Source organism: Mycoplasma simbae ATCC 49888, from assembly GCF_000702705.1.
In the GTDB taxonomy this organism is placed as follows: domain Bacteria; phylum Bacillota_I; class Bacilli_A; order Mycoplasmatales; family Metamycoplasmataceae; genus Mycoplasmopsis; species Mycoplasmopsis simbae.
The window spans coordinates 1-45,964 of record NZ_JNJG01000011.1 but is presented as its reverse complement, the minus strand read 5'-3'; the positions used below and the strand labels follow the sequence as shown (position 1 = coordinate 45,964).

Genomic DNA, 45,964 nt, shown 5'->3' with positions numbered 1-45,964 from the left:
GTGAGGACTGGTGGAGCGCTAAGAAGTGAGAATGCCGGTATGAGTAACGATTCGTGGTGAGAATCCACGACGCCTATTGGGGAAGGTTTCCTGGGCAAGGTTCGTCCACCCAGGGTTAGTCAGGACCTAAGGCGAGGCGGATACGCGTAGTCGATGGACAACAGGTTAATATTCCTGTACTTTCTATAATAGTGATGGAGTGACGGAGAAGGATAGGCTTACCTCTTACTGGATTGAGGGGCAAGTAGCAACTGGAAATTGTAGGCAAATCCGCAATTTGTAACCGGGAGCTGTGACGCATAGGCGCAAGCTGAATTAGTTGATTTCATACTTCCAAGAAAAGCTTCTAAACTTAATATTATGGAAACCTGTACCGAGAACGGACACACGTCCCCAAGATGAGTATTCTAAGGCGAGCGAGAAAACTAGTGTTAAGGAACTCTGCAAAATGACCCCGTAAGTTCGCAAGAAGGGGTGCTCACGCAAGTGAGCCACAGAAAATTATGAGGGGCAACTGTTTATCAAAAACACAGCTCTCTGCTAAACCGCAAGGTGATGTATAGGGGGTGAAGCCTGCCCAGTGCCCGAAGGTTAAGTGGATGCGTTAGCTTTATGCGAAGCGTTGAAATGAAGCCCGGGTGAACGGCGGCCGTAACTATAACGGTCCTAAGGTAGCGAAATTCCTTGTCGGCTAAATACTGACCTGCACGAAAGGCGCAATGATCTCTCAACTGTCTCAACACTAGACTCGGTGAAATTATGGTCCCAGTGAAAACGCTGGGTACCCGCATCAAGACGAAAAGACCCCATGGAGCTTTACTACAACTTCGTATTGAAATTTGGTCTAACATGTGTAGGATAGGTGGGAGACTTTGAAGCTAAGACGCCAGTCTTAGTGGAGTCAACCTTGAAATACCACCCTTGTTATATTGAGTTTCTAACCTGCCATCATCATCGGGTGGGGGGACAGTGCGTGGTGGGTAGTTTGACTGGGGCGGTCGCCTCCTAAAGAGTAACGGAGGCGTTCAAAGGTACACTCAATACGGTCAGAAACCGTATGCAGAGCGCAAAGGTAGAAGTGTGCTTGACTGTGAGACTTACAAGTCGAGCAGGTGCGAAAGCAGGACTTAGTGATCCGGCTGTACATTGTGCAATGGCAGTCGCTCAACGGATAAAAGTTACCCTGGGGATAACAGGCTTATCTTGCCCAAGAGATCACATCGACGGCAAGGTTTGGCACCTCGATGTCGGCTCATCGCATCCTGGAGCTGGAGTCGGTTCCAAGGGTTGGGCTGTTCGCCCATTAAAGCGGTACGCGAGCTGGGTTCAGAACGTCGTGAGACAGTTCGGTCCCTATCTGATGTGGGCGTTGGAATATTGATGAGAGCCGTTTTTAGTACGAGAGGACCGAAACGGACGTACCACTGGTGTTCCAGTTGTTCCGCCAGGAGCATAGCTGGGTAGCTAAGTACGGAAAGGATAACCGCTGAAAGCATCTAAGTGGGAAGCCTCCTCAAAGATTAGTATTCCCTTGAGATTCCTTATAGACTATGAGGTCGATAGGCTGGATGTGTAAGCATGGCGACATGTTGAGCTGACCAGTACTAATAAATCGATAGGTTTAAAAGTAATGTGTATTTATGACATTTCAATGAATTTTAAAACAACTATTCAGTTTTCAAAGAGCACGCTGCTTAAGGCAGTTTTTTTTATTATTTTACACAGCATTTGCACGTTTGAACGGGCACAAATGCTGTTTTTTTATACCTTAAGGTTGAATTCGCTTCTGATATATATATATATATATAATTAAGGTATTAAACAATAAAGGAAACAAATAAATTATGTGAGATAAAATATCGGAAAAATGCAAAAACGATGCACAAAAGTTGGAAAATTTAGTCAATAAAAAAATTGATTCAATCGAAAGAGAAATAGAAATCATCGACCGTGAATTTAATAAAACAATCAATGAATTAAAAAAATCAATTGAAAAAATCCTTGATCAAGAGAAAAAGAATATAGATATCCAGATGACAAAATTCACTAATACCTATTTTAGTTACATAGATAAAATAAAAAGCTTGATAAATAAACAAAATGAGTGAGTGAATACTTACTTAGCAAAATATATGGATAAGCAAACGTCACAATTTGATCAAAGATTGACGAAAATGATAATTTTTGAGGGGGAATTGTAATGTACGAACTAAACAGCCAAGAGATTGACCAACTTAAAAGAACGCTTAGTAAATATGAAAAAGAATACGACAGCGTTAATTATAATTACACTCGTTTTGATAAAGATATTAATTTAAAAAATGCTAGTGCGAGCGTACGTAATATGCAAAAATTATCACAATCAGTTCAACAAGAGTGTCAACTGCAAGCAAATGATTTAAGTAAAGAAATGAACATAGCTTTCAATTCTGAATTTATGGTCACTTTGGAAAATCATTTGAAAACCATCACTAAAAAATTAGAACAAAATAATGAAAATCTGCAAGCTAATTTAAATACATTAGACATAATAGTATAAAAATGGAGAAAAAATATGTACTATAAATCCACTATTGAAGGCGCAATAAGAAGACTTGAAAAGTCTAATTCCAAATTAACAAGTAAAAAAAATGCTTTTTTAAAAACAATAGCTGATATATCGACCAGCGATTTATCTAGGTATAGCTATGATTTTAATAAAAAAATCAACTCAATAAAAAACAATGCTAAAGACAAAGTAAAAAAAGACCTAAATTTATTTATTGATGAGAGTCTAGCCCTTGTTAATCAAGCGTATCAAAAAAATAATGATAAAATAATCGCCGCCTCAAATGAAATTTCTTATTTAAATAAAACATTATCTAACCTCAACAAAATGAATGAGCTATTTAAAGATCAAAAATATTTTAAGCTCATCGCACTTAACAAAGACATAACTTATCCCCACGATGCCTTTATATATTCAAACTTGTTAGCCTTAGAATCATACGAAAAAATTTGCACCTCTTTTTTAGATAATTTTAATGTGGATTTATATAAAACCTACTTAGATTATTACGAATTGTGCAAAAACATAAATGCAAAAAACCATATCACGAATGCTCGTTTATATTTGTTTCATGTCACTCACACGTTAGTAAAAAATAATGCAGATGTGAATAAGCTTGAATTATATATAAAGCTTAAAACTGCACTTATTTGTTTTTATGTATTGGATGAAGATGACAAAAATAATCTTCATGATAAATACCAGGATATTTACGCTCTTGCATGTAAACTATTTAACTCAATTATGGGTGAATATATTGACAATTTTGAATACATTAAAGCTAAAGAACTATATCAAGACTCAAACTTATTTAATGAATCTGATATTGAAATTAAGTATTTTAAAAACGAAGGCTTTACTGATCTAAACGTATTCAACTATTTGAGAGAGCAAGGACATAAAGCAAACCAACAAAATATTACTCAAGCCATATATGATAGCGCTAGCTTATTAAAAACAGAACATGTACAAGATTATTTTAACTATGTTTTTGCAACATATGATAGATGGGGAATAGGGCTTGTTTACTATATTTTATCTGATTTTATAAACATGCACCAAGCAACTAAATATATTTATGAATCATTAAAATATTGCTCTAAAAAAGTTGCTAATATAGCTGAACTAGCAATTGATGCTTATCGTATATATTGCATATTTCTAGGTTATAACAAAGATAAAATCAGCCTTGACGAATTTGTACATAACATAAAACATATTGCTGCTTTATCAGACTTTACAAATCATCTGCATATAGGCAACGATATAAGCGAAGAATTGCGCAGAGATGTTTCAATTTTAGATCAAATCATATGTGGCATGCTAGCTGAAAATGCAAAAGTTTGCCAGCAATACAACAAAGAATTGATTAATGACATTAACCAAGCTTTTTCGGCTTCATATGCTCGCTTAAAACATAAAAAAAATAAAAATCTGGTCAAATTTGACCCTAAAATAAGCAAAAACACCCACACGAGTGTAATATGCCAACTCGTTACCTTTGCTGTTTACACAAAACAAAAAAGAAAAAAACGGATTAAAGCTTGAGTGTTAACTTTATTCATATTGTCAATTATAGCTACACCTACTCTTTTAACTCTTAAGTATGCATACAACATAATCTAGCTTAGGTTTTATTTGCTTACATGCATTGCTTAAAATAAGCAACATTTTAGTATGATTTAAAATAATTATATTGACTCAGCTCCTAAAAAGGATTTAGATATGAAAAACAATTTTAATTCAATTACAATCAAACACGCAATTGATAAAATCAAAAGTAATGAATTTGTGTTACCAGCCTTGCAACGTAAATTCACTTGAAAACACACGCAAATTGAAAACTTATTTGATAGTTTAATGCGTGGTTATCCTATCAATTCATTTTTATTTTGAGAAGTTAATAAGCCAAATGATAAAACAGAATATAAATACTACAAGTTTTTATCTGAATTTAAAGAGCGTTTTGGCGAGGAAAACAAAGATGCTCAAATTAATGCTTCTGACAATGATTTTATAGCAGTTATTGATGGTCAACAACGCTTAAATGGTTTATATATCGGCCTAAAAGGCTCATATGCATACAAGTTACGCCACAAAACTTGAAAAGATAGTGATGATAATATTCCAGTGCGCAAATTATATTTAAATATATCTAAAATCAATAACACTGACGCCCAAAGTCAAAATAAATATGAATTTAAATTCTTGTCTAAATCTGATTTGGGATCAAAATATTTAAATGATGCAAGCAATTTTTGATTCGAGGTTGGCAAGATTTTAAACATTACAAGCAAAAGTCAAATTGATGAATATATCCAACAAAATATTGAATTGTTAAATTCATCAATCGCAATAGCAACACAAATACTTAATCAACTTTGAGAAATTGTTTACGAGCAAAATACAATTAATTACTTCTTAGTTAATAATGATAGCTTCGACACAGTTCTAGACATGTTTATACGAACTAACAGCGGTGGCACCCCACTTTCTTTTTCTGATTTGTTAATGGCTGTGCTTACTGACAAATGAGATATTGATTTAAGAGAAAATATTAGCGATTTAATCAGTGAAGTCGCTAAAAACACAGGTTTTATTATCAACAACGACTTTATATTGAAAACATTCTTGGTGGTAGGTGATGCCAACGTTTCTTACAAAATCAAAAATTTTAATAAAGATGAAACAATCGCTATTTTCCGTGATAATTGAAGCAAAATTCGTGATAGCATTGTCAACGCCTTTGATTTATTCAAAGATTTAGGTTTTGATGAAAAAATGTTTAGATCTAAAAATGCAGCTATACCTGTTATTTATTATATTTATCATAATGATTTAAACAATTTGTTAACTGATCCTAAATATAAAGATTATGCCAATAAAAATAATATCCGCAAATGATTAATTCTTTCCTTCATCAAAGGTATATTTGGAGCTCACAGCGACTCTGTTTTAACTAAAATTCGTAAAGTATTGCAGGATAATAAATCTAAATCATTCCCATATGTAACTATCATTGATAGCTTTAAAGAAAGCAACAAAAATTATGATCTAAATGACGAGATCATAAACAAATTAATACTATCTAAATATGATTCAGCTGATGCTAAGTGCATTTTAAATTTACTATATTCAAATCTAAGTTATAAAGCCGAAGAATTACATGTAGACCATATGTATCCAAAAAACATTTTTATTAACAAAGATGAATTTGCTGAGGCCTTTGCAGCAGCTACTGAAGAAGTAAAAGATTTTGCTCGTGATGATAAAAACTGAAACACAGTAGCTAATTTACAATTACTAAATAACCGTGTAAACAATCAAAAAAAGGATTTAGATTTAGCCACATGAGTCAAAAATAATAATATAACCAAAGATGAATTGTTTATTGATGAACAAACAGGTTTAGAGCCTAAAGATTTCAAAACATTTATTGAAAATCGTAGAGAAAATATCAAAAAGTTCATTAAACAAATACTTAAATTTGAATCTTAAAGATTAATAAATTACACAGCTTTATAAGCTGGATTTATCAAACTCAATAGAATATCATAAACAAAAACACAATAATTTTGCTCAATTATTGTGTTTTTAAATTAATGATTCAATTGTGGTTGCAATAGCATTAGTGGTATTATCGCCAATAATAATATCTGCCGCTTCTCTAGCTTCCGCAGTGGCATTACCCATAGCTACACCCACACCGGCATGGCTAAGCATTTCTATATCATTGCCTGAATCACCAAAAGTGTATACATTTTTGTGTTCAATATTTAAGGCTTTAGCTACAAATTCTACTCCGCTTCATTTATTAACATTTTTGGCATTAACATCAATATAAATTTGATTAGTATACTTTACCTCATATTCATCGCCAATTAGACTGTTTAAGCGATTATACTCGCTTCAAATAATGTCTTTAGGGCCTCTCAAAGCTAGTTGAACTATTTGCTCTTGATTAGCGAATTTAAAGGCTTTAAATTCGCTTTCATCGCAAACTTTAAATTTAGATATGTCCATTGAATTTTGAAGCTTTAACCACTCTGGTAAACGATTAATATCTAAATAACTTTTTGAATCTAGCGGTGTATCAATACGTATAATAAAATGATTTTGCTCAGCTGAAGCTCAAAGAATATCAAATACTGCGTGATTAACTTTGCCAATAATATGAATTTGTTTGCTTGCAACATCATAAATTACTGAGCCATTAGATGCTACTATGTATGTAAATAAATCAATATTATCGCCCAAGGCCAAAATAGTATTTGAAAGTGAGCGTCCTGTAGAAATTATATTATGATGCCCATTTTGCTTCGCGTTAAGCAAAGCTAAAGGAGTTTGCTCATGCATTAAATTAGCTTTGACAAACAAAGTTCCATCCAAATCAAAAGCAAAAAGTTTATGCATATTACCTCCTAGCAATCTGTTATATCATTTTAGCAAATTTATAGCTAAATAAAGGCTATTTTAACGTTAATATTCTCTGATTTACCATTTAAATCTAAAAAATGAACTAACTTACTTTGCTTGCCAAAATTAGTTTGAAATATTTAATTATATCCCAGCAAATTTAATTACCCACACAGTATTGAAGATAAAATTCTAAAGTAAATATTAGGTTCACAAATTATCGTTTTCTTGTTTTTGCATCATTTTTTTATCCATATAATAAAGTTATAAATTTTTAAGAAGGGGATAATTATGAACGATAAAAAACTAACTAGAAAAAATGAATACTATTACAACTCTGTTTCGCCTATTGAATATTACCAAAATGGTTTTAAAGGCAGATTGCGTAGCGTAAATTGAAACTGAATTAATGATGACAAAGACTTAGAAGTGTGAAATAGGGTCACACAGAATTTTTGATTACCTGAAAAAATTCCTGTATCAAACGATTTAAAATCGTGAAACACTTTGGATGCAAAATGACAGCAACTAATTACTCGTACTTTTACGGGTCTAACTTTACTTGACACTGTGCAAGCAACAGTGTCAGATGTTGCTCAAATTCCCCATTCTATTACGGATCATGAACAAGTAATTTATGCTAACTTTGCTTTTATGGTCGGCGTGCACGCTCGAAGCTACGGCACAATTTTTAGCACCCTTTGCTCTAGCGAACAAATTGAAGAAGCACATGAATGAGTGGTTAATAATGATGCATTGCAAGAGCGTGCTAAAGCACTTATTCCTTATTATGTTGGCGATGATCCACTAAAATCTAAGGTTGCATCCGCTTTAATGCCTGGGTTTTTATTGTACGGGGGATTTTATTTACCTTTCTATTTAGCTGCACGTTCAAAATTACCTAACACTAGCGACATCATTAGACTAATTTTAAGAGATAAAGTCATTCACAATTACTATAGTGGTTATAAATATCAACGTAAAGTTGAAAAATATAGTGCCCAAAAACAACAAGAAATGAAAGAGTTTGTGTTTGAATTGACCTATAAATTAATTGAACTAGAGAAAAAATTCTTATATGAACTTTATGAAGGCTTCCATTTAAGTGATGGTGAAAATTTAGCTGAAGATGCAATTAAATTTAGCTTATATAATGCTGGTAAATTTTTACAAAATTTAGGTTATGATTCACCCTTTAGCGAAGAAGAAACCAGAATTAAACCAGAAGTATTTGCTCAATTATCCGCTCGGGCTGACGAAAATCACGACTTTTTCTCAGGAAACGGCAGCAGCTATGTGATGGGTGTAAGTGAAGAAACTGAAGATGAGGACTGAGACTTTTAATATGCACAATAACTTAATTAAAATGGATAATGTAGTTAAGCCAACAGGTAAAATCCACTGCATTTATTTTTCTTCCAGCACTAAAAACACTGAAACATTTGTTAAAAAAACTGGTTTTGACTCTACTGCCATACCTTACGATATTAATGAATCAATCTTAGTAAATCAAGACTATGTTTTATTTTGCCCAACTTATTCAGGTGGGGGTGAATTTAAACAAGGTGCAGTACCTAAACAAGTTATCAAGTTTTTAAATAATGAACAAAATAGATCGTTTTGCCGTGGGGTAATTGCTTCTGGTAACACGAATTTTAATGACACATTTTGTCTAGCAGGCCCTATACTTTCTAACAAATTAAAAGTACCATTGCTATATCAATACGAATTAAGAGGGACGCAAAAAGATGTGGAAAATGTTGTCAAAATACTAAAACAATTTTGAGGAAATGATGAATAAACAAAATAAACTAACACATGAAGACGATAAGTATATTGCTCTAAACGCTTTAAGCGGCTTAAAAATCAATAATAAATATGATTTTGAAGCAGATAAAGAAGCCGTGCGTCAATACATGAATGCACATGTTGAGCCTAGAACAAAAAAATTTGAAAATGAAGCAAAAAGATTGCAATTTTTGCTTGAAAATGAGTATTATGAACAAGAAATCATAGATCTATATGGCTTAGATTTTGTGATTAATTTAACGGAGTATGCATTCTCGTTTGAGCATAAATTCCCTAGTTTTATGGGAGCATTTAAATTTTATACAACCTATTGCCTAAAATCTTTTGACGAAAAAGAATACTTAGAAACATATTCACACCGTGTAGTAATGAATGCATTATTGCTAGCTGGTGGAGATCAAGCGCATGCTAGGCAGCTTGTGCATGACATCATTTTAGGCTTTTTACAACCTGCTACACCTACATTTTTAAATGCGGGTAAAAAACAACGTGGCGAATTTGTTTCGTGCTATTTATTGCGTGTTGAAGATAATATGGAATCAATCGCCAGAGCAGTGTCTACCTCATTGCAGCTTTCAAAACGTGCAGGTGGCGTTAGTTTATGCTTAACTAACTTGCGTGAATTTGGCGCACCAATTAAAAAAATCGAGAATCAATCTTCTGGCATTATTCCAGTGATGAAAATACTAGAAGACTCATTTAGCTATGCTAATCAATTAGGCCAACGGCCAGGGGCGGGAGCTGTATATTTAAATGCACACCACCCAGATGTGCTAGCATTTTTAGACACTAAGCGTGAAAACGCTGATGAAAAAATTAGAATTAAATCATTGTCATTAGGTTTAATTATTCCCAATATTACTTTTGAGCTAGCTAAAGCTAATGAAAACATGGCGCTATTTAGTCCTAAAGATATTTATGATGTTTATGGCGTGCCAATGTCGGATATTTCAATTACTGAAAAATACTATGAATTATTAAACAATGATAAAATCAAAAAAACATTTATCAGTGCTAGAAAGCTATTTCAAAGCATTTCCGAATTACACTTTGAATCAGGCTATCCATACATTTTATTTGATGACACAGTGAATTCCAATAATGCACACCCTAATCAAGGTCGCATTGTCATGTCGAATTTATGTTCTGAAATTGCGCAAGTTTCTACAGCTACACAGTACAATTCAGACTTAAGTATTAAATCATTAGGCCAAGATATTTCATGTAATTTAGCGAGTTTAAATATTGACAAAATGATGCATTCAGGCAACGATTTTGGACAAATAGTCGATAGTGCTATTAAAGCACTTAATACTGTGTCTAGAGTTGCTGATTTGTCTTGTGCGCCAAGTATTAATAAGGGCAATGGTGATAATCACGCCTTAGGTTTAGGTGCGATGAACATGCATGGATTTTTAGCTAATAATGAAATTTATTATGATTCTGAAGAAGCTTTAGACTTTACAAATATGTTTTTCTATACAGTAGCTTATCATGCGTATAAAGCATCAAATAAGTTAGTTGTAAAATATGGCAAGTTTAAAGATTTTGAGCTATCAAATTATGCTAATGGCAAATATTTAGCTAAATATACTGAGTGTGAAGTTGATAAATTCACACCAAAAACTAGCAAAATTAAGGATTTATTCAATGAATTTGGTGTCAAAATACCGACGCAACAAGATTGAATATTGCTTTCAGAGCAAATTCAAAAAACAGGTCTAGCTAACTCGCATTTATTAGCCATAGCACCAACTGGCTCGATTTCATATTTATCTTCTTGTACACCTTCTTTACAACCTGTGGTAGCTCCTGTGGAAGTAAGAAAAGAGGGTAAAGTAGGTCGGGTTTATGTTCCTGCTTATGGAATAACCAATGAAAACTTAAAATACTATGAGCAAGGTGCATATGAATTAGGTCCTAACCCTATTATAGACTTAGCTTCAGTTGTGCAGCAACACGTTGATCAAGCTATCTCTTTAACACTATTTATGACTGATCAAGCAACAACTAGAGATCTTAATAAAGCTTATATTCGTGCCTTTAGCAAAAAATGTAGTTCAATTTACTATGTCCGCGTACGTCAAGAAGTGTTAGAAGGCAGTGAAAATCTTGAGTGCCAATCTTGCATGATTTAAAAAAATATAAACAAAAATTAACATCTTTAAAAAGGTGTTAATTTTTTGAACATAATTATTTAACAATGGTGTTGGGTTATGAAATGATTTTACTTCTAGATAAACATCTTCTCTAAAAGCATGTTTTGATGTTTTTAACTTTTAAACTTTACGCAGACAAAAGGATGACATCAAAATCAATTTCATTAACGTTATAGCTATGTAATTTCCGCATGAAAGAGTGTAGCAACAATAGTCATTCTAAAAATCGAAACTGTTTTCTAAAACCTTCTGTTCCATTCTATACCAAAACATCTTACTTAGCTATATTTTCCAAACTGAGACGTTTTTGCTTAGTAATTATTTTTTTATTTAATACCAAGAAAAAGTAGGATTAGAGACTATATTTACGTCAAAAGGATCGCTTTTGCCATAACAAACTCCATTTTTTATCAAGTATGCCTCGACAAAATGGTGTCCGACATAAGCGGTATATTCTTTTCTAATTCGTTTTCCTTCAACTAATACTGAGTTATAAAAATCTCCTCTTAAACAATTAGCTACCCTTGCTTCATCTCCTGTATTTGTAATCTGCCATCAAATTTCATAGTCTTTTATATTATTGGCTATTACTTCGAATTTTAATTCTCCATTTCTATTAAGTGCGACGCCACTATTAATTTCTTTCCATCTAAACCCTTTATATAGATAGTTCGCTTTAATAATTACTGTTTCCCTCTCTAAATGGGACCATTTTGATTTTTTTCGATGGGCAATAGTTTTAACATCAATTATCGGTAAAAATTCTGCATTGTTTTTAAATAAACTTCTCTTTATATATTGTATTCTCTGAGAATATGGAATGTCTGGGTTATTTATATTAAAATCAGAGTTGAGCTGAATTATTCAATCTTCAAAAGATTTATAGTATTTTGCATCCTTATCTCACTTTCCAGATAATAATTCTTTTTCATTTACTGGATTTAACACACAAGGTCTATCCGCTATAAATTTAATACCATTTTTTAGATTCTCTATTATGTAAGACATTATTTTGAAAAAATCATTACTGTAATGAGAGGCAAAAGTATACTGTTTTGCAGCTAAAGTAGTAATAATTATTGAGCTTGGTTTAAACTCCAAATTATTTGAAAAGCAGATTTCTGCATGTCTTTTCAAAATTTGAATAATCCTTTGCAAGGGTGTCTTCACAGTATACTCTGGAACTTCTTCAATTGAAGTGCAAAATCGTCTTGCGATGCTATTTCTATACAGATGAAATTCCGAAATATTTCTAAACCATTCTGCATAAGCTTTGGGATTACTTGTTTCCCAATCATCAGATATTTCATTATACGATGGTTTAGTTTTATCCGTAATAGCGATAAACCCATCGTTTTGATCATTTAATGGAACAGAAGGTAAAATATCTATGTGAAAATTGTCTTCATCCACATATTTTAAAGTCCAACATCTTTTGCTTTCTTCAAGATCGTTACTCATGGAATGTGATTTAGAGTAGTTGCACAAGACTTCTCCTAAACTTTGTTTCAATGAAAATTGCGACTGATCATGCTTCTTAAGACTTGTGAAATTACAAACAATATCAATATCATAATTTCCATCACTAGATAAAGGTTTAATAGCTGTGCCCAATTTAAACGAACCTTGTAAATATATATCTGGTTTTTTATCGGATAATGGTGAATTTTTTAAATATTTTGCTATTGAATGATATCTATTTGTAGCTTTAACATAATTCGAATCAGAAACATCTAACTCTTCAATTAATTGTTTTAGCTCCTTTTGTATAAAAATTTCTTTCAAACTAAATCTCCTTATAAAATATACCTTGAAGTTTCTGAAATATTTACAGATAACCCATTTTTTATTACATCTAATCTATCTATATCATTCGCTTCCACCAAACAAAAATTATCATTATTTATAATAGTTTCTAAAAATTTTTCTGGAATTCTAGCTTCATAAATTTTGAATATTTTTTGTTCATCAATTTTAAAGTGTTCAGAGAATTTTATTTTTTCAGTCACTGTATTTAAATACTCTATCTCAGTACTTAAAATAATTTCTTTAGACAATGTATCATCTATATTAAGCTCTTCGAGCAGTTCTCTTCATACCATGACCTGTCTATTGTTATCGCTAAGAAACCATCTTAAAAATTTAACTAAATATTTTCCTTTAATAATTTGTCTCAAGTCGCCAGTTTCATAAAAATTATCACTCTTTTCATCTCGAATTTCTAATTCATTCTTCTTATTTGTAAATGAATCATAATATTTGTACACTCCACCAATTGGTTGCAATTGATTTATTCTATTGCCTTTAATAAGTAGATATTTTCCTTTATACCTAATTTTAAATAAATAAGCATAACTTACTCTAATTTCCTTGTTCCACCTAATTATTGACTGGTAATACAAACGTATTAAATTTCTATTGTGAAAAATTGTTGAAATTATAAAACCCAGTATTGCTGTTATTGCTCAGCTAATAATATTGGTAATTATATTCATAATTACATCTCCTTCATCGAAGATTTAATATGATTACATTCTTTTTCAGTTAAACCGTATTTAGCAAATAATTGTTCATCTATTTCTTGAATAGTGCTTGACCAATCTATATCAGAACTGCTTGTAAAATTTTGCATAGGAACGAATCTATAGGTAATCCTTGTTCCGTTGTGATTCGCTTTAGCAATACTAATCAAGAATCTAGTGAATTTTGTTTTTAAATATTTTTGAATATTTGAACAACTATGTGCATTCAAATCTAAATGGCCGCCAATCACTAAATAGGTTTCAGTGGTTATTGAATTAGGCTCACTTACTATCGTATTTAAATTATCATCATTCAAATTGGTTCCTATATTATTTGCAAATGGTGTAATTACTTTCCACTTATTAATCCAATCAAAATTTTTTATGATTGTTTCCCTTTCTACATAACCTATGTTTCCTTTGCTAGCGTAAATTTTGACTGGATTAACCATGTTATCACTATCACTTCTGAATTGTTCGGTTCGTGTAAATTTTGTGTTAAATCCAAAAGGATTTCTAAATGAAATATAGCTTATTAACATTTTTTCTGAGTTGTCCAAGAGGTCAATACTTCTATCTTTAATCATTCTATCCACAATATTAAATGCTATATTATCCGAAATAAATATTTCAACACCACTAATTCTCTTTTGCCTTATTTGATTATTAATAATCTCATTATCTTTAATATTAATGATTTTTATTCCATTTAAATCATTATCGTATTTATCGTGATATAAAAAATAATTAACTCCACCTCGTAAATTTACATTGTGAAAAACATCTTGTGGTGTGATAAAATTTGTAATTTGCTTTAATCCCTTTATCGATAGCATATATTCTCTAAATTCATCTAACCCTTTACCACCTGAAAACCATACACTTGGAACTATCAGCGTAGCAAATTCGGGGTTCAGCTTTAAAGATATCATAGAAAACTTATTATAAATTGGTTTTGCACTACCCGTTCCAGAATCGTTATCACTAACTTGATATGGTGGGTTACCCACTACTGCACCAAATTTCACTGTTTGCTCACCTCCTTTTATTTCATCTGTTAAGCGTATTTCACTTAACTTTTTATTTTGTTTAAGTAAATTGCATACTCTTTCATAATCAACATCACCTGTTTCATTTTTAATATTTATTAAATCATATGCATTAAAATTAATTGCAATATTATCTACATTCAATCCTAATATTTCATAAAATCTTCTTGTGAATTCATAAGCGATAGAAGATGTTGGAACAGAGTAAATAATATCTTTTACTTCCTCGTGAGCAAAACCTAAATCATCTACCAATCGTTTATATAAAGCCACAGCATACTCACCAGACTTAGATGCAATATCTAAAAGTTTATTTTTTTCATTGACTATTTTTCTTAATCCATCTTCTGGAATAAGATTGACCATATCAGCGCATATATTTAAAGGTGTAATCACCTCCGATTCAGACATTCTGTTAAATTTATTTAAAGAGGTTAGGGCTCTATCTAATGGACTAACACTTTCATCTGAAGCAAGTTTTGAAATATTTTGTATCTTGTAATCTAATTTACTTCTTTTAAATGGATCCATTAAATAGGTTAATTTTTCTAAAACATTCTTATTTAAAGATAAATTTTTTGCTAATCTAACATTTTCATCTTTTTGTATAACGTTTAATATATTATCTAAAGATGCAACATTATCCTTGGTTAAGAAAGCAAAGAATAGCAATCTTTGATAATAGGTTTTGATTTGTCCTTCGAAACGTTTAATTTCTTCATCAGTTTTTACTTCTTTGAATGAGTTATCTTTATCTTTATTACTATTTGTATCCGATGAACCATCTAATGAATCATCTATATCCAACTCGTCACCTTCGCCATCATAAGGATCTATTGTTAAACCTTGTTTAGAATTAAATTCTCCTTGCTGTTCAATTGCTTTTCTAATTTCATCATCTTGCAAAATTGATAAATCTATAGGAATATCAACCACTTCATCTGAAACACTTCTTTTATTATTATACATACTTACAGCTTCAAGAATATTAGTTGCATCAACTTGCTTAATCTTGTTGTTATTCATCACAATTACAGGAGAAATACGTAATTCTTCTTCTATTCTCTCTTTTAATTTTGAATTTCCATTTTCATCAGTGTTCACATTATAGATTAGTGACTTTTGTTCTTGCATTCTAAATAGTCTATCTGGATCAAAATCCACTAGTAACGTCTGTGGTTTTAAATTTTGTTTTATAATGCCACTTTCACTTGACAATGTTCTAATATACTGATTTTGCAATCTGAAAATAGATTGATCATATTCTTGTGGTGAAGCTGTATCTTTAAAATACAACATGGTATCTCATTGTTCTACTGTTGAGCCTGTTAGCATTCTATTTACAGTTAATGTAATAGTTTTTTTGTTTTGGGCTTCATATTCGTTGATTTTATTTTTTATATCGTTGGGCGTTTTAAAAGTTTTACTTGAATCTACACCTGAAATATTTAATATTTGATATTGATTTAAATTTTTAAATAAATCATTATTTTTAGTAATTAATTCTTCCATAGCATCACAAGAAGCACAGTAAGGTAATACCATAACCATGTGTCTACACATTTTGCCTTCTTGGATCTTGTCATAATCTAAAAATCCTAATAAATCTTCATCATCTTTACTACCGTCAATAACTTTTAGTAAATCCAATATTTCAGCTTCATTTTGAAATTTTTTATGATTATTATTTTCGCTATCTTTTTTTATAGATATAGGTTCAAACAATTTGGAGAAAGCAAAACTAACACCACTTCTTTTTAAAGCTTCCATTTTTTGTCTTGAAGATTTGTTAGGATTGAACGCAAATCTGATCATTTGTGGAAAACCATAATAAGGATTATCTCATTCATTTACATCATCATTATTTAAGTTGATTTTGTCTCATTGTTGCTGTTCTTTGACAATATCAGAAAACTGGACAAAAGAAATAATATCTTCTTTTTCAAATTCACTGCCCATCAATATGCGATATGGAGTTCCTGATAAATGCAATCTGATCGAAGCATTAAGTTTTTTTATTTCTTCCTGAGCATCAGCTATATCTATACTATCGTCAGATACTTTCTTGAAATTCTTTTCATCATTTTTATCGTATCCAGCATCTTTTAGTATTTTGCCAAATGATTGTGCTCTTGCACCAAAATGAGTTTCATCTACTATTAACAAATCAATTTGCTCTTGGAATAATTGTTTATGTTTATCTTTTATTGCTTCACCTTGTAAATCTTGCAATGTTAAAAATAAGACAATTTTTTTGTTCTGTGATCTTTTAATTTTTACAACTTCTTCATTTCTCAATAAATCTTGTGCGTCTAAGAATATGTATTGATAAAAATTTCCAGCAGTTTCTACTGTTTTTTTCCACTCATCTTTAACATCAGCTTTAGCAGAGAGAACTAAAACCAATTTGGCATCCATTTTTAACGCACAACATAGAGAAGTAAACGATTTACCAAAGCGCATAACCGCATACATTAATAAATTTTTTCTTCCGTTTTTAATTGCTTTGTCAAAGTTATTTACTGCTTCTAATTGGTTTGGACGTAAATACCAATTGTCACCTCGCTGATAATGAAAAGTTTGAGGAAGAGAATTTTTTGAACTGTAATATTCGTATTTACCTGTGTTTAGTATGTAGTTATTCTTTATATCCTTGATTGATTTTTCGACATCTTTAGGAGTAGCTTCTTTAAAAAATTCTTTACTGTAATATGAATCGTTTTGCACATCTGATGCTAGTAATCTTTTCTTATTTAAATCTTTTTCTAAATATTTATGAACTGAATAGTCTCTAAAATATGTATCCTCATCAATTACTGCTTTGCTTTCATATTGTTTTATAAGTTCTGGGTAGAATGCTCTTCACTCATTTAGTCTTTGTGCAACTGAACGATAAGTGTCTCCGACTTTTAAATAATTAGGAATAGTATTGGTTGTAAAAGCGTAAATATAAGGATCGACTCTACCAACAATAATGTTATCTAGAATGTCAATTGCCTCAATTTTATTGTGTTTCAATTTAGAATACCTCCTTGCCAATTAAGTCTTTAAATACAACTATCTTCTCAAATGTTCAATCTTTAATCACGCAATAGTCATCTATGCTTTGGTCTTTAGCGTCAATAATTGACATCTTTTTCTTTGGTAAAACTGACTTTTTAAATGGTATTGCATAAGTCAAACCATCCATTTGCCATAAATTCCATGAAATAATATTGGCTATTTTAATTAATTCATCTTGTGTTGGGTATCTTTTTAATTTAAATTCCATATTATCGCAGTATGTAGCCAGTAAATTTTCTCTAGCAATTAATAAGCTATCACCTTGGAATTCAAAACCATAGACGCTTTGAAATGCACGTTCACTCCATTTGAGCCAATCTGTCTCATTATCAGTATTTTCATTCACTATTCTTAATTTTCTATCTAAAATACCAATCCTTTTATTAAGCTCAATGTATTCACCTGAAACTGTGTCATATCTACTTACTAAATATGGAGCTTCACCGCATGTAATCTCTAGCCTTTTTTCATCTACATAATCTTCTCAAGACTTATTTTTTTCTTGAGAAAAAATAATTTTTTCAGTTGTTGAGGTTCAAGATTTTTTCATTTCAACATTAAAAACATTATCCCTACCAAATCAAGCATTATCAATCAAATTATTTTGCACATTACAAATTCAACTAGGCGTGAATACTTCGGCTTTAGCCTTTGTTCTAATAACCTGATTTTGTTTAGACTTTAATACTCTAGGCTGAATAATATTGCCTTGAATACCTGTAATCAGATGATATTGAATAGGATGTTTTGAATAGTAAAAGTTTCCTAAATATTCATAATCATCTGTTGCTCAGATAATATTTTTATTGGTTGTTCTATCAATTAAGAGTGTTTCTAAAATTTCTTTGCTTCATTTCTCTTCACTTACATCAATTTTTAAATCCATTTATTTATCCTCGATATCAGTTTTTATTAAATTTACAACATCCCCAATATCAACGTTTAATGATTTACATACTTTGCCTAAAACAGATAATGAGATAGCTTTCCCTCTTGTCATTTTTGATATTGTTGTGGGAGAAATTCCAATAGTTTCTATTAAATCCTTCTTTTTCATGTTTTTATCAATCAATATTTTTCACAATCCATTGTAGTTAAATTCCATAATATATTCTCCTAACTCCATTTTTGTGTATTTATAATACACATTATATAATAATTAATCATAAATACTCTTGGACTAGACAATGGCAGTCCATGAAACGAGCCAGTTCATTACCAATCTTTGTGTTTCAAAAGTATTGAAACTACTTCCCAAACTAATCGCGGGTTGTGTATTGAAAACAGCGTGCAAAACAATTATAAAAAGCATACCCTAAAATAATATATACATTGTAAAACACAATGTTGCCCATAAAAGGAAAAATATTGTGTTTTTAATATAAAAAACCTAGCTAAATGCCAGGTTAATTTGATTATTCAGTAATACTTGAGCCTTTATATGCGTCTGGCTCGATTTGAGCATTTGGGAATTCAACGGTAGTGATGGTTTTATTATTGTTAAAAGCTTTAGCTTTAACTGTTAAAACTGAATTTGATCTAATGGTAGTTAATTTTGCACTTGCGCCGTTTTTAAAGGCGTAAGGTTCAATTACTTTAACACTTTCAGGTAATTCTAATTCAGTTTTTTCACCTAAACGTGCAGCATCAACCATGAATAAATGACCATTAATTATGAAAAGGCCTTGCTCATCAAATCAAGATGGGTGAATGTTTTTGGTGCTTGTACCAAAAACTTCTTCATCAAATTCAGCATTAATATTAATGTTAAAGTTAGTGGGTTTAGGATTTTTTAAAAATTGAGCATTAGCAAAAGCACGCTTGCCAAAACTAGTTACATTTGGCAAATCAATGCTTTCAATTGCACTATCTCTAAACGCTAATTCACCTATGCTTGTTATGTTTGCAGAACTAAATGATTTAATACCTGAAGCTCTAAAGATCTCATCTGGTAAGTGTGTTAGACTTGGCGCGAACGAAGGAGCTTGAGTAAGATCACTTGTGCCTTTAAAAGCGGCCTTGCCTACCTCGCTAATTTGACCTAAAGTTAAATTGCTTAAAGATTTTGCTTGAGCAAATGCTTCTTCGCCTACTTTAGTTACACTAGGCGCGTAAAAAGTGGTTAAATTAATTAAATCTTTTAAGGTTTTAGGTTCAATTTGGCCTAAAGAATCAAAACGTAATTCTTGCAGACCTAAATTAATATCTGAATATGAGCTTCCTAAGCTTTTGTGGAATGTTTCTGGATCTAGTTCAGTTACATTTTTAGCAGTTATTTTTGCTAATTTTTTCTTTAGGTGAAAAGCTGAAAATTTAATTTTGGTTACGTAGTCTGGAATAATTAATTCTGTTTGCGTGTGTGAACGAAACTTTACGTAAGTGTCGCCTTCAATGGTTTCGTGGATGTTGCATGAAGCGGCAAAAGCTATTGGCGCTAGCGAAGGAATCGGAGCTAAAGCTAAAAATAATTTGTTTTTTAATTTCATTTTAACTCCTAGCGCACCGATTTATCATATGGCAGCCCAGCTGCGGCTGGCGCATGTGATTTGCGTGCTGTAATCATAATTACAATTAGTGAAAGTAAATAAGGGGCAATGGTTAGCAATGATGCATAAGGCACTAGTTCTTGAATAAATGCACCAGATGCATTTGAAATCGCGTATAAGAATGAGAAAATGAATGCTACGCCAGAAACAATAAAGATGTTTCATTGACCCATAATCATAATTGCTAAAGCTAGGTATCCATAACCTCTAACGTCGCCATTAAATGAAGCACCTAATGATTGTGAAAAGATTGCACCAGCAATGCCAGCAATAGCACCCGAAATTGCAACACCTTGTCATTTGTATTTATAAACATTAATTCCGGCAACGTCAGCAGCTTGAGGATTTTCGCCAATACTACGCAATCTTAAACCTCATTTAGTTTTGTATAGTGCAAACGCACCTAAAGCAATAACAGCAATAGTAATTACGGTTTTAAACGAGATAATTTCCAGGCTTTGCGCTTGTGTGATTTGAATTGAATAGGATAATTCAGTAACGTTCATAATTGGTTTTTTATTACCATTACCAAAAATTTCTAACAAAATAATAGCAATACCAAAGGCTAATAAGTTAATAGCAAAACCGGAAATGGTATGCTCACTTTTTAGTTTAATGGTTGCAAAACCATGTAAAAGTGAAAACGCAGAAGCAGCAGCAGCTGCGATGATTGTTCCTAAAATTTGTCATCAACCGCTGTGCCCTATTGGGTTATTAACCCCAAAGCTTTTGGCTAACACGTTGGTAAAAGCTAGATATGTAGCAGCTCCTACTACCATCATACCGTTAATACCAATGTTTACAATTCCGATTTTTTCGCAGAATAATCCGCTGATGCCACCTAATGTAAAAATGCAAAAGAATAATAATAATGAAGAATAAACATTTAGTGTCAAAGCCATTATTGAGCTCCTTTCGCTTGTTTTAGTTGAGTTTTTAACTTAGTATGCTCAGCTACTAAAGATATAAAAATTTGTTCGTATTTAGCTTTAATATTTTTAATTGAAGCAGTTCTTTGTTGCTGAATTTTGAATTTAGCATTTGCACCAAGTTCATTCATTTTGTTAACTAATGAGTGTTTTTTGTCATTAATTTGTTCAAAGAAATGAATAGTTTGCTCATCGCTGTTTTTATAATTCATTGCTTGTGATAAATACTCATCAGCGACTTTTTTCAATTCTGCTTTTAAAATTTTGACTTGATCTTTGCGTGAAGTTGATTCAGCTACTAGACTTACAGGGTCAATTTTTAAGGTTTTATATGAGTGAGCAAAGGAACCTAAAGAATTTGTTTTAGCAATGTGTTGTTTTTTCAATTCTTGTATTTTTGCACTAATTTGTGTTTTTTGCTCAATATTATTTGCACTTTTGGCCAAAGCTAAATCATTTTTTAGCGATTGCATTTTCTCTGCGTAAATAAGTTGCAAAGTTGCACGCTGAGTTAAAATATTGTTTTTTAACAGAGCTTGTTGGAATGATAATTCTAAATTATTGTACTTAAGATTTAATAATTCTAGATTAGATTCAGTTACGTTGTATTTAAGCTTATGTACTTGCAACTGGTGTTTAATTTGCATTCTTAATCGTTGCAATTCTAAAGATTTTAAGTAGTTATGAGCTTTGTAACGAGCGTCTTTATATAAAATAAATCTACGTTTTAAAAAGTTGATAGGTTTAAAGTTAACAAACATGATTGAGGTAGCAGCTAAAAACAATATCATTGAAGTGATAACTTGCACATCTTCAGGTTTGATGTTTAAGGGAGCAAATTGGAGATTAATTCTTGCTGTATAAATAGTTGTATAAAATAGGGTTGAAAATAGTATACCTACAGGCGCGTTTAAAGCCAGCAAGCTTATAGCAATACTTTCAAAACCAATTACCAATGGTTCAGTAATGGCTCCAAACGCTGTTGAAGGGGCAATAACATAGTTATAAAATCCTGCAATTCCTGAAATAGCTCCAGAAAAACCAAGAATTAAAATGGTTAACATTTGGTCATTAACACCCATGTATTTACCATTTGTTTTGGAAATACCTTGCATTCTGATTTTATAGCCAATTGTTGTAAAGTTGAATACAAAAGCGATTGCAAAAACTAACACAAACAATAATACAACACCAAAAATAACAAAAGCATTTTTAATTGATTGATCAATATTGATTGCACCTGGATTAACACCAGTGTTAGTGTCACTAAAATAATAAGTAATTTGTAAGTCGCTAAAATCTTTTCACACAATACTTGCTGATTTTTGTTGGAATAAAATCATTGAAGCTCCAACAACAATTCAATTTATCATGATTGTGGTTATAACTTCGTGAACATTTAATTTTGCTTTTAAAAACCCGGAAATAAAACCCAAAAAGAAAGCAGCAACAATTGAAAGACCTAAAGCTAAAATAAGCAGCCAAATAGGTACACTTTCGTATTTAGTGTAGCCCAATTGAATAAATAAGGCAAACGAAACTGCTCCAGTAATCATCATTTGTCCTGGGATACCAATGTTAAATAAGCCGGCTTTAAAACTTAAAGCACAAGCTAGTGAACTAAAACCAAAAACTAGGAAAAAGTTCACGATAAATTCTCTGTTGGCGCTATTTAAACTTTTGGCAACAACTTGAAAAATCAGTAGCGGATTAATCAAGATATTTTCATAAACACCTTTTTTTAGAACAATATAAACTATTGCCAATACAATACCAAAAAATAAAGATCATAATGATGAAGCGATTTTGCGGCCGGTGGATCTAGTTTTATCTAACCTTACAAAATCACTCATTTTTTTACTGAATTGACTTAAAGTTTCAATTATAACGTGACGTTTGTTCATTATTAGCCTCCTTTCCTTGCATTAATTTTTGCTTATAAATTTGTGCAAAATTTTGTTTAGCTTCGTGTATTTGTGAGTTTTTTTGACTCAAAATTTGTTTGCGATACGCTATTGCGTCCGCATATTTTTGTTTTAATTCATTTATTTCACTTTTGTGTACATTTTTAGATTTTTTAGCAATGTATAAACTCGATTTAATTGAAGATTCTTTTAATTTTGCTTCTTCAATTTGTGCGGCATACTTTTTGTTTAAATAACTAATGTAACTTTCTTTTGATTCTTCAATATCGCTAGGATTAAATCATGAATCAATATTCTGGTTAGAACTTGAAGACATGAACTTACCAATTTGTTCACGTGTAATATTTTTGGCGTCATTAATTGATAAAATTTTGCCTTCATTAATAACTGCAATGGTATCCGCTAAAGCTAAAACTTCGTCTAGCTCATAAGAGATTAATAAAATCGCTTTACCTTGAGCTTTTTCTTTCAAAATTTGCGAGTGAATATTGGTAATAGCGCCTATATCCATTCCCCTGGTAGGTTGTACAATGATGATAAAATCATGTTCAAACATCATTTCGCGCCCAACAATAAATTTTTGTTGGTTACCGCCAGATAATGAACGAGCCACACTTTTGGCACCCTGTGAGCTTCTTACGTCATATTTTTCTATAATTTTATTGGTAAAATCATTAATTTTACGGTTTTTAAAGACACCTAAACTTTGAAATTGTTTATCTCATAAACGTCTAATAACTGAGTTTTCCTCAATAGTAAAGTCAAGAATAACGCCGTGGTGATGACGATCAGCTGGGATATAAGCCATATGTTTTTTACTACGAACATAGGCACTTTGTTTAGTTATATCAACTAATTGGTACTGTTTTGTAATATTGTTAAAAACTCTTAAATGAACTGAACCCTTGTTTGGTAATACTAAACCACCAACTATGTGTTCTAGCTCTTCTTGACCGTTGCCTGATATACCCGCAATTGCAAAAATTTCACCAGCGTGCACATCAAAGGAGATATTTTTAAGATTTTTGTGCAGTTTGTGAGTTGAGATATTTTTTAATGAAAATACAACTTCATCACGTTTGGCTGGCAATGTGTTTTTAACTTCAACAACATCATCTCCAACCATCGCCTTAATAATTTGATCAATGCTGGTTTGTTTTAGTTTGAAATTACCAGCCACTTTGCCTAAACGTAAAACCGTGGCACTATCAGCCACTTGCTGAATTTCTTTTAGTTTGTGCGTAATGAAAATAATTGTCTTGCCTGCTTGTTTAAAAATTTGAAATGATTGTAATAAACCTTGAATTTCTTCATCTGTAAGTACGGCTGTAGGCTCATCAAAAACCAAAATATCGTTACCACGATACAGCATTTTCATGATTTCAACTTTTTGTTGAACTGATACTGTCGCATCGCCTGATTTTTGGAATAGATCAAAATGAAGATTGTAGGTATTTTGTAGCGCTTTAATTTTTTTGATAGCAATATCGCGGTTCAACACGCCCGTTCTATTGCTCCACTCTTCGCCTAAAATAATATTATCAAGGTTTGTATAAACGTCAACTAGTTTAAAGTGCTGGTGCACCATACCAATACCTAACGCATTAGCATCATTTGGTCCAGAAAAAAGCACCATGTTGCCATTTATCAGAATTTCTCCGCTTGTTTGTTCGTATAGACCAAACAAAATTGACATCAAAGTGCTTTTACCAGCTCCGTTTTCACCAATCAATGCGTGAATTGTTCCTTTTTCAACGCTAAAAGAAACATCTTGATTAGCAATTATTCCGGGAAATTTTTTAGTTACGTTTTTAAATTCAACTGCGATCACTAGCTATTTTTTTTAGTTAGCATTTCGGCAAGAGTATTCATACGTGTTTGTAAATCTGCGATTTCTTCGCCACCAATTGCAGCTTTACCTGAGTATAGTCATTCTTTTTCTTCTGCACTTAGAGCTAGAAAGGCTGCTTTACCATCTTCAATAGCTTTTGTTGCCAGTGCTTTTTTAGTTGCTTCTTCGATGTGAGTTACTGAAATATCAACTCATTTTTCAGCAAAACCACCATCTTTATTGTAGTCACCATTAGCTTCAGCTGTACCTAAAGTTGCTTTATTTGCATCGGTAATTTCTGTTGTTGCTAAAAAGCTAACTGCATCGTATGTTGATTGACCTAAGTTTTTCAAAATTGATGTAAAGAATGTTTCTTTACCAGAAGGTGCTGCAAAAGCTTGGTCAGTATCGACACCAATAACGTATTTACCAGCATAGTTGCTTGCTTTCATAACTTGGTATGTTGCAGCTCCTGCAACCGGTAAAATTAATTTAGGGTTTGTCGCCATTACTGAATCAATAACAGATTGCATTGCAGGTTTAGCTGTGTCAAATCCTGCACCTAAGTTAACTGTTGCTAATGTTGAGTGAACTTTTTTGTTTTCATCTGTTTGTTTTTTGTTTCAGTGGTATACACCTTTCATGAATCCTTCGTTAAAGTCTGTAACTCCGGCAAAGGCACCACCACCAAAACTTGCAAATGTTCTATCAGCTGCATTAGTTTCATTTGATAAAAAGGCTGCGGCTGCATATCCTGCTGCAAAGGCTGCTTCTTTAGTTTTAAAGTTTTGGAATACACCATGTCCTTGTAAATCTAATGAGTAGTCTGCACCAATCATTTTTATACCTAATTGTTTAGCTTTTGCTAAGTTTTCAGGTTTTTTCAAAAATTCGCCAATGTGTTGTGAGTGTAAAAATCCTGGCACGATTCAAACGTTATATCCAGCATTTAAAGCTGCTGTATATGCTTGAGCATACGCTTCATCTTTAACTTCCAATACGTCATATTTGTCGTATGGTAGTTTGTTTTGTACGTTTGCAAAGGTTAAAAGTCCTTCTCATGCAGATTGGTTAAATGATTTGTCGTTAATGTCACCACCATCATTAATCATTACAATTTTTTTAACACTAGCTTTTGCTTCGTCGGTTAAGTTATATTTAGCGTCTAGTTTAATATCTGTAACGCTTTCCACTGGTGCTTTAGGGTGTGTGTATTTATTTTCTTGTCCGCAAGCAACCGCTACCATCGGTAATGCACTAACTGCAGATACGCTAGCCAAGGTTAGCATTCATTTATGTTTCATAATATCTCCTATTTTATTTATAACAGCGATACAGAATATCTATATCTGCCTTAATTATATTATGAAATAATATAAACTGTTGCAATCAAAAATACCAAAAAGGAATAAATTAGTATTTTTGTAGATTTTTTCAACAGTAGCAATAAAAAACAACTAGTTTTAGCTAGTTGTTGACATTATTTTGCGTCTTTAGCAATTTCAACTAATGATGAAAATACTTTAGGTTCGTTAATTGCTAATTCTGAAAGCATTTTTCTATTAATTGTAATGTTTGCTCTTTTTAGACCATTGATGAATTGTGAGTATGTAACTCCTTGAGCTCTAGTTGATGCATTAATACGTGCGATTCATAGTTTTCTAAAGTTACGTTTTACTTGTTTACGGTCTCTAAATGCATATGTTCATGATTTAACTACGGCTTGTTTTGCAACTTTGTAACCGATTGATTTGTGTCCAAAATATCCTTTAGCTAGTTTTAATCATTTTTTTCTTCTAGCTCTTGTAACTGTTCCGCCTTTAACTCTCATAGTTTCCTTCTTTCTTTAATTTAAAATTGAATAAATAGGTTATTAAAATAAACCTTTGAATCTTTTGATGTCAGATGCGTGCATTTGAACAGATTTACGTGCTTGACGTTTTTGTTTGGTTGATTTATTTTGGGCTAGGTGTGAACGATATGCTTGCTCTCTTAAAACTTTACCTGTACCTGTTACTTTGATACGTTTTTTTAGAGCACTTTTTGTCTTCATTTTAGGCATAATTACTCCTTAATTATTCTTCATCATCTTCATTTTCATCTGAAGATTCTGCAGAATCTGTTTTTGTAGCGTTTTTATCTACTATATTATTTTCTTTTTTATATCTTGCAACCTTAACTTTGTTAGGTTGAATATATAAATCCAAAAATTTACTATTCACTAGCGTTGCTTCTTTGGTAATGTCGGCAATATCTTCTAAAAGTTGGTAGAAACGATTAATTGTGTCGTGTCCTAATTCGGGACGCGCAATTTCACGTCCACGGTATTTAAGACTAACTTTTAATCTATCACCATCTAGCAAGAATTCTCTGGCTTTACGAGCTTTAACTTGTAAATCGTGCTCACCAATCATTACTGTTAAACGAATTTGACGGTTTTGAATAATTGTTTGTTTTTCCTTAGCAGCTTTTTGTTTTTTCTTTCTTTCGTATTTGAACTTACCATAATCTAAAATTCTAGCAATTGGTTTAGGTTCAACACTAATTAAAACTAAGTCCATTTTGTACTCACGAGCGATTTCGATTGCTTCACGAGTAGGCTTAACTCCAATTTTGTCTCCATCTGGACCAATTAAAAATACTTTGGCAAATGGAATATTTGAGTTAATCATGTGTTCTGCTACAGGCTTTTTATTTTTTGCGTTTGTTGGTTGAATAATAACTCCTTAATAATAGATAAATTGAAAATAAAATAAAAGTGGTATCCCACTTCTAAACTACACTAAAAAAATTTTAATTGTAGCTAGAAACCCAAGGCTATGGCCATCAGGTGAGATGTAATCTACTTTCTGCAATTAAATATTGCTCTTAAATTTTAACACAAGAGCCTTTTTTGATTTGATTTATTATTGAAATTTATTTTTAAGCGTATATACCTATAAAATGTATATTTTGGTCAAACAAAATAAAAAATAATTGTTAATTTATAAAATTAAATTTCAAAATTAACAATTATTTCGCTGTGTTCTTTAACGATTTGGTAGCTAAATTCTTCTTTGTTTTGGTCTAGATAAGCTAACGTTTTATTTCATAAACTTAAGTCATTTTGATCAATAAAATGTAATAAAACATCATTGTGACCATGTTCTCATAAATCATCTAATTGTCTTTGCATTGCATCAATACTTGCATTCACATTGATGTTTGTACCCATAATAATTTTTTTCATCTTGCCTACTTTCATTTTTTGTTTAATATTCATGCTATTATACGCTTAATTCTGCTAGCAGTATAACGTTTAGAAACACAAGCATCAACAAAAGAATTGTAATCGTTTTGGTTTGCGTTTTTAAGTAATAAATTTTCAATTCCTTCGCTAACTAAAGGTATTTGCTGAAGCTTATGTTTAGGTGTTTTAGTTAAAATTTTAATAAATTTTGAGTATTTTTGATCAATAAAACGTGGTTTTTTGATTTTCATTGGCGAGTATTTGCTAATATCCTTGTTTAATCTAAGTTGTTCTCTTAATCACGAAGCTGACGCATATGTTTCATTAGGCTTATTAGCATGAAAATCAATATTGCGCTGAATTGAATAGGCCTTGATATTTAAGTTATTATTGACAATGGTTTTGATATATTCAAAACCTAAAATATCGTTAGGCATTGTGTAGCTTTGTCCACTTAATTCTTGCAGCGCCAAAGCGAAAGCTTTTGGGTAAGCTAGCTTTTCTTTTTTGATATATCTACGAATAATATGATTGAAATTTTGTTCATTTTGCTTCAAAATATTAGCAATTTTATACATGGCTTCTACATCGCTAGATTCTGAACCAAACACAATTTTATCCACGCCTGCTTTGTGTAAAGCTATGACGCTATGATAAGCAAATATGTGTGCCGCCTGAACTGTTTGTTCAAATTTTAGCTTAATAACTTTATTTACACCATATTTTTTAGCTATGGCTTTACGAGCTCTAAAAGAAGCAATAGTGTATTCACCACGTTGACTAAATTTATCACTCATAACGACGATAATTTTCTCATTGGGAAAATTTTCTTTAATTCAATTTATTTGGCGAATATGGCCATTGTGGAAAGGATTATATTCAGCAACTATTCCTATTGGCATTTTGTATCATCGGTGATTAAATGTGGGTCAATTTTAAATTGCAACATTTGCGCACTTTTGCGACCAGCATCACCGCCCTTTCTTTGTATAGTTATTGAACTTTTATTGAAAATTTACTCATCTTTCAATAAAAGTTCAATAAAACTTGTTTTGTAGTATAGTAGATTTATATTAATTTTGTGGATTTATTTAGCGAGTTTAATTATAGATACAAATAAGTGTTTATTCATACTAAGCATATTTTCATGTGCTTTGGCAATTAACCAATATTTTTGCTATATGTTCAATAACATTTACAGTCATCACATTAGCTGTTTGACGCATTATTACGGCAAAGGAAATATTTGAATTTTTGTACATTTGTGTGTATTTTTCGCCAAAACATTGCAATTTTGAAGCTTCAACGCCGTTTAGTTTGTATATATGTTTATTTTTTACATTATATAGATCATGTCTGCCTACTCTTAAGGTCGGAAGCGTGTTATTGCTTAATCTCAAATCCGATTGAAGTGTGTCAATAACTAAATTATTTGTTTGTAAAATTGAGTCTAAATCAATTTTGCCTTGGGTATATTTATTATTTAGATATCTTTGAAATGTTGAATTATTGATATCTAGCTCTAGATCATTGCTTTTATCAATAAAATCTTCAAAATTATATTGGTTTGCCAAAGGCAAATCAAATCAAAATTTGCCTGTATCAATATCTTTACGCACGCCAACTAAATAGATTCGTTCGCGTTTTTGAGGAACACAAAATCTACGCTGTTTAAAACTTTTGTATAGAGGTTATATCCTGCTTGATCGATTCATTCTGTGATTATTTTTATTGTTTTACCACCATCGTGGTGGCTTAAACCTTTAACATTTTCAAAGATAAAATATTTAGTTCGCTTAGCAATTAGTGTTTTAATTAAGCTATAAATTATTGCGCCGCGTGTATCTTGTAAGCCTAATCTCCCCCCCGCCAATACCTGAGCAAAAGTCAAAAAATGTTTTAATTGCCAACCTAACCTCACTAAGAATATAAAAATTTATATCCTAATTATAAAAAAATAATTATAATAATATAGCAAATGCCCAAGTGGTGGAATGGTAGACACCGTAGACTCAAAATCTACTGGAGAAATCCGTGCAGGTTCAAGTCCTGTCTTGGGTACCATATGAATTTTCACCTCAACACTCTCAAGAGTGTTGTTTTATTTATATAAAAAACCGACTAGTATATTGGCTAAGTCGGCTTGTAAATAGTACATTATTTTGTTTAAATTTTTACTTTAGACGTTACATTTATAACCAGCATTATAGATATCAATAAGAAGTTTTCTTAACTCTTCATCAGATTTGATTATCGAATTGTATCTTAGATTTTCTGGTGAATATAAAAAGTTTTTGCTTTCATTATTATTTTCAAAACTAAAAAATGATAATGATTTACCATAATAATCAATTAGGTAGTTGGGCTTTAATTGTGAAAAAATTTCAAAAGTATCTAGAAAATAATAGTTTTGTGAAACAGCGTTCTCATTTAGATTGAAAAGTCTATTGATATCAATGTTTACTGTGTGAATTTGTGCACTTTCATCAGTTTTTTTATAAACATTTATAAATTCATTATATGAGGGCACTGAAGGGAAGTGAATTATAGAAATAAAATACAAATTTTTTGAATTATTGTCGTTACTATTATCTATTTTTAAATATATATCTTCTATGTTGTACTTAGCTTCAAGATTGATAGTTAATATATTATTGTTGTTATTGGTAAAGAGATTAGAATTGATTACCTTAAACCCGCGGACCTTTTCTTCAAATACAACACGGTTTTTACAATCCGCTGTAACAAAGGGGGATTCAATAGGTCTATAATTTTTGAATGGATTATAAAATGAAGTTAATTTGAACTCGTTATTATAATCATCTATATCGAGTTGTTTGTAAATATTATATAACCCTATGTTCGAATCGTTGTTGCGTTTAAAAAGCGTTCTTAGCATTTCATAAGCATTAAGCTTTATCGTATGTCAATCATAAGATTTGCCATCTCTTTTGCCTATTTTTTCTAATTTTTGTATTTGACGTAACTCATCCGAAATATCGAATTTTTTTGCTTTTTCAAATTCACTTGTATTATTAGCTACAGTAAATTGATTTAATGGCGTAAGTGTATAGTTAAACTGTGAATAATATTTATGCAATCTTAAAAATCTCAAATAAGATTTAGCAAAATATTTATTTTCACTTTCATTTTCATTGTCCAACACTTGATTTATTGATTGTTTAAGATTAGTTTTATAAACGTCATTATGATTTAACAAACTTAAGTTTAACAATTGTTTAAAAGATGATTCTTCATCATATATTTTTTTAAGATTGGTTCAATCTGATTTTATTTCCAGATTATTTAAAATTTGAGTGTAAACTTTTTGATCGCCGCGCTCCTCTAAATTGCTATTTTGTTGTTTATTATGATTGCAACCTGTAATTATAAGCGGAGCAGTTGCTAATATTGGAGTTATAAATAATTTATGCTTCATTATTTCTCCTAAAATCTGTTTCCATATATGTTTTTAGTCTCAATATATTTATACAAATTATTTCATTCATTAGAGCCCATGGTTCCCAAATCATAAGAAGATTGCGAAGCTAGCATTAAACCTTTATTTTTGTTGAATCTTTCTCTATAGTCAGTGTATAAATCAAATCCACCAGGGGTTCGCGGTTTAAGTGTTAAATTATTTTTAAATAAATTTATTGCTGACAATTCAATAACACTTGTGTTTAACTCACTTTGATCAATATTAAATTTTGATAATATTTTTGTTAAATTAAGTTGTAATGTTTGTACATCAGCGCTTTTCACTAATTCTTTTTTATATTTGTTTTTCTCAGCAAGTTCTCTAAAAACTGCAAATTCTTTCGGTTGTGGCAGGTAATTGATTGTTAAGCTTATAAATTTTTTATTTGTAGTTGTTTTCTCTACGTTTACAGCAACATATAAATCATCTAAATCAAAATGTTTTAATATGTCAAAACTTAAATAATAACTAGGCTTATTATTAATGTTTTTAGAATAAATTTGTTCATTTTGTAATGCAAACTCTTTGTAATGATTAAAAAGATTTATATTATTAATCTCCCTTGAAACGCCAACGGGATTTTGCACTTGGATAAATTCAAATCTATATGGAGTTTTGTAATAATATGACTTGTCATTTAGTTGATATGCAATTGTTGAATAATTTTGAATTTTGTCAATATTTTTCAGTGTTTCATACACGTATTTAGTAGATGCTATTGCCAAAAGATTTTGGTTTTTATTGGTTATAATTGCTTTAAGATGTTCCAAGAAATTATATGTATTTAATTTTGAATCTGATTTATCGATTTTTTGTGTATCAAGAAAATCTAAAGCTCCATAAGTTGGTAAATTTTTATAAAACTCATTCTTATTTGAAATTAAATTTAACAAGGAAATATATTCTTGCTCAGTAGAAGGAATATTTTTTGTTCATATATATTTAGGATTACTAATTACGTCATAAAATTGTGCAAATAACTCCTTGATTTTGTCATCCTCAGTGTTTATTTGCGATATTATTTCAGGATATCTAAAATTATTTCTAGATAAAAATTTTCGAATAACATCTTCATTAATGCTAAAGCCAAATTTGTTATAAACAATTTTTTCGAACTCATTTTTGTGATTGCACGAGACAGTTAAAGCTGGAATAAATGGTGCCGTAGATGCCACTCATAATGCATTAATTTTCATATATAACCTCCGTATGAGATAGTAATGTAAGATTCTTTTTAAGGTGCTCAGCAAATTAGAGGTGTAATGTATTAATATAATTAAATTATACTCTTTATTATTTACTTTAGGATTGTATGGCGCTGATTGGTCGCGCTACATTATCATAAACAAAAAAAGATCAACAATAGTAAATTTGCTTTTCTCGTTAAAATATAACACACATAAAAAAATCACTCCAGTTAAGGAGTGATAACTAAAATTTTTTGTATATTTTTGTGTATTAATGAAGAGTTTTTTATTTATTTTTTCTTTTTTTAATTCCTCTTCATACACCCACTAAAATGATTGCTAGTGGTAAAAGTATTGTTAAAGCGACAATTACAAAGTAAGCAATCATTCAAGCTTTGTTGCGATCTTTTTTAGCTTTATTGATTTGTTCATGAATTTCAACGCTTCTTTCGCCTAAAAAATCATCCAAATCTGCCAAACGTTTTTTATCAATTAAACGCATAATGATGTAAAAAGCAATTAAAGCCCCCATGATAGCTAAACAAATTAAACAAAATACATTTGTGTTTTTAAAACCTTTATCTAAGATTGCTTCTCAGTTGATGTTGAATTTTATAAAACTCCCATCTACTTCTGCACTTGAATAACCCAGATTTTTGGCTGAATAAAGCCCATAAACAATAATGGTAAATAAACCTAAATACGTCAATACAAAGATCAATATTCAAGTTAAATTGACACCTTTAAGAATTATTTGGCGATATGCCAAGTGGAAAGTATTGGAAGAAGTATAATCACCTGCTTGAATAGCTTCGCGATAGCGTTGAATTGTGTGCGATCATTGAATATTTTCAATTAAATTTTTTGTGCCAAGTGCAAAAAAGATAAATCCAGCAACACCAAAGCCAATTAAATAACCCAATTGACGCTGCTCAAAAACGCCGATTTGTAAATATGCAAGCGTAAACAAAATAATGGCCGCAAGCATAATTAAATATGAAAAACTCAAATTAAACAATTTAATGTTTTTTTCAGTTCTAATTACTCTATATACTCTCGGTGAAATTTGGTTTTTAGGGTCACGAACTATTTTTTTGTCTTCGCTTAAAACTTGATCATTGCCTGATTTAACAATTTCAATGGTCGAGGTGTCATTAATTGGTTTATATGCCATCATTGCTCCTTATTTTATATTATTATAATGTAATAATTTTGCTTTGATAATTATGCCTTGAATTTAAGCGTAAAAAATTAAATAAATATTTTTATTTTTGAATTTTTGTGTTTATAATATCCATGTTATGTTAAAAGTATATTCATTTACACGTATTAAAAATATTATTGAAATGGCGATGCACGCGATTTCTATTTAGTTAATACCTGTGAATGAAATAAAAATTATTTTTGTGAAAAGCAGGTAAAAAATATAAAACCTGCTTTTTTCTAAAGAACTATAGAGGAGCTTTCTATATTAGTAAATAGTGGAGCAGGCGTGCTAAGAACCTATTGAAAGGATAAGATGGCCGAATTATTTTTCTAGGCGTAGAAAAATAATGGCAACAATTCATAACAGTTTGTTGCTCTTTGGTTACCATTGGTGCTATAGTCGTTACATATTAATAACAATCTTATTAATTTTGTAAGACTAAAGCTTAGGTCTTACAAAATTTTATTTTTACAAAACTCAATGGCGCATAACATAACATATTAACTATATAAACAACTAAAAATAAAAATAAGGATATTTATGAAAAAAACAAGATTATTACTATCTCTTGGTGGTGTATCTGCACTAGGTTCAGTTCCTTTATTGGCAGTAGCGTGTGGTACTCAAGAAGACTACGTTGCTACTAGAACAGTTAGATCAGCATCAAACACAGAATTTAAACCTATCGAATTCGAAGCCGACCCTTCAAACGAATACGGTGGATTCTTAGACACTAACAAAGAAACTTTAGGTGCATACTTACTACGTAAAAGAACAGTGGGCAAACCTGAAATTTTACGTGACGCAAACGCAACTACAGGTGCTGTTACATACAAAGTTACAAAACCATCAGTATGAAGCTACAAATTTGAATACGTGGCTAAAGTTATTGTTACTTTAACAGACGGTACAGTTAAAGAATTTGACAAAGACGATGCATCTTTAACTGTTCAACCAACTAATGGTGCATACTCTTCAGCTTATATTCAAGGTCGTTCAAACGATGAAAGAAGCATTAACTCGGACGCATTTGACACTGCTTTAAAAAATGCAACTAAATTGCAATTTGAACTTAAAACAGGTCAAAAATGAGTAAACTTCAAAGGTGAACAAACTAAATATGATGTTGTGCCAAAAGACTTTTGAATTTCACTAAAAAGAACAGAACTTTTAGGTGTGGCTGATCGTGCTAAAGCAGCTAGTGGAACAAGTGTAAACACTAAAGAACTAGACTCATTATTAAAATCATTAGCTTCTCAAGGTTCAACATACTATACAGAAAACAGACGTTACCCTAACTCATACATCTATGGACTATACGACGTTGACTATGCAAAAGTTGGTGATGAAGCTTCATTCATCGAAGATGGCAAAATTACTTTCCACAAAACCCCAACTGCTACTAGAGGTCAATTCGACTTGTTCATTGATGGTTTAATTGTTTCATCAAAAGAATTTGTTGCAGCTCCTAGTCAATACATTGAAGAATTAACAAGAACAAACAAAATCCCTACATTAAAACCTTTCAACAACAATGCAACAACAGTATCTCAAGATGCAATTAAAAACATTCCAGCTGACAACATCTTAGCTAGAACTGGTACATACTGATACGGATTCAACAAAGAAGATGTTCTATACGCAGGACCATACTTATACAAAGGTTATGTTGCATCAGCTCAAGAAGAAAGATGAACAATCAACCCATTCTACCACGACCAAGAGTTTGTTAAATCACCAAAATCTGTACAAAACTTAGCTCTAAGATACCAAGGTCAAGGTGATGCATCAGCATTTAAAGCGTTCCTATGAGATGACTACTCAAAAGGTAGATTTGCTAAATTAGGTTGAAACAACGTTGAAGAAAAATTACAAAAAGAAATTGTTAAAGCACCACATCTACACGGACTAGAATACAACCAAGCTTTAAACAAAGGAACTTTAGCTTCAGAACAAGGTTGAGAATTATTGCCAGCAGTTAGAGATTTAGATGAAACAACAAAAGATGGTAAATTAGTTAAATTCAACCCAGAAGACCCGGCTCAATTGAAAAAAGCTCTTGATTCAATTACCTACAACGACAACTTCGCTAGAGTAGCTTACGGTAAAACTAAAGAACAATTAGTTAAAGATGCACTTAAAGGTTCAGCAGACTTAGTAAGTCTATTCACTGGTAAAGGTGTTGCCTTTAGATCATTGCTTTCAGCAGCTATTAACTATGAACAAGTTACAAGATTTGCAACTGAATCAAAAAGTAAAATGTGAGTAGCTTATGTTGCTCAAGACTCAAAAATTGGTGGTACAGACCAAGCAACAGCTGAATACAAAACACCACGTGAAGCATACGAAGAATTACACAAACTAAAATTCATTAAATCAGATCTAACATTATCAACTGAAAAAACTTCAGCTGACTATGTACGTGCAGTAATTGATTCTCAAAGTGAACTAGATAAACTAAAATCACCACACTTTGCTGAAATTAAAGCTGAAATTAAAAAACTTCTAGATGAAGCAGGTATTGGAAAAGACGAAAAAGTTTCATGACAACAAACATACCGTTGAATTAACTGAAACCCAGTTCAATTTGAACAAATTTACAAATTGTTACCTGCGCTATACAAAGAATTAGACCCACGTTTAGACATGAAAGGTGTTAAATACGAACGTGAACAAGCATCTACATTCTGAGAACAACACCTAAGTGGTAGATCACCATTTGCTATCGGTGGTTGAAGCTATGATGCTGACAACGTTGGTTCAGGACTAGACGGTATTGTGAACTCATACCACTCAACATTACCATTATTAATTCTTTCTCAAACTACAGCGGATGCTACAGCCGCAGCTAGCCAAGCCAAACTAAAAGCATCATTACCAGCTCTATTCAAATTAAGTGAAGAATTCAACAAATGAATTAAAGCTGAAGTTGAAAAAGGTGCATTCACACTTTCAATTGACATTGACAAACTAAAAGACACTTCTCTATTAGGTCTATGAAAACTACACGAACACCTAGACCACTACACAATTAATGAGCAAGGTCAAGTAGTTGAATTAACTCAAGATCAAGTTAAAGCAACTAACGTTGACTTACCAACACTTTCAGCTCGTTTCCTAAACAGCTATGTGCAAACTTTAACCAACGCACAAATTCTAGAAGTAGTTAAAGAATTCAGACTATGACATGGACTAACAGCTGGTCGTCAAAAAGGTGTTTCAGTTGAAGGATTCAACCCAGTTCTAATTAACAAACACTACAAATTCCCATTCACAGGTACTGAAAGAACTTGAGAAATGGATATTGAAGTAGAACAAGACAAACCAGTTACTAAAAAATAGTTATTAGTTTACTAATTTATGTTTAAATATTTTGCGAAAAGAATGGCCCTGGCCATTCTTACGCTATTTATTGTTCTACTTTTCTCATATACACTAATTGTTTTGTTCATTAAAAACCCTTTTGAAATCGCATTAATTAGTGAAAGTGATAACGCAAAACGTAAAGCTCTAGAAGCATTATCAATGCAATACAACGCTACACCAATTATTTCTAAAATTATTGATTACTTTAGTCGTTTCTTTAGAGCCGACTATGGTCAAATCTTTTTCCAAAAAGCCGACTATAGCACCATTCCTGAGCTATTCTTCAAACCTCTAGGTTGAAGTATTCTAGTTTCGCTTCCTTCATTTATTATTTCAGCCTTTGCTGGAATCTTGTTAGGAGTGTGAGCAGGATACAAACGGGGAAGTTGAATAGATAATGCAATCAGCGGCTTTGTGTTTGTGTTTATTGCTGTGCCAAGCTTTATCTTGGCACCAATGCTATTAAATGTGTTTCAAAAAATCGGCTTTGATATTCGTTTTGTCTCACCAGAAGAAATTGGTGCAGGCTGAGGCGATACTATCAAGTCAATAATTCCAGCTATTGTGGTCGTTTCACTAGGCTCACTAGCTGGATATACTCTATACGCACGTAACCAAGTAGTTACTGTGCTTACATCAAATTATGTTTTAATTGCCAAAACTAAAGGTCTTTCAGCTGGAGCAATCTTTAGAAAATATGTGCTAAGAAACATTTCGATTCCGTTGGCAACAATCATTATTCCTTCATACATTATTTTGCTTTCTGGCTCAATTATTGTTGAAAAATTCTGATTCATTCCTGGATCCGCAAGTATCATTGCCAACTCATTCCCAGCCGGGGAAATTAACGTTGTTATGTTTAACGTGTTCTTCTTTACAGCTTTAGGTTTATTTACGCAAGTAATCGTGGATATTTCATACCCATTCATTGACCCAAGAATTAAATACCAAGCAAGCAGTGGAATTTCATTATCAATGATTTGACACGCACGTAAAATGAGACAACTTGAATATAACGCACTAACGAAAGGAGGGCAATAATTATGGAGCAAAATCATTTGTTTAATAAAAAATACGGCATCAGTGATGAATTAGCAAGTAAAATTACGCTTTCACGTGATGAAAAAATCAGCAACAACATTGCTGGTAAACCTAAAATTTTAATTCTTGAAATTTTCAAACGTTTTTTCACTAACCCAGCCGTATTGATTGCTTTTATAGTGTTTTTGAGCATTATTTTAGCTTCAATAATTGTTACTTACATCTCTCCTTATCCAGCTACACTAACTATTGATCACTACTGAGAAAATAATCAAAAAGTTGCTAACTTTCAATCATTACCACCAATCTTTGATCCTTGAAAAGAATCAACTAGCCAAACAGTAATTCAGTCTGTGCGTGCTTGACAAAATGCTTCCTTTAAAGAGTTTATGGAGCCATACTTAACTCACAAACACATTGTTCCTAACCAAATTATTTACTACAACGCCTATACATTCTTTGAAGGTGCTCAACTTTATTCAAAACTAAGAGCCTATGAAGAATTGCACGGTTCAAACGCAATTACTCCTGAAGTAGTTGCTCAACTTAAATCAACAATTCCAACCTTGCAAACCTACTTTGGTACCAACAAACTTGGCGCTGACATTTGAACAACAGTATGAAAAGGTACACTTGAATCAATTGCTATTGCTTTATTTGTCGCTACAGTTGAAATTGTTATTGGTGTGTTTGTAGGAGCATATTTAGGTTTTAACACCGGTAAATGATTAGATACATTTATGATGCGTGTGATTGAAATCTTCACTTCGCCACCTTCAATTATTTGATTGCTATTATTTGTTACCATTTGAGGAACAAACCCATGAGTGCTAATCGCAGGATTATTATTCGTTGGTTGAACAGGCCCAATTGGCGTTACACGTTTATTCATTATTACAGTTAAAGATGAAGAATACATTATTGCGGCTAAAAGTATAGGTGCAAGTGAATCTAGACAAATCTTTTTACACGCCTTGCCTGCAATTTTAGGAAAAATTGCTATGAGCTATGTAAGAAGAATTCCAAGCGTTATTTTAAGCGTGGCTTCGTTAGCCTTCCTTGGATTTTTCAAAGATGATAGTTCTGCTAACTTAGGTAAATTCATGCTGGATAACCTAGACGCATCTAACGAAAATGCATGATTGTTAATTCTGCCAGCCTCAATTCTATTAGGAATTTCTATTAGCTTACAATTCATTGCTGTGGGCTTACACGATGCTCTTGATCCAAAAGTTATTAAAGTCAAAAGATAGGAGATAAAATGAGTGAAAACAAACAAAATTTAGACCCTCAAAGCACTACTAGCGATAAATTATTGCAAGTAGAAAACTTAAGAGTTGACTTTAAAAACGGACGCAAAAGCTTTATTAGAATTGTTAGAGGCTTAGATTTAACCATTAAAAGTGGTGAAATAGTTGGACTTGTTGGTGAATCTGGTTCAGGTAAATCAGTAACTAGCAAGGCGTTAATTAATGTTAATGAAGGTGCTTACTTTTTAGCAGATAAAATGCAAATTGATGGCATTGATTTAACTAAATTCAAAAATGATAAACAATGACAAAAAATCAGAGGCCAATACATTGGCTATATTCCCCAAGATCCTTTAACTTCACTTAACCCAACTCGTAAAATTGGTAAGCAACTTTTAGATGCGCTAAATTTAAACGAGGAGTGAAAAGGCAAAACTTATCTAGAAAAAAGAAACTACCTAGTTTCATTGCTAGATGAATTTGGTATCAGAGACGCTGAAGGCGTATTTGATCGTTATCCACACACACTATCAGGTGGGATGAAGCAACGTGTAGTTATTGCTATGGTTGTGGCCCTAAAACCTAAATTAATTATCGCCGATGAACCTACAACTGCACTTGATCCAACTGTGCAAGCTTCAGTTTTAGCTTTATTTGAACGTATTCGTCAAAGCATGAATATTTCAATCATTTTAATTAGCCACAACATTAGTGTTGTTGCTAAATTCTGCGACTATATTTACGTAATGTATGCAGGTAGAATTGTTGAGCGTGGTAGCCGTAAAGACATCTTCACAGACCCACGTCACCCATACACATGAGCTTTAATTTCAGCCATTCCCGAAAACAGTCAACACCGTTTATACTCAATTAAGGGAACTCCTCCTGACATGGCCAACTTGCCATTAGGTGACCCATTTGCTCCACGTAACGATTACGCTTTAGAAATTGACTTTTACAAAGAGCCACCATTGCTGCCAGTTTCACCAACCCACGCTGCTGCGACTTGATTATTACACCCAGATGCGCCAAAAATTGAATTACCAAACGAATTAAAAGTTCGTATTGATAGCTTTAGAAAGGTATTTGACAACGATGAAGAAAGATAATGCAAAATTAATTTTAGAAGTCCAAGGCTTAAAAAAATACTTTACTAACGCTGGTATAGTTAATAAAGCAGTAAACGATGTAAGTTTTAACTTGCACGAGGGTGAAATTGTTGGACTAATTGGTGAATCTGGTTCAGGTAAAACCACTGTAGGACGTTCATTACTGCGTTTATACGATGACTTTAACGGCTTTGTTACACTAGATGGCAAAGTTATTAGTGGTAAAAGAATTTCGCGTGCACAAACTAAATTTTTGCGTAAAAATGTACAAATGATTTTCCAAGACCCACACGCGTCATTGAACGGTCAAAAAAACATTTATTCAACCTTAAAAGAACCTTTAGTGGTTAATGGTATTATCAAAAACAAAATTAAAGATATCTTAAAAGATTGAACCGACATTAAAGAAATGTATTTTTACACATTCCAACAAAAATACAAGTCTTTAGAATTGCAAAACCTTAAATCAATCAATGATTTAGCCAAAGAATTCTTTGCTCCGTGGGTAGCTAAACTGCAAGCATGAAAAATTGATGAATCTTTATCATATGAAGATAACTTCAACGCTTACTATGGTTATTTAGAACACAAGCAAAACATGGAAAGTCAAATCGTTAATAATATGTACTACAATACAGACGAATTAATGAATTTTTACTTCCACAAACAAGCTGATTTTAGAAACTCAAATCTTGAATTAGATGAAAGCGAACTTAAAGCTGCTAAGGATCATTACTTAAAGACAATTCAATTGTCAAAAATGACTTTAAAACAATACAATGCACTGGAAAAAGTACGTGTTTATAAACAACAAATTAAAGAATTAGAGCAAGCTTGAAAAGAACGTAAAGTTGCTAACTCAAACACCTTTACTAACTTTATTGTTGAGTTCAAAAAAGATGCTCAAATTTACCGTAATGCACGTTGAGTAGCTCCAAAATTAGACATTTACTCACACAATTTAAAAAACCAATTGCTGAGTTTAAAACTAAACAAAGTTACCAAAAAACTTAAATCTGAGTTAAAAAACCTAACTTATCAACAAGTTAGAGCCGTAATTGAACAATTGCAAGAGTATTCAAAACACTTCTTTACCGAGCATTTATTAGCTTTAAACTACACACCAAAACTAAAAGAACAAATTAAAGAGGTTATTGAACAAAAATTTGATTTTTGCTTTGAAGAATGAACTAAAGTCGATGCTCAAAACTTTAAACACTACTTAGATTCATTGTCACAATTACGTGAACAAATTCATGCTAACGAAAACATTCCAGTAGCAAATCACAAATTTGCTAGCCAAGAAGATATTGCTAAGGCTAAACAAGCTTACGATAAAGCACTTCAAGTTAACAAACAAATGCTTGAGCAATATATTGTTGAACACAATGAAAAGATTGCGCAACTAAGTGAATTAGTTGATCAAGAACAAAATCGTTACTACGAGTTGAAAAACTTGCAAACACAAGCTAACGCACTAGTTGAGCAAGCACACAAAACTTTTATTGCATTTTTACACGCAGAGTTCAACAAACTAAAACAAAATAACGCATCTAAACAAGAATTGAGTGAACACTCAAAACTAATTAAACTGTACACTACTAAAGTTAAATCTAAACAAGCTACGCTAAAATCATTCCAAATTGAAGCTAAATACCTAAAAAGAGACGTGAGAGCAATCAAAGTGCTTTTAGGTATTGACACAGCTCGTGCTGCTGATTCTAAAGCTGTTAAAATCGCTAAAAAATTATCAGGTAACTTTATAGCAAGATTTTTAATCACTAACTTATTGATTAAAACAACTATTTATAAATCACTTGAAGATGTTGGTTTATTAAAACAATTTGCTTTCCGTTATCCACATGAATTCTCAGGTGGGCAACGTCAAAGAATTGTTATTGCACGTGCATTGATTACTCAACCTAAAGTTATTGTGGCTGATGAGCCAATTGCTTCGCTAGATATTTCGATTCAAGCTCAAGTTGTTAACTTGCTTAAAGATTTATGTGAGAAAAAAAATATTGGTATGATCTTTATCGCCCACGATTTATCAATGATTGAATACATCGCTGATCGTGTGGAAATTATGCACTATGGTAAAGTGGTTGAGTCAGGTGATACTGAAAAAGTGTATGCTAAACCAATTCACCCTTACACAATTAATCTTTTTAAAGCGATTCCAAAAATTTCAAATGCCAACGAAAAATTTGAAAACATTAGCTTTGAGTTAGATTACTTTAAAGGACAACAATACCCTAACGTGCCTGAATTATTCCAAGTTGAACCAGAACACTTTATTTATGGTACAGCTTCGCAAGCTGAGCAATGAGCTGCTCCATTTAACTTAAAAGTAGCTAAAATTGGGGCAAAAGAACACAATTTTGATTGTGAACAAACAAACTTATATCCTTGAGAATTTAAAGGACAAAATGCTTAGAAATTATTTCCAAGCAGGCTTTAGCAAACTTAGAACAATTCATTTTGTAGTTGTGTTAAGTATTGGTTTAATCTTAGGGGCCAGCGTATTAATTTACCAAAGTCACAAAGGTGCTTATGAATCTAATTATCGCTTCATTGTCAGTGATGCCTTAGTGGTAATGGGCTGTTGATATTTGGCTTATGGCACCATTTTAATCTCGATTCGTAAAGGTCTAGGCTCTTCGCTTAGATCAATGAGTCAAAACAAACGTGATGCCAAAATTAAACGTGAAATGAATCGCATCAATTCACGCAATAACCTAAGTTCGCAAGATAAAATTTCATTGCGTATTATGCAACAAAATCTTGAAGAAAACCAAGCTAAAGACTTACTTAAAGAACAATCTCGTTCTAACCAACTAATCTATATGTTTTTAATCGCTATTGGTATAGTTGTGTTAGTAACTGGAATAATTCTAATTTACGCATAAAATCAACAAAATTTGTTGAAAAAACTAAAAACAACTCACGCGAGTTGTTTTTATATTCCTATTTTTGCTCATCAAGAATTTTGATAATTTCTTTAGCAATCGCATTAATTACAGGCACAGCAACTGAATTGCCAAATTGCTTATAGCTTTGAGTATCACTAACAGGAATAATAAACTCATCTGGAAATCCTTGCAGGCGAGCTGCTTCACGTGGAGTTAATTTACGTGGATTTTTGCCTTGTTGATCAATAAGTATTTCACTTCCATCTTTGTAATATCTAGCGGATAAAGTATTGGCGTATAAACTCTGTGCATTGAATAAACTAAAGCCAAAACCATTGCCTTTTAGCTTGTGTTCTTTTTTACGGCGTTGATGCCCTTTTCAAAGTAAATCTGAAATTGTATATTTGTCATCAACATTTGTTTCAAGTATGTTGCCTACACTTGTTTGCAGTTTTAAAGGCTCAGGAAATTTGAATTTTTCAATATTTTTTACTGAATTTTGGTCAAAACCAACAATGTAAATTCGTTCACGGTTTTGTGGCACGCCAAAATCTTTTGCTTTTAGCAATTTATAAAAAACCTTGTAACCTAATTCATCTAAGGTTTGTAATATTGTTTTAAATGTTTGCTTTCTGTTGTGTGTTACTAAATTTCTAACGTTTTCTAGCAAAAAGCACTTTGGTTTTTTGTCATTAAGTATTCTGGCAATTTCAAAGAATAATGTACCTCTTGTGTCTTCAAAGCCTAGTTTTTTACCAGCTTGTGAAAAAGCTTGACAAGGAAATCCGGCTACCAAGATATCATGGTCAGGAATATCGTTCGAACTTATTTTGGTAATATCCCCACTAACATCTTCTCCATAGTTTATTTTGTATGTTTTAGCGGCAAATTTATCAATTTCACTGCTAAAAACTATATTTACTTTACCAGTTTGATAAAAACCTAGTCTAGTTCCGCCTATTCCAGCAAACAAATCTATCATTTTGTATGGAGCATTATCAATATTTGGAAATGGTGTAGATTCAGGAAAAGAAAGAATTGCGTTCAATTCCAATTGTGACGGATAGGATTCACCGTTTTCTCATCGTCTTATGGTTCTATCTCCAAATTTTGGCATACCTATTGCATCTGCAAACTCTTTTTGAGTCATATTTAACCTGTGTCTTTTTTCCTTTACTAATTTAGCAAATTTACTTACGTCGTTGTGTAATATAATTGACATATAAACTCCGAATGTTTTAGTTATTAATTTAGGACTATTTGTCCGCTTATTAACACATTATAGCATTTAGGAAGTAAAAGGGGATAAAAATGAAAAAAATAACTACAAAAAAGTACAAACAATATATAAAGGAGCAAAGAGTTAAATATTTTGAGCAACCATACCAATATGTTTATGATATCTTTGTCGAGCTTGGTTTTGATAAGGTAGGTAAAGTAGAATTTATTAAAAATGCAAGTGCCCTTATTGAACAATTACGTTTAAATTGCTGAAATAAATATTTACCTATTGAAAAGCAATTCACCTCAGAAATGCTTAAAATTCTGATTAATGATTTAAACATCAACGATCATGACGTGGTTAGTGCTATATGCACCTTTGTTGAAAACTATTCTGATTATATTTATGCTTTAAGTTTATCAAATACTCAAAGCCGGCGTAGTCGTGCTGGAAAAGAGTTCGAAGCAATAATTGAATTGATTTTAATGGGCAGTGGTATTCGTTTAGATAGTCAAGGTAATGTGGGTACACAAGAATTTTTAAGTAAAGGCCTTGGCAAAATGGTTGATGTTGTTTCTCCTGGTGTTGTTGAATATATTGTAAATAAACGCAATGCAGTATTGATAAGTGCTAAAACAACATTAAGAGAACGTTGGCAAGAGGTTCCTGAAGAAATGGGTCGTACGGGTGCTAGAGAAATGTTTTTGGCTACACTAGACGAATCAATAAGTAATGATGTATTGAACACACTCTATGAAGCCAATGTACAAGTCACAACTACTAAACGTATCAAGGAAACTAAGTATAAAGATAATCACAGAGTGCTGACTTTTGAAGATTTAATTGAGATTTGTCTAAATAATGAATCAAAATGAAATGGATTTAATCATACGCTTGAAAACAAGAAAATTATTAATGAAATGATCAATAAACAAATAGATAAGCATGCTGAGCATAAATTTGTCAAAGATTTTTACATTGAACAATTAGGTAAAGAAAAATAATATTTATTGAAAAAATACTGAATTTGTTCAATAAAATGTAAAAAACCAACTTTGAAGTTGGCTTTCCTATAATGAAGGTTCAAGTGCAACACTTACTTTTATTATATTACAACGTGCAAACTCTTGGTTGAGCACGTTGTTTTTTTATTTATTTTAATT

General features: G+C 31.7%; 35 protein-coding genes, 1 tRNA gene, 1 rRNA gene, 1 pseudogene and 1 riboswitch. Of the genes and pseudogenes, 16 read left to right on the top strand and 22 right to left on the bottom strand.

From position 1 onward, the window contains the following. The 5 genes from T329_RS0103470 to T329_RS0103450 all read left to right on the top strand — a co-directional run. Positions 1-1,629: ribosomal RNA gene (locus T329_RS0103470) — 23S ribosomal RNA — on the top strand; the annotation flags it as partial. Positions 1,630-1,844: 215 nt separating this feature from the next. Further along, positions 1,845-2,201 (top strand): hypothetical protein, encoded by a 357-nt coding sequence (locus tag T329_RS0103465; RefSeq protein ID WP_029609037.1) that lies wholly within the window; start codon positions 1,845-1,847, stop codon positions 2,199-2,201. Continuing rightward, a complete protein-coding gene (locus T329_RS0103460; RefSeq protein ID WP_029609036.1) occupies positions 2,201-2,539 on the top strand; it encodes a hypothetical protein in 339 nt (112 codons plus the stop codon). The genes T329_RS0103465 and T329_RS0103460 overlap by 1 nt, the downstream gene beginning before the upstream one ends. Positions 2,540-2,554: 15 nt before the next feature. Continuing rightward, entirely contained in the window at positions 2,555-4,174 is a 1,620-nt protein-coding gene (locus T329_RS0103455; protein ID WP_029609035.1) for a hypothetical protein, read from the top strand. A 99-nt stretch (positions 4,175-4,273) separates the two neighbouring features. Further along, entirely contained in the window at positions 4,274-6,046 is a 1,773-nt protein-coding gene (locus T329_RS0103450) for a DUF262 domain-containing protein (protein ID WP_029609034.1), read from the top strand. 96 nt (positions 6,047-6,142) lie between these two features. Here T329_RS0103450 and T329_RS0103445 read toward each other — a convergent pair whose 3' ends face one another. After that, on the bottom strand, positions 6,143-6,961 hold the full coding sequence (locus T329_RS0103445) for an HAD family hydrolase (RefSeq protein WP_029609033.1): 819 nt from the start codon (positions 6,959-6,961) through the stop codon (positions 6,143-6,145). Between the two features lie 294 nt (positions 6,962-7,255). Between T329_RS0103445 and nrdF the strand changes: the two genes are divergently transcribed. The 3 genes from nrdF to nrdE are packed head-to-tail and all read left to right on the top strand — an operon-like array spanning position 7,256 to position 10,911. Next, positions 7,256-8,308, top strand: a complete 1,053-nt coding sequence (gene nrdF / locus T329_RS0103440) for a class 1b ribonucleoside-diphosphate reductase subunit beta (RefSeq protein ID WP_084273879.1) — start codon at positions 7,256-7,258, stop codon at positions 8,306-8,308. A gap of 1 nt (position 8,309) precedes the next feature. Beyond that, entirely contained in the window at positions 8,310-8,765 is a 456-nt protein-coding gene (nrdI, locus tag T329_RS0103435) for a class Ib ribonucleoside-diphosphate reductase assembly flavoprotein NrdI (RefSeq protein WP_029609031.1), read from the top strand. After that, positions 8,758-10,911, top strand: coding sequence for a class 1b ribonucleoside-diphosphate reductase subunit alpha (gene nrdE, locus T329_RS0103430; protein WP_029609030.1), 2,154 nt, complete (start codon positions 8,758-8,760; stop codon positions 10,909-10,911). The genes nrdI and nrdE overlap by 8 nt, the downstream gene beginning before the upstream one ends. Positions 10,912-11,262: 351 nt before the next feature. Here the strand turns inward: nrdE and T329_RS0103425 are convergent, their stop codons facing one another. The 17 genes and pseudogenes from T329_RS0103425 to dcm form a co-directional block, all read right to left on the bottom strand. Beyond that, positions 11,263-12,717, bottom strand: coding sequence for a nucleotidyltransferase (locus T329_RS0103425; RefSeq protein ID WP_029609029.1), 1,455 nt, complete (start codon positions 12,715-12,717; stop codon positions 11,263-11,265). Positions 12,718-12,728: 11 nt separating this feature from the next. Then, positions 12,729-13,427 (bottom strand): SMODS-associated NUDIX domain-containing protein, encoded by a 699-nt coding sequence (locus T329_RS0103420; protein WP_029609028.1) that lies wholly within the window; start codon positions 13,425-13,427, stop codon positions 12,729-12,731. A 2-nt stretch (positions 13,428-13,429) separates the two neighbouring features. Then, a complete protein-coding gene (locus T329_RS0103415; RefSeq protein WP_029609027.1) occupies positions 13,430-17,521 on the bottom strand; it encodes an Eco57I restriction-modification methylase domain-containing protein in 4,092 nt (1,363 codons plus the stop codon). Between the two features lies 1 nt (position 17,522). Next, positions 17,523-18,452, bottom strand: a complete 930-nt coding sequence (locus tag T329_RS0103410) for a hypothetical protein (protein ID WP_029609026.1) — start codon at positions 18,450-18,452, stop codon at positions 17,523-17,525. Then, complete coding sequence (locus tag T329_RS0103405; RefSeq protein WP_029609025.1) at positions 18,453-18,671, bottom strand: helix-turn-helix domain-containing protein; 219 nt, start codon at positions 18,669-18,671, stop codon at positions 18,453-18,455. A 310-nt stretch (positions 18,672-18,981) separates the two neighbouring features. After that, positions 18,982-20,052, bottom strand: a complete 1,071-nt coding sequence (locus tag T329_RS0103400; protein ID WP_029609024.1) for a leucine-rich repeat domain-containing protein — start codon at positions 20,050-20,052, stop codon at positions 18,982-18,984. An 8-nt stretch (positions 20,053-20,060) separates the two neighbouring features. Beyond that, complete coding sequence (locus tag T329_RS0103395) at positions 20,061-21,014, bottom strand: ABC transporter permease (RefSeq protein WP_029609023.1); 954 nt, start codon at positions 21,012-21,014, stop codon at positions 20,061-20,063. Then, the gene (locus tag T329_RS0103390) at positions 21,014-22,945 is read right to left on the bottom strand and encodes an ABC transporter permease subunit (protein WP_029609022.1); all 1,932 of its coding nucleotides are present in this window, start codon (positions 22,943-22,945) and stop codon (positions 21,014-21,016) included. The genes T329_RS0103395 and T329_RS0103390 overlap by 1 nt, the downstream gene beginning before the upstream one ends. Continuing rightward, positions 22,899-24,797, bottom strand: coding sequence for an ATP-binding cassette domain-containing protein (locus tag T329_RS0103385; RefSeq protein ID WP_051630155.1), 1,899 nt, complete (start codon positions 24,795-24,797; stop codon positions 22,899-22,901). Before T329_RS0103385 ends, T329_RS0103390 begins: the two co-directional genes overlap by 47 nt. Continuing rightward, on the bottom strand, positions 24,797-26,101 hold the full coding sequence (locus T329_RS0103380) for a BMP family ABC transporter substrate-binding protein (RefSeq protein WP_029609020.1): 1,305 nt from the start codon (positions 26,099-26,101) through the stop codon (positions 24,797-24,799). Before T329_RS0103380 ends, T329_RS0103385 begins: the two co-directional genes overlap by 1 nt. A 176-nt stretch (positions 26,102-26,277) precedes the next feature. After that, entirely contained in the window at positions 26,278-26,628 is a 351-nt protein-coding gene (rplT, locus tag T329_RS0103375) for a 50S ribosomal protein L20 (protein ID WP_029609019.1), read from the bottom strand. A 42-nt stretch (positions 26,629-26,670) separates the two neighbouring features. After that, complete coding sequence (gene rpmI / locus T329_RS0103370; protein WP_029609018.1) at positions 26,671-26,859, bottom strand: 50S ribosomal protein L35; 189 nt, start codon at positions 26,857-26,859, stop codon at positions 26,671-26,673. A gap of 13 nt (positions 26,860-26,872) precedes the next feature. Next, complete coding sequence (gene infC, locus T329_RS0103365) at positions 26,873-27,469, bottom strand: translation initiation factor IF-3 (RefSeq protein ID WP_029609017.1); 597 nt, start codon at positions 27,467-27,469, stop codon at positions 26,873-26,875. Positions 27,470-27,789: 320 nt separating this feature from the next. Then, positions 27,790-28,026 carry a hypothetical protein gene (locus T329_RS0103360; RefSeq protein WP_156933798.1) on the bottom strand — a complete coding sequence of 79 codons (237 nt, stop codon included), beginning with the start codon at positions 28,024-28,026 and terminating at the stop codon, positions 27,790-27,792. Between the two features lie 5 nt (positions 28,027-28,031). Further along, positions 28,032-28,928: a nucleotidyltransferase gene (locus T329_RS0103355; RefSeq protein WP_029609015.1), complete on the bottom strand. Its 897-nt coding sequence runs from the start codon at positions 28,926-28,928 to the stop codon at positions 28,032-28,034. Then, the gene (locus tag T329_RS03965; protein WP_342665491.1) at positions 28,919-29,017 is read right to left on the bottom strand and encodes a hypothetical protein; all 99 of its coding nucleotides are present in this window, start codon (positions 29,015-29,017) and stop codon (positions 28,919-28,921) included. Before T329_RS03965 ends, T329_RS0103355 begins: the two co-directional genes overlap by 10 nt. A gap of 142 nt (positions 29,018-29,159) precedes the next feature. Then, positions 29,160-29,947, bottom strand: a pseudogene (gene dcm, locus T329_RS03960) (DNA (cytosine-5-)-methyltransferase). A gap of 59 nt (positions 29,948-30,006) precedes the next feature. On the opposite strand from dcm, the gene T329_RS0103345 reads away from it, so the two are divergent. Next, a tRNA-Leu gene (locus T329_RS0103345) sits at positions 30,007-30,090 on the top strand. A 115-nt stretch (positions 30,091-30,205) separates the two neighbouring features. Here T329_RS0103345 and T329_RS0103340 read toward each other — a convergent pair. The 3 genes from T329_RS0103340 to T329_RS0103330 form a co-directional block, all read right to left on the bottom strand. Further along, positions 30,206-31,465: a hypothetical protein gene (locus T329_RS0103340; RefSeq protein WP_029609014.1), complete on the bottom strand. Its 1,260-nt coding sequence runs from the start codon at positions 31,463-31,465 to the stop codon at positions 30,206-30,208. Between the two features lie 8 nt (positions 31,466-31,473). Continuing rightward, complete coding sequence (locus T329_RS0103335) at positions 31,474-32,703, bottom strand: hypothetical protein (RefSeq protein ID WP_029609013.1); 1,230 nt, start codon at positions 32,701-32,703, stop codon at positions 31,474-31,476. Between the two features lie 277 nt (positions 32,704-32,980). Beyond that, positions 32,981-33,871 (bottom strand): MSC_0882 family membrane protein, encoded by an 891-nt coding sequence (locus T329_RS0103330; RefSeq protein WP_084273877.1) that lies wholly within the window; start codon positions 33,869-33,871, stop codon positions 32,981-32,983. Positions 33,872-34,140: 269 nt separating this feature from the next. After that, a riboswitch (Lysine riboswitch) is annotated at positions 34,141-34,305 on the top strand. Between the two features lie 136 nt (positions 34,306-34,441). On the opposite strand from T329_RS0103330, the gene T329_RS0103325 reads away from it, so the two are divergent. The 6 genes from T329_RS0103325 to T329_RS0103300 are packed head-to-tail and all read left to right on the top strand — an operon-like array spanning position 34,442 to position 43,576. Continuing rightward, complete coding sequence (locus T329_RS0103325; protein WP_029609011.1) at positions 34,442-37,243, top strand: OppA family ABC transporter substrate-binding lipoprotein; 2,802 nt, start codon at positions 34,442-34,444, stop codon at positions 37,241-37,243. 18 nt (positions 37,244-37,261) lie between these two features. Continuing rightward, entirely contained in the window at positions 37,262-38,308 is a 1,047-nt protein-coding gene (locus tag T329_RS0103320; RefSeq protein ID WP_029609010.1) for an ABC transporter permease, read from the top strand. A 2-nt stretch (positions 38,309-38,310) separates the two neighbouring features. Next, positions 38,311-39,561 (top strand): ABC transporter permease, encoded by a 1,251-nt coding sequence (locus T329_RS0103315; RefSeq protein ID WP_029609009.1) that lies wholly within the window; start codon positions 38,311-38,313, stop codon positions 39,559-39,561. An 8-nt stretch (positions 39,562-39,569) separates the two neighbouring features. Continuing rightward, a complete protein-coding gene (locus T329_RS0103310; protein WP_051630152.1) occupies positions 39,570-40,667 on the top strand; it encodes an ABC transporter ATP-binding protein in 1,098 nt (365 codons plus the stop codon). Next, positions 40,654-43,104, top strand: coding sequence for an ATP-binding cassette domain-containing protein (locus T329_RS0103305; RefSeq protein WP_051630151.1), 2,451 nt, complete (start codon positions 40,654-40,656; stop codon positions 43,102-43,104). Before T329_RS0103310 ends, T329_RS0103305 begins: the two co-directional genes overlap by 14 nt. After that, the gene (locus tag T329_RS0103300; protein ID WP_029609006.1) at positions 43,097-43,576 is read left to right on the top strand and encodes a hypothetical protein; all 480 of its coding nucleotides are present in this window, start codon (positions 43,097-43,099) and stop codon (positions 43,574-43,576) included. Before T329_RS0103305 ends, T329_RS0103300 begins: the two co-directional genes overlap by 8 nt. A 58-nt stretch (positions 43,577-43,634) precedes the next feature. Here T329_RS0103300 and T329_RS0103295 read toward each other — a convergent pair whose 3' ends face one another. Then, the gene (locus tag T329_RS0103295; RefSeq protein ID WP_029609005.1) at positions 43,635-44,801 is read right to left on the bottom strand and encodes a DNA cytosine methyltransferase; all 1,167 of its coding nucleotides are present in this window, start codon (positions 44,799-44,801) and stop codon (positions 43,635-43,637) included. A gap of 89 nt (positions 44,802-44,890) precedes the next feature. Here T329_RS0103295 and T329_RS0103290 point away from each other — a divergent pair, with 89 nt between their 5' ends. After that, the gene (locus T329_RS0103290; protein ID WP_029609004.1) at positions 44,891-45,805 is read left to right on the top strand and encodes a type II restriction endonuclease; all 915 of its coding nucleotides are present in this window, start codon (positions 44,891-44,893) and stop codon (positions 45,803-45,805) included. The last annotated feature ends 159 nt before the right edge of the window (positions 45,806-45,964 follow it).